The organism is Glycomyces sp. NRRL B-16210, assembly GCF_000719515.1.
Lineage (GTDB): Bacteria > Actinomycetota > Actinomycetes > Mycobacteriales > Micromonosporaceae > Glycomyces.
Genome location: NZ_JOGR01000006.1, coordinates 282765 through 338587, shown reverse-complemented (window position 1 = coordinate 338587; position 55823 = coordinate 282765). Strand labels below are relative to the sequence as shown.

Below are 55823 nucleotides of genomic sequence, written 5' to 3'. Positions count from 1 at the left end.
CTCGATCTCCTGCTCGCGGATGCGCTCGGCCTCGGTCTCGAGGACCTCGGGGTCGCGCCCGGCGCGGTCGTCCTGCTCCTCGGAGAGGTAGCGGCGGCGTTCGGCGGCGAGCTGCGCGGTCGAGCGCAGGCGCTCGGCGACCGCCTGGAGCCGGTACCAGGTCTCCTGGAGGCGGGCCAGGCGCGGCTTGTCGGCCGCGTGGGCGGCCTCGACCTCGTTGACCTGGCCGGAGAGGCGCTCGTGCTCGTCGGCGAGGACGGCCTTGCGCTCGTTGAGGGCCTCCTCGTCGGCGAGGTCCTTGGCGATGTTGCCGCGCAGGGAGGTGAGGTCGTCGGCGAGCAGGCGCAGGCGGGCCTCGCGCAGGTCCATCTGGATGGTCTGGGCGCGGCGGGCGAGCTCGGCCTGGCGTCCGAGCGGCTTGAGCTGGCGGCGCAGTTCGCCGGTGAGGTCGGCGAGGCGGTCGAGGTTGCCCTGCATGCCTTCGAGTTTGCGGAGGGCCTTCTCCTTGCGCTTGCGGTGCTTGAGGACGCCGGCGGCCTCCTCGATGAAGGCGCGGCGGTCCTCGGGGCGGGCGTGGAGGTAGGAGTCGAGTTTGCCCTGGCCGACCAGGACGTGCATCTCGCGGCCGATGCCGGCGTCCGACAGGAGGTCCTGGACGTCGAGCAGGCGGCAGCGGTCGCCGTTGATCTCGTACTCGCCCTCGCCGGAGCGGAACATGCGGCGGGTGATCGAGACCTCGGAGTAGTCGATGGGGATGGCGCCGTCGGCGTTGTCGATGGTCAGCGTGACCTCGGCGCGGCCGAGCGCGGGGCGGCCGGTGGTGCCGGCGAAGATGACGTCCTCCATCTTGCCGCCGCGCAGGGACTTCGCGCCCTGCTCGCCGAGAACCCAGGCGATCGCGTCGACGACATTGGACTTGCCGGAGCCGTTCGGTCCGACCACGCAGGTGATCCCCGGTTCGAAACGCAGGGTCGTGGCCGAGGCGAAGGACTTGAAGCCCTTCAGCGTGAGGCTCTTGAGGTACAACGGTCGCTCCGGGCTGGGTGTGCGTCGGCTGGGTCGGGACCGTCCCAGCCTACAAGGCCGGTGGGACCGAGCCGGGTACATCGAGGGCACTGGAGGGGCCGAACCGCTGCGTCGTTGGGGTGCAGGGTCTTCGGGAGGGGCGGCCGGGAGGAACGGTCGCGGAGGGGTCGGCGACGCGCGGGAGGCGAGCCCCCGAAAGGGCCCGTCGCGGAAGGGAGTCGGCGGGGCCGCACAGAAGACCGTGCCCCCGAAACGACAATGCGCGCCGGCTGTCGTGCAGCAGGCGCGCTGGTATTCCGTAGTCGCGGGTGATGTCTTAGGTCAACGCGGGCTCTTGCAGCCGCATCAACTCCTCGACATGATCGTGCTCGATCTCGTCCTCCCGGGACCGGAGCTCGGCGAGCTCGGTCTCGAGGTTACGTACTCGCGCGCGTAGCTGGACCACTTCTTCGAGCAGGCGCTTGTCGGTGGCCTGGCCGATGTGGCCGTAGAGGGCTTTCGCCATGGTTTCTCCTTGCGATCGCGTCGTTCGGTGGCGTTGGCGTACGCACCATGAATAACGTCGCATCTAGCTGAGTGAATTTTTTTAGCCGCTGGGGCCGATTGCCCCTCGCCGGACCAGTGGAGCACGGCTCGTGAACACTGGCCGTCTCTCAACATCATCCGCCTGAACGGCGGTCTTCGTCAAGCTTTGCACATGCTTTGTGCACCGGATTCGACGGGGGTCACACCTGCGGGGGTACATCACCGCCGCTGCACGCCTGTGCGCGATGCGCTCGGGCCCCGAACCTGGTAGGGTGCGCGGCAAATGCGAATTTCACACACGTAACTCCCCGTGACGAGGCGTACCCCCATGCGCAGACTCCAGGGCGGGCGCCACCGCGATCCCGCCGAGAGCCGCCGCCGGATGTTCCTGGCGATCCTGACGACCTTCGCTCTCGCCGCGGCCGCCATGTCACTGTGGGCGCTCGACTCGCCACTGGAGGGGGAGCCCGCGTCCGCCGAGCGCGAGACGCCCGCCGTCGAGGTCGCCACGCCGGTGCTCGCGGAGCTCCAGATCGACGAGGCCGCGATCCGCCCGCAGGAGCCCGAGGAGGCCCCCACCACCGAAGCGCCGGAGACCACTCCCCCGGCGCAGGACGACGACGAGGACTCGGGCGGTTCCGGAGGCGGGGACTCCGGCGGCGGGAACGGCGGTGGAGGCGGCGGCGATTCGGCCCCGTACGCGTCGGCCGAGGCCGCGGTGCTCGACATCGTGAACCGCAACCGCAGCGACGCCGGCTGCGGCGCGCTCTCGCGCGACGGGAAGCTCGACACCGCCGCGCGGCTGCACGCCGAGGACATGGCCGTGAACGACTACTTCTCGCACACCTCGCTGGACGGGCGCAGCCCGACCGAGCGCGCCTCGCAGCAGGGCTACCAGGGCGGCGTCGGCGAGAACATCGCGTACGGGTACCGGGACGCCGAGGCGGTCATGGAGGGCTGGATGAACTCCGAGGGCCACCGCGCGAACATCCTCAACTGCGGCTACGACGTCATCGGCATCGGCGTGGCCGACCGCAACGGGACCCTCTACTGGGTCCAGAACTTCGGCTAGTCCGCAATAGGCACCGCATTATCGCAGGTGAACCTCGCTTCTACCTCTTACTGTCGTCCATCCGACTCAACGCTGGACTGAATGATTACCAACAGTCATGCTGGGATGGCCGCCTGAACGGGCGCGCATCTGGGGAGGCGACCGAAAAACCTGAAGGACGAGGTGCCAACCGTGCGTGTCATGCTGTACGACCCGAATCAGGTCTTCTCCGCCAGCATCCGACCCCTGCTCCACCGACGCGGCGACCTCCCGGTCGAGGCCCGCAGCGCCCGCGCGCTCGCGGCCGCGGACGCGCAGATCGACTGCTGCCTGGTCGCTCTTGAGGCGGTCTCCCGGAACCGGGTCCTGACCGACTGCAAGCGACCGGTCTTCCTCATCACCGACCGCGAGGACGGCTCGGTCCTGCGCAAGGCCGTCTCGGTGGCCGCCGCGGGGATAGCCAACACCCACATCATGCCCGACGACCTGCTCGAGGCCATCGACTGCGGCCTGGCGAGCCCTCCGTACTACGACCCGCAGTTGCTGCGGGCGGCGCTCCAGCCGGCGCCGCTGCTGGGCGACCAGGACGCGCTCGAACTCGCGCACCACCTCACCCCACGCGAGGACGACGTGCTGCGGCGCATCGTGCGCGGCGAGCCGACCAGCCACATGGCCGTCCAGATGGGCGTCTCGGTCTCCACGGTCCGCTCGCACGTGCAGAACGTGCTCGGCAAGCTCGGCGTCAACTCCAGGCTCGCGGCCATCGCCTTCGCGATCAACTACGGGATCGACACGGTCCGTGAGAAGCATCCGCAGCTCAGCTGAGCCGCACTCCAGAGGGAGCGGCCCTCGGGCCCGCCGGCCCGAGGGCCCATAATCGAACGGTGCCAGAACTTCCCGAAGTAGAGACGGTCCGCCGCGGGGTCGACGCGGCCTTCCGCGGCGGACGCATCAGCGCCGTCGAGGTCTACAACCCGCGGACCGTGCGCCGCCACGCCCCCGGCATCGCCGACTTCCAGGCGAACCTCGCCGGGCTGGAGGTCACCGGCAGCGGGCGGCGCGGCAAGTTCATGTGGCTGGGCCTCGACGACGGCAGGGCGCTCGTGTGCCACCTGGGCATGAGCGGGCAACTGCACGTGGTGACGGACGGGCGCGAGGCGCACAAGCACCTGCGGGGCCGGATGCGGTTCGCCGACGAGCGCGAGCTGTGGTTCATCGACCAGCGCGGACCTTCGGGTTCTGGGAGCTGGCGGAGATGGACGGGGCGGCGCCGAAGACGCTGGGGCACATCGCCCCGGACGTGTTCGAGGCCGAGTTCGACGCGGCCGCGAGCGCCGCGCGGCTGCGCAGGAGGCGCATCGAGGTGAAGAAGGCCCTGCTCGACCAGGGCTGGATCAGCGGCGTCGGGAACATCTACGCCGACGAGGCGCTGTGGCGCGCGCGGCTGCGCGGCAGGCGCAGCGGCGACTCGATCTCGCAGCGCAAGGCGATGGAGCTGCTGGGGCATGTCACGGACGTGCTCACCGAGTCGCTCGCGGTCGGCGGGACCTCGTTCGACGAGCTGTACGTGGACGCGAGGGGCGAGGCGGGGTACTTCGCGAGGGAACTGGCGGTCTACGGCCGCGCGGGCCAGCCGTGCAAGCGGTGCGGGACCCCGATCGTGCGAGAGGTCATCGGCGACCGCTCGGCCCACTACTGCCCCAAATGCCAGAAGTAGCGAACCGCCCACTCACGCTTTCGGGTGACAAGCGCGTTCTGAGCCCGGTTTTCTGTCGTACCCCCGTGCCATGATCGCCACTAGGGTCGTTCCCCCGGGTGGGTGGGGGTTAGGGATGGCTTTACCTATGGGACCTGTACGCGCGCGCGAGACGCGGAGATGACCAGCCCGGAGCACGTGGGCTACTTCGAGGCTCTAGTACGCGCGAGGGGCGGCACCGGAGTTCCGGTGCCGCCCCTCGCGGAAGTCTCATCGCTGTTTGACGCCCAGGCGTTCTGACAGGACCTGCCAGGCGAGCTTGGCCGCTATCTGCTCGGCGTCCTTCTTCGAGCCTCCGGTGCCCTCACCGAACTCCTCGCCGGCCACGACCGCCCAGGCCGTGAACTCCTTGGCGTGGTCCGGGCCCGACTCGCTGATCCGGTACTCGGGCACACCGAGACCGGCATCGGCCGTCAGCTCCTGGAGACTGGTCTTCCAGTCGAGCGCCGCGCCCTGCCCCGCGGCGGCCTCCATGAGCGGATCGAAGAACTGGTGGACCACCCGCTTGGCGATCTCCACCCCGTACTGGAGGTAGACCGCGCCGAGCAGCGCCTCCACCGCGTCCGCGAGGATCGAGTTCTTGCCCCGGCCCCCTGAGCTCTCCTCGCCCTTGCCGAGCAGGAGATGCGGGCCGATCCCGTCCGCGCCCATGCGGCGCGCCACCCCGGCCAGCGCCTTCATGTTCACCACCGACGCCCGCAGGCGCGCGAGCTGCCCTTCGGGCAGGTCGGGGTGCTCCTGGTAGAGCGCGGTCGTGACCACCAGGCTGAGCACGGAGTCCCCGAGGAACTCCAGGCGCTCGTTGGTGGGCAGGCCGCCGTGCTCGTAGGCGTAGGACCGGTGGGTCAGGGCGAGACGCAGCAGTTCGGGGTCGAAATCTCGGACCCCGAACACCGCTTCGAAATGCAATACCGCCTTGTCGCCCATGCGCGAGAGGGCTTAGGCCTCGAGGACCTGGCGGCCCTTGTACGTGCCGCAGACCTCGCAGACCTGGTGGCCGCGCTTCTTGGCGTGGCACTGCGGGCACTCGACGAGCTGGATCGGCGCAGCCTTCCACTGCGACCGACGGTGCCGGGTGTTGCTACGCGACGTACGACGCTTCGGAACAGCCACTTCAGAACTCCATACCTATACGCTGTGCTATTTCGGTTCGCCGTCGGTGTCGGCGAGCCGAAGCTTCTCCAGACCCGCCCAACGGGGGTCCACGGTCTCGTGACCGTGGTCGTCGGGCAGATCGTCCCAGGGAACACCGCATTCGGCGCACAGTCCCGGGCAGTCGGGCCGGCACAGCGGGGTGACCGGCATTGCCAGCACCAGCGCGTCCCGTACCGCGGGCTCCAGATCGAGCAGGTCCCCATCGAGCCGCAAGATCTCGTCGGCATCGGTGGTCGCATCGGTGACGGAGCCTTCGTAAGCGTACAGCTCCTGCACGTGGACCCTGAGAGTGTCCCGCACCGGTGCGAGGCACCTCGCACACTCGCCTTCGGCGACCGCCTCGACCTCGCCGTCGGCGAGGACGCCCTCGCTGACCGCGGTGAAGCGGACGTCGAGGTCGATCGGTGCTGAGGAGGGGACGCCGTACACCGCGACGCCGTACGCCTCGGGAGCGGCGATCTCGCGCGCGACGTGCATCGTCGTGCCCGAGGTGCGTCCCAGCTCCGTGGTGTCGAACACCAGCGGAGCGCGGTCGTGTGCGGTCGTCATGGGTGTACTGCGGTCCTTCGTCAGGGAGATGCGCCTCGATCGAGGCCGACCGGTAATGCTACATCAAGGTCGAGGGCGCTCGAAACGCAGGTGGCCGCGGTGAGGACGCCGCCGAACGGTGTGAGTTCGGCGACGCGCCTCAGATCTGCGGCAGCGGTTTCTCCTCTTCGAACTGCTCCTGCTGCGGCGTGAAGCTGCCGATCTCGCGCAGGGTGTGCATCTTGTCGCGGCCGCGCTCGACCCCGGAGAGGGCGCGGTGCAGGAACTGCTCGAAGTTGGCGAGCGTGGTGTCGACGTACTCGTCGACCTCGTCGCGCAGACGCTGGGCCTCGCCGCGGGCCTCGGCGATGATGCGGTTGCCCTCGTGCTCGGCCGAGACGGTGATCTCGTGGCGCGAGACCAGGCGCGCGTGCTCGGCCTCGCCTTCGGTGATGATCCGCTCGGCCTCGCGTTCGCCGGCGTCGATGATCTTGTCGCGTTCCTGGAGCATCGCCTCGGCGCGGCGCAGGTCGCCGGGGAGGTCGCTCTGGAGTTCCTCCAGCATGGCGATCATCTCGGCCCGGTCGACTTTGCAGGCGCGGGACATGGGCACGGCCTTGGCCTGCTCCACGTAGGCGATGATCTCTTCTATACGGTCGAGCGCACCCACCGATTTGCTCCCGTCGATGTCATTCATTGGGACATTGTCCCGGATGAGGGTGGAAAACGTGGTTAATCCGGCGCGAGACGGTCCGTTCGGGCCGGAATTCAATCCCGCAATCGCTCGATCAGCCGGGATTGGACGATCTGCGGCACGTGGGGCGTGATGTCGCCGCCCCATTTCGCCACGTCCTTGACCATCGAGGACGACAGGAAGGAGTAGAGGGGGTTGGTCGGGATGAACACCGTCTCGATTCCCGCCAGCCCGTAGTTCATCTGGGCCATCTGTAGTTCGTAGTCGAAGTCAGAGGCCGCGCGGACGCCTCTGACGAGGACTCCGGCGCCGTGGTTCTGGCAGAAGTCGACCACCAGGCCTTGGAAGGACGCCACTCGTACGTTCGGCATGTCCGCGGTGGTCTCCCTGAGGAGCTCCACCCGTTCCTCGACGCTGAAGAGCGCGTTCTTGGAGGCGTTGTGGAAGACCGCGACCCAGACTTCATCGTACAACTGGGCGGCGCGTCCGAAGATGTCGAGATGACCGTACGTCACCGGATCGAATGACCCGGAGCAGGCGGCGATTCGGGCTTCAGGTTTCACAGGGCGTGACCGTAGCAAAGTGCGGTGGTGCCGTAGCGGCGGATGCGGTCTTCTGCGACCTGGGGCGGCCATGGGACGGAGGCGTCCTTGCCGCCGCGCTCGACCACCACGTCGGCGTCCGGGGCGAGCCACTTGTGTTCGACGAGCGCTTCGATCACGGCGGCGACTTCGGTGTCGGTGACCGCGTAGGGCGGGTCGGCGAAGACGATGTCGAAGGGTTCGGCCGGGGCGTGCTGGAGGGCCTTCTCGACCGGAGCGCAGACCACCTCGGCGCCAGTGACGCCCAGGTCGGCGAGGTTGCGGCGCAGGAGCTTCGCGGTCTGGGCGTGGGACTCGACGAACAGGGCCGCCGCGGCGCCGCGCGAGAGCGCCTCGATGCCGACCGCGCCGGAGCCGGCGTAGAGGTCGGCGAAGCGCAGGCCGTCGAGGTCGCCGCCGGGGGCGAGCGAGTTGAACAGGGCCTCGCGGACGCGGTCGGAGGTCGGTCGGGTGCGGTCCCCCGAGGGCGTGGCGAGGCGGCGGCCCTTGAGGCTGCCGGCGATGATCCTAGTCATTAGAGCACTACTGTAATCCGCGCTCGCCGGGGTCGAACACGCTCGGCGCGGGCGGGGACGGCGCCGGTGGCGCCGAGGCGGGTTTCTGACCCGGTCGGTCCCGGTTTGCGCGGCGCAACGGTGCGGCCGTCGCGGGCGGTCAGCCTTTTTCGAGGTATTCGCCGCGATCGGCGGCGAGGTCGTGGACGAGGGCGGCGAACGCCGGTTCGCCCTTGAGGTCCGGGTCGGCCTCGATGAGACCCGCGGCAGCGGACCTCGCGTCGGCGATGATGTCGGCGTCTTTGAGCAGCGACAGCAGTTTGACGTGCGATTTGACCCCGGACTGGGCCGCGCCGAGCACGTCGCCTTCGCGGCGCTGCTCCAGGTCGAGCTCGGCCAGGGCGAACCCGTCGGTGGTGGAGGCGACCGCGTCGAGCCGCTCACGGGAGGTGCTGCCTTCGGGGACTTCGGAGACGAGCAGGCAGAGCCCGGCGTGGTCGCCGCGGCCGACGCGGCCGCGGAGCTGGTGGAGCTGGGAAATGCCGAAGCGCTCGGCGTCGAGGACGACCATCGCGGTGGCGTTGGGGACGTTGACGCCGACCTCGATGACGGTGGTGGCGACGAGGACGTCGATGTCGCCGGCGGCGTAGGCGCGCATGGCGCGGTCCTTCTCGTCGGCGTCGAGGCGGCCGTGGAGCAGGCCCAGGCGCAGGCCGTGGAGGGGGCCCTCGCGCAGTTGCCCGATCACGTCGGTGACGGCGAGCGGCGGGCGCTTGTCGGCGTCGGCCCCGGTGTCCTCGCCTCCGGGCTTCTGGTCCTCGCCGCCGACGCGCGGGCACACGACGTAGGCCTGGCGTCCGGCGGCGACCTCTTCGCGGATGCGGTCCCAGGTCCGCCGCATCCAGCGCTGGTCGGTGTAGGGCACGACGTGGGTGGCGATGGGGACGCGCCCGGCGGGCAGTTCGGTGAGGCGGCTGGTCTCCAGGTCGCCGTAGACGGTCATGGCGACCGTGCGCGGGATCGGGGTGGCGGTCATGACGAGGGTGTGCGGAGGCCGCTGGGCCTTGGCGCGCAGGGCGTCGCGCTGCTCGACGCCGAAGCGGTGCTGCTCGTCGACGACGACGAGGCCGAGGTCGGCGAACTCGACGCCGTCGTAGAGGAGGGCGTGGGTGCCGATGACGATCCCGGCGGCGCCGGTCCTGACCTCTTCGAGGACGGTGCGCCGCTGCGCGGCGGTGGCCGAGCCGGTGAGGAGGGCGACGCGGGTGACCTCGTCGGGGGTGCCCTTCCCGGAGGAGTTCGCGAGTTCGGCGAGGAGGTCGTCCTCGCCGCGGGCGAGGTCGCCGAGCATCTCGGTGATCGACCGGTGGTGCTGGGCGGCGAGGACCTCGGTGGGGGCCAGGAGCGCGGCCTGGCCGCCGTGGGCGACGACCTGGAGCATGGCGCGGAGGGCGACGAGGGTCTTGCCGGAGCCCACGTCGCCTTGGAGGAGGCGGTGCATGGGGTGGGCCCGGGCGAGTTCGGCGGCGATCTCGGCGCCGACCTCGCGCTGCCCGGCGGTGAGGTCGAACGGCAGTCGGGCGTCGAAGGCGTCCAGGATCGCGCCGCCGGTCGGATACGGAGTCGCGGCTTCGGCGGCGGTCTCGGCCTTGCGGCGCACGAGGACGGCCTGAAGGACCAGCGCCTCCTGCCATTTGAGGCGTTTCTTGGCCGTGCCGAGGGAGGCGTGCGAGTCGGGCCGGTGGATCTGGCGCAGCGCCGTGCCGTAGTCGACCAGGTCGAGGCGCTGGCGCAGGTCGCCGGGGAACGGGTCGGGCGGCCTGGGCACGAGGTCGAGCACGGTGCGGACGGCTTTGGCGATGTTCCAGGTCGGGATCTCGGCGGTGGCGTGGTAGACGGGGATGAGGGACCCGGCGAACTCCTCGATGGCGCCGGAGGGGTCGGCGGCGTCCTCGGGCAGGAGCTGGTACTGCGGCGAGTTGAGCTGGAGGCGGCCTCGGAACTGGGCGACCTTGCCGGCGAACAGGCCCCAGCGTCCGGCGACGAGGTCCTTGGTGCGCCAGGTCTGGTTGAAATAAGTGAGCGTGAGCGTGCGCCCGGACTCGTCGGCGACGATGACCTCGAGCAGTTCGCGGGTGCGCTCGCGCTTGGCGGGGCCGGGCCTGCGGGCCTTGGCGGGCTTGGGCTCGAACTTCTTCACGACGGCGGCGCGGACCTGGGCGGCGACGGTGACGTCCTCGCCGATGCGGAGCGCGCCGAGGTCGGTGCGCTCGCCGCGCTGGGCGTAGCGGAACGGGTAGTGGCCGAGCAGGTCGCCGGCGGTGTCGAGGCCGAGGCCCTCGCCGAGCGCCTTCGCGGTCTTCTTGCCCAGGACCTCGCTCAGCGGGGTGTGCAACCCGGTGGTCATTCGGCTCCGATCAGCAGCAGCGGTTCGTCGTCTCCGGCGGGCAGCCGCTGGACCTCCACCAGCGGCCACGCCTGCTGGACATGATCGCTCAAGGCTGTGACAGTTTCGGGGTCCGACCCGGCGCCGGGCAGGACGGTGAGCAGTTCCGCGCCGCTCGCGCAGAGGCGGTCGACCAGGTGGCGGGCGGCTTCGGACGCGGAGTCGAAGATCCCGCGGTCGGCGACGCCGTCGACGGCCGCGAAGCCCTCGGGCTCGTCGCGGACCTCGCCGGAGCGGCACGCGGCGGCGGCCTCGGTCATGGCGGCGACGTCGGCGTCGAAGTCCCGGTCGGGATCGTGGACGGCCAGCGCGGCGATGCTCTGCACGACCGAGCCGGTGGGGACCACGGTGACGCGGTGGTCGTCGCCGTGAGTGGCCTGGGCCTGCCGGGCGGCCTCGCGGGCGGCGCGGGCCGCGTCAGCGGTGTCGGTGAGCACGACGGCGCCGGGGCCGCCCGCGGCTCGCAGGGTGGCGAGGGCGTCGGGGAGGCCGGCGGCGTCGGCGGTGAGGCGGCCGTCGCGTTCGAGGAACTCACGGACGCCGGCGGCGGCGGTGACGACGAGGACGGCCCGGTGCGGGTCCTCGGCGGCGGTCGGGGCGGCGAGCGGGACGGGCGCGTGGTGGGCGGCGGGGTGCTGCAAGGCGGAGTCGTCGAAGCGGGTCACCGAGATGCGGTGGACGCGGCCGCGTTCGATGCCGGCCTCGATGGCCGCGCCGATGTCGTTGACGTGCACGTGGACGTTGAAGGTGGTGACGTCGGCGGCGGCGCGGGAGCCGATGATGACCACGGAGTCGCCGAGGTCGGTGAGGCGCTGGCGCAGGTCGGCGGCGGCCGTGGCGTTCGATTCGAGGAGGTACTGGACCTCGTAGGCGAAGACCTCGGAGCCGGTCTCGCGCGGGACCTCCTCGACCTGTTCGACGGCGCGGACGCGGTGGCGTTCGAGGAGGTCGAGCGCGCCGGTGGAGACCGAGCCGGTGAGGGTCTCGACGAGTGCCTCCAGGAGGAGGGTGAGCGCGAGGCCCCCGGCGTCGACCACGCCGGCGCGGGCGAGCGCGGGCAGTTGGCCGGGGGTGGCGGCGACCGCTTCGGCGGCGGCTTCGGCGGCGGCGCGGGCGGCGGAGACGAGCCCGAACGGGGCGGCCTTGCCGGCGGCGGAGGCGGCGGATTCGGCGACGGTGAGGATCGTGCCGGCGGTCGGGACGGCCACGGCGGCCGTGGCGGCGTCGGTGGCGGAACGCAGGCCGGCCGCGAAGCCCTTGGCGCCGATCGCGTCGCGGTTCCAGGCGTCGGCGAGGCCGCGGAGCATCTGGGCGAGGATCACCCCGGAGTTGCCGCGCGCCGAGAGCAGGGCGCGGCCGGCGGCCTCGTCGAGGAGCGCTTGGAGCCCGAGCCCGGGGGTGGCGCCTTGGAAGGCGGCCTGGAGGGTCGCGAGCATGTTCGTCGCGGTGTCGGAGTCGGCGACGGGGAACACGTTGAGCTCGTCGACGCCGCGCCGGTGGCGGGTCAACGTGTCGATGCCGCGCCCGGCCCACTCGCGCATGATGTCGGCGTCGAGGGCCTGGCGTCCGGTCTCAGGGATTTCCACCACGGGCCATGAGGATACGCCTCCGCCGCGGCCGGCGGTAGCGCGCGGGCTCGGACCTGAGGAAACGGCGTCGGCCCGCACGCGGTGACGCGTGCGGGCCGACGGTTCGACTCGGTCGGTCAGGGACCGAAGGACAGGGTGGAGCGCATCGCGTCGACCGCGCCGGTCTGGTCGGCGCCGGCGATGCCGGCGAAGCCGACGACGCCGTCCGGGGTGTCGATGACGGCCGTGAACACGGTCTGGTCGCCGACGGGGAAGGTCCCGAACTCGGCCGCTCGCGCGTCCACCCGGTAGGAGGAGGTGGCGGGGTCGCCGGAGACCTCGCCGCCGAGGTGCTCGGCGATCTTCGCGCCGAGCGCCGCGTTGACGTCGCCCAGGCCGGCGCCGTCCTCGGTGCCGAGTTGGGCGACGTCGAGCAGCCCGAAGTAGGCGAAGGCCGCGCCGTCTTCGGCGGCGATACCGGTGGCGTCGGCGAAGGCCGCCGGAAGGTCGGTGTTCTCGGCCCAGTCGGCGGTCGAGAGCACGCTCAGGCCGGAGGCCTCGTTCGCGAAGAGCGTGTCGGCCGGAGGGAGGACCTCGACTTCGGGCTGTTCGATCGTGCCGGTCCGCTCGTCGGTCGGCTTGTCGTCGTTGCCGTTGAAGAGGACGAAGCCGCCGACGCCGAGGGCCGCGGCGATGACGACGATGCCCACGAGCAGGAGCCACATCGGGCCCTTGCCGCTCTTCTTCTTGCGCTGGATCGCGTCGGGGGCGCCCCAGGGCTGCGCGCCGCCGCCGGAGACGGGGACGAGCTGGCCGCCTTGGGGGCCGAACTGCCCGCCGCCGTAAGGCGGCTGCTGGCCGTAGGGCGGCTGGCCGTGCGGGCTGGAGACGGGCATCCCCGAGGCCGGGATCGAGGAGACCGGGGGCATGCCGGAGACCGGCATCCCCGAGACGGGCATGCCACCGCCGCCGCCGAACGGATCGGAGGCGGGCATGCCCGGGTGCTGGGGCTGGGCGGGGGTGTCGAACGGGGAGACCGGGACGCCGGGAGGCGGTCCGTACTGCGGCGACGAGGGCGCGCCGGGGCCGCCGACGTACTTGACGGTCCCGTCGTCTTCGACCGGGACCTGCTGGCTCGTCGGAGACATGCGCTGGCTCTCCGGCGACCACGGCGGAGGCTCCTCGGCGGGAGGCTGCTCCTGGGGTCGGTACACCGGAGGCTGTTGCTGCGAGGGCTGCCAGCCGTCGGCAGGCTGCTGCGGGGTGTTGCTCATGTTCGACTCACCAAAGAAGGTATGGGCATCGGCACATCACTTGTATGCGGCCAGCCTACGGGATTGCCGCTCATCCTAGAGTCACCGACCGTAGCCGCCGGCGGCAGCCGCCACAGTACAGAGCCGTCACGGAGCGTCCTGGGAGGACCGACAGAACGGTGCGATCCGGTCCCGGGTCCGCTTGCGGCGCACGCGCATCGCCTCTAGGGAATCCGGCAGGGGGCGGGAGCGGGTGGCCCGGATCCGCGGTGGGGGCGGCCGGGCCGGGCACGGACCGGGGCGGCGCTGTGGCGCAGGTCCCGCCACCTGGATGGCCGGGGGTCGGCGGGGTCCGTTAGAATTGCCGGGTTGCCCGCCGTCCGGGTGGGCCGATTGAGCGTCAATGCAGGAGTTATGGATTATGTCGAGCGTGTGTGAAGTCTGCGCCAAGCGCCCGGGCTTCGGCAACAACGTCCCGTGGTCCCACAAGAAGACCCGCCGTCGTTGGAACCCGAACCTGCAGACCATCCGCATCGCGACTGGCTCCGGTGACAACAAGCGCCGCGCCAAGGTCTGCACTTCGTGCATCAAGGCCGGCAAGGTCACCCGCTAAGGGCTGACGCCGCGAAGACTTACGCCGCCGGGATGCGAACCCCGGCGGCGCTTTGTCGTGCCCGGAATGCACCGCCTGAAACGAACAGATGTGATTGCGGCCATACTTCTGGCTCGGAGCCCCCGGAATTGTCGTACCCAGGCGGGATATTTGCGGACAGGCTAGGGCCTTCCCACCCAGGGCGGGAGAAGCCACCGGCTCCGGCCGTCCGCCCCTCCGCGCCGCTTCGAATGAACTCGCGGCCGCTCCCCCGCTGCCACTCGCGCGCGACCGCCCCGTCTTCCGTCTCGGGTTCCGAACGCGCTCGGCCGCGTTATTGCGGTTCTATGAAGTGGTCCCAGCCTGTCTGGCCTTTCCAGCGGCGGCCGTCCACGGTCACCCCTGTTCCTTCCTCCACCGCCCCTATCCGGCGCCAGCCCTCCGGCAGGATCACCTCTGCCGGGAACGTCGCCGCCAGCGCGTGGTCCTCGCCGCCGGTCAGGATCCAGCGGCGGGCGTCCGAGCCGAGGGCTTCGGCGGCGTTGCGCATCGGTTCGGGGACCGGCAGGGCCGCGGCGTCGACGTCGATCGCCACGCCCGAGGCCGCCGCGATGTGGCCGAGATCGGCCAGGAGCCCGTCGGAGACGTCGATCATCGCTCCGGCGCCCATGAGCGCGGCGTCGCGTCCGGCCGCGTACGGCGGCTGCGGCCTGCGGTAGGCGCCCACGAGCGCGCCCGGGGAGCGGAAGCCGCGCGAGAGGATGTTGAGCCCGGCGGCGGCCCAGCCGGTCCTGCCGGCGATGGCGAGCACGTCGCCGGGGCGGGCGCCGGCGCGGGTGACCGGTTCGCGGCCTTCGAGGTCGCCCAGGGCGGTGACGGTGACGGTGAGCTGGTCGCCTCGGGTGGTGTCGCCGCCGATGACGGCCGCGCCGACGGCGGCGGCCTCGGTGGCGAGTCCGGAGGCGAGCCCTTCGAGCCATTCGGCGGGCGTGTCCTGCGGGACGGCGACGGCGACGAGCAGCGCGGTGGGCCGGGCGCCCATGGCGGCGAGGTCGGCGAGGTTGGCGGCGGCGGCCTTGTGGCCGACGTCGGCCGCCGAGCACCAGTCGAGGCGGAAGTGGCGGCCTTCGACGAGCATGTCGGTGCAGGCGACGACCCGCCCGTCGGGGGCGGTGACGACCGCGGCGTCGTCGCCGGGGCCGAGCACGACGGCGGGCGTGGTCGTGAAATGGCGGGTGAAGCGCTCGATGAGGCGGAACTCGCCGACCTCGGCGACGGTCTCGCTCACGGTCGGATCAGTCCTCGGGCAGTTGAACGTCGGTGGATCACTCGGTAATCTTCGCTCAACGGCGATCGGGAAGCGGTCAGGCCCGCCCGTGTCGGGTGACGGCCTCCGGTCCCGTGAATGCCCGTTCTGTTGAGGAGGCCTGTCATGGTGCAGGCGTACATGCTGGTCCAGACCGAGGTCGGCAGGGCCGATCAGGTCGCGAAGGCCGTGTCCGAGATCGAGGGCGTGGTCCGGGTCGACACCGTCACCGGCCCGTACGACGTGGTGGTGCTCACCGAGGCCGCCTCCGTCGATCTGCTGGGCACGGCGGTGGTGGGTAGAGTCCAGCGGGTGGCGGGCATTACGCGCACGCTGACCTGTTCGATTCTCAAGATCTGAGGAGCGCCCGGTGGGCTCTGGGGGAAAGTCGCGGCTTCCGGCGGTCGTCGCGACCGTCGTCGCGGTGCCGGTGGCGGTCGTGGCGGGGTTCCTCGTGTTCAACGCGATCGCGCCGGCGGCCGACGAGTCGGACCTGGTGCAGGGGGACCTGTCGCCGGTGACGGTGGCGCCCGCGGAGCTGTCGGGCGAGGACGCGGTGGTGTGCCTGGCGCTCACGGCGACCGCCCCGCACACGGCGGGGGGCCTGGAGGCCCGCCCGGTCGAGGGCGGCGAGGGCGCGGCCGAATCGGTGCTGGCCTACGGTGATCCGCCGGTCGTGGCGACCTGCGGGGTCGCTCCGGTCGCGGTGGAGGACACCGAGGCGGTCTTCAAGCTCAACGGCGTGTGCTGGTTCTCCGACGCGGAGGGCCGGGACTGGGTCACGCTCGACCGGCAGGTGCCGGTGGGCGTGAGCGTGCCCGCGGAGGTCGAGCAGCCGGTGGACGTGCTCAACGAGCTGTCGACGGTCATCGCCGAGAAGGTCCCGGTGTCGCCGGACGCGCCGACCGGGTGCGCGTGAGCGAGGCGCTGGACCGCTCGTTCTTCGCGCGGGACCCGGTGGTCGTGGCCCCTGAGCTGCTGGGATGCACGGTGACCGCGAACGGGGTCACGGTCCGCTTGACGGAGGTCGAGGCCTACCGCGAGGACGACCCGGCCTCGCATTCCTTCCGCGGCCCGACCAAGCGCACGGCGGTCATGTTCGGTCCGGCGGGTTTCCTGTACGTCTACTTCACCTACGGGATGCACTACTGCGCGAACCTCGTCTGCGGCGCGCCCGGGGCGGGTGCGGCGGTGCTGCTGCGCGCCGGGGAGGTCGTGGCGGGCGAGGCGCGGGCGCGGGAGCGCCGCGGGGATCGGGCGGCGCGCGACCTCGCGAGGGGTCCGGCGCGGCTGGCGCAGGCGATGGGCTGGGACCGGTCCGACGACGGGCGCGACATGGTCGGCGCGGTGCGCCCGGGCGCGCGCGGCGTCGTGCTGGCGGGTCCGCGGACCGGGATCACGAAGGCCGCGGACACCGCCTGGCGGTTCTGGCTCGAAGGCGACCGGTTCGTGTCGCCGTACAAGCGCCACCCGAAGGCCCCGCCCGTCGTCTGAGGCTATTCGAGCTGGAGCCGGACGTCGAAGTACGGCGACTGCATGAGTTCGCGGAAGGCCTTGAGCGTGGACTCGTCCTTGTGGACCTCGGAGTCGCGCCCGCCGTTCGAGTCCTTGGGCGTCTCGAAGTAGACGATCGCCTTGAGCCTCGGGTAGTGCGCCATCTGGTACCGGGCGGCCTGGAACACCGCGGCCTGGTGGCCGGGGTACTGCGCCTCGTAGAACACGCCCCACTCGGCGAGCATCATCGGTTTGTCCGGGTGCTCGGTGGCGATCCAGTGGTAGAAGCCGGGCCAGGCGATCTCGCCCTTGGTCTGGTCCACGATCTCGCCGAAGTCGGAGTGCCCGTCGTCGTGGAGGGACTGGCCGTAACCGGACAGGCCGATCCAGTCGACCACGTCGGCGCCCGGGTACAGCTGGTCGTGCCAGGGCATCTGCACCCACTTGAGGTAGCCCATGTAGTTCATGACGGTCACGAGGTTGTCCACCCCGGCGTCGCGGAGGCGCTCGACGACGTAGCGGAACATCGCCGCGTAGTCGGCGGCCTCCATGCCCGAGCCCTCCTCCTGGATCACGTCGTTCTCCGGTTCGTGGTGCACGGTGAAGAAGAACGGCTTGTCGAAGTTCGCGACCATGTGCTCGGCGAGCCGGTCGAGGAACACGTCGATCTCCGGATCGCCCGCGGCGATCTCGCCCCAGGTGGCCATCTGCGGCTTCCAGTTGATGAACAGGGTCCGCGGGCGCTCGGGGTCCTCGGTGAGCGCGATCTGCTCCTCGGTCGGGAACAGCCGCCGGTCCGCGCGCTCGTAGGCGTGGTAGATCTGCTGCGTGTGCTCCACGCGCTCCTCGAACTCGAGGAGCGCCTGCTCCTTGGGCCGCGAGGTGTGCCCGGCCGGGGCCACCCCGACGAGCGCGCCGCAGGTGGGCACGAGCTTGTCCTCGGTCACGCAGGTCCCCAGGCGGTCCTCGGCCTGGCCGGCCTCGGTGGCGGGCAGCGGCAGCGTCGGGTCGGCGACCGGCAGGCCCGGGACGGTGTCCGGGTCCTCCGCCGGCGCGTCCGCCGGGCCGGTCGGCGGTCCCGAGACCGGGGCCTCGGTCGGGTCGACGGCGGGATCGGTCGTGGGATCGGCGGGCGGGTCGGAAATCGGGTCCTCGGACGGGTCGTCTGCGGGAACGCCCGACGGGTACGAGGTCGGGTCCTCGGAGGGCGTCTCGGACGGGTCGCCGCTCGGGCCCGGGTCGCCCGGCGGCGCGTCGGTGGGGCGGTCGCTCGGGTGCGGGGCCGGCGCGGTCGGCGGCTCGGGCCCGGTCGGCGGCACCGGGACCGAGACGGTCCGCAAGGCCGGGCCGATCCCGCCGTCGACGCCTTCGAGTTCGAAATAGGCGTTGCGGTCGGGCGTGGTCACGGCGAAGCCGTAGCGGCCCGGCGCGTCGATCGCGCCGGTCACGTCGAAGACGATCTCCTCGGTCGCGGCGTCGATCTCGACCACGTCCCAGACGGTGCCGTACGGCGGCGCGGTCGCGGCCGTCAGCGAGCACAGGCAGTCGACCGGGTGCACGGAGGCGACCTCGACGATCATGCCCTCGCTGTCGGGCGGCACGGCGACCGGAAGGCGCAGCTCGGCGGTGTGGTCGGGCAGCACCGTGGACTCGTCGAGGGAGAACTGGAGGTGCGCCACGGCGATCCCGAGGTCCTCGGAGTTGCCGACCGGCAGGACCGCGGGCGCGTCTGGGGCCGGGTCGTCCACGGCGGTGGCGACGAACGAGGCCGCCAGCGGCCGGTGGTCGACGATGCCGTCGCCGCCCTCCCAGACCCGCTCGACCTCGGTGCCCTCACGGTCGCCCGACCCGACGCCGTACCCGATCACGAACCCCGTGAGGACCAGCGGGAGGACCGCCAGGAGGGTCACGATCCCGCGTCCCGTCCGCAGCGGCAGTCGTCGCTGTAGCTCCGGCTCGCCCATCGTCCACCTTCTTCCGTCTACCATGACGCCGCCGGTTGTGACGCCGCCCTAGTCCCCCACCGACATGCGCGCCGCCGTCTCATGTGACGCGGTTGTACGTGATGCAGTCTCAAATGGCGCGAAGCATGATATTAGCGAACAAATTGCTTTCTACTGGTCGGCTCGCGCAAACGCAACCCCCGACTCGGAACGCGAGGTCGCCGCGCGCGGCGCGGCCGTCACCTTTCCGTGGCGTGACTCGTTAGCTCTTCGAGATCCAGAGCACTAGAAAGGCCTTCGCGTTGAGGACCCCTGCCGCCCGCACGCTCGCCGACTACGGCGTCATCGTCCGCCGATCCTGGTGGCTCGTCATCGGAACGGTGGCCGTGGCGCTGGCCGCCGGATTCGCCTACACCGCGATGAGCGAGCAGGTATTCGAGTCGACCGCCTCGGTGCTGGTGCTGCCGACCGCGGGCGACACCGCCGTGACGGGGGCCCGCACCGCGGGACAGGTCAATCTGGACACCGAGGCGCAATTGGTCAAGTCCACCGAGGTGGCCGAGGCCGCCGCGGAGGCCCTTAGCGCCGACTTCCCCGCCGAGCTGGTCTCGCGGGTGTCGGTCACCGTGCCGCCCAACACGGCGGTGCTGGAGATCGGCTTCCAGGCGAACGACCCCGAGTCGGCCCGGGCCGGGGCCGTGGCCTTCAGCGAGGCCTACCTCGCCCACCGCCTCGCGGGCGCGACCGCCTCGCTGGAGAACGCGATCGCCGCCTCCGCGGTCGGCCTCGAATCGGTCCGAGGCGACATCGACGCGGCCGAAAGCGAACTGTCGCGGATGGACCCGGAGGCGGGCGGGCGCGCCGCACTGGAGTCCACTCTGGATGGACTGCGCCGGCAGGCCGGCGAGATCGAGGCCGAGATCGCGGCCCTGGAGGCCGAGAAGAGCGCCGTCTCGCCCGGCCGGGTCATCAACCAGGCCTCCGTGCCCCAGTCGCCGATCAGCCCGAACGCGATGTTCAACCTGGCCGCGGCCCTCGGCCTGGGCCTGCCGCTGGGGCTCATGCTCGCGTGGGCGCGCCACCGGCTCGCGCGCAAGGTGGCCTACCCGACCGACCTGGTCGAGCGGTGCGAGCTCGACGTGCTCACCTCCGTGCCCCCGTCCGTGAAGTTCCAGCGCCGCGAGGTCTTCGGGGCCTACAGCCCCGGCGGGCGGGTGTTCTCGCAGTTGCGGAACATCGTCGCCTCGCAGCTGACCGACGGGCGGCGCGTCATCGTCGTCGCCGGGGTCGCCCCCGGCCCGGCCGCGAGCGTCGTCGCCGCCAACCTCGCCACCGCCATGGCCCGCGCCGGGGACCGCGTCACGGCCGTCGCGGCGAACCCGAGCACCACGGTGGGGCTGCCGGAGCTGTTCGGCACCGAGCCGGTCCCGGGACTGGCCGACGTGTGGTCCGGGCGCGTCGATCTGGCCGAGACCACCCAGGCCGCCCCGCGCCAGCCGAGCCTGTCGGTCATCGGCCCGGGCGCCGCCGCGCGCGCCACCGGCCCGACCAGCGAGGCCGCCGCCGAGACGTTCGCGAAGCTCGCCGAGGCCGGTCGGTTCGTCGTGGTCGACGCCCCGCCGCTGTCGTGTTCGGCCGACGCGCAACTGCTCGCCGGGCACGCCGACGCGGTCATCCTCGCCGTGCAGTCCCGGCGCGACGCGATCGCCGAGACCGCCGCCGCGGCCGTCTCGATGCGCCAGATCGACACGCCCCTGCTCGGCGCGGTGCTGCTGCCGAGCGCGCTGGGGCCGATGAACGTCGTGCCTTCGCCGCCGACCGCCCGCCGCGAGATCACCTCGGGGACCGTCTCGGCCGACGAGACGCCCACGGACGCCCTGGAGGCCGTGGAGGACGACCCGGCGGGGATGCGCGCGGCGACGCAGGTGCTGCCGGTGGTCGAGACAGGGCCGCTCGAGACGGGACCGATCGAGGCGGCGTCACTTGACGCGGCGTCGCTTGAGACCGCGGCCTTCAAGGCGCCGCTCGGGACGACGCAGACTGCCGAACCACGATGACGCTCATCGCGGCCGCGCGATCGGCCGGGGTGCGGCGAGGCGGCCCCGAGGAGGCCGGATCGCGCGAGGGCGCGTCGCTGACGTGGCTGCTCGCGGCATATCCGCTGTGGTGGGCGCTCGGACTCGGGGTCCTGGCGATCCCGTTCGTGGCCGCCGTCGCGGCCGTCAAGCTCGTGCGCAGGCGCTCCATCGCGGTGCCGCCCGCATTCGGCTGGTGGATGCTGTTCCTCCTCGCCGTCGTCCTGAGCCTCGCGAACCTCGGGGTCGACCCGCCGGGGACGGTCGCCGGAACGTGGCTGGGCAACCTGCCGGGCGCGACCTACCGGCTCGGGTTCTACTGCTGCTGCACGCTCATCGCCCTGTGGGCCTACAACCTCGTGCTCGAAGGGGTGCTGCGCCGCGAGCGGCTCGTGCGGCTGCTCGCGTGGCTGTTCGTCGTCACGGTCCTCGGCGGGCTCCTCGGGACCTTCGCCGGGCACTTCGAGTACACCTCGCCGGTGGAGGCCATGCTGCCCGACGCGGTCGCCAGGGACGGCTTCGTGCAGTCGCTGGTGCATCCGGCCGCCGCGCAGACCATGGACTTCCTCGGGTACGAGACGCCGCGACCGGCCGCGCCCTGGGGCTACACGAACACGTGGGGCAACAACTTCGCGATCACCGCGGTGTGGCTGGTCGTGGCCGCGTTCTGCTTCCCGGTCAAGGCGAAGTGGCGCGTCGGCGCGGCCGTGCTGCTCGCGGTCGCTCTGGTCCCGGCGGTGTACTCGATGAACCGCGGCCTGTGGCTGGGGCTCGCGGCCATCGCCGTCTTCGCGGCGCTGCGGCTGCTCGTCTCCGGCCGTCCGGCCGGGATGCTCGCGCTCGGCGGGGCCGGCTGCGCGGTCGTGCTGCTGGTGGTCCTCACGCCGCTGGGCACCGTCGTCCAGGCCCGCATGGACAACGGCCACTCCGACCAGGGCCGGGCGTTCTCGTCCGAGCGAGCCACCGAACTGGTCGTCGAGCACTCGCCGGTGCTCGGCTTCGGCTCCACCAGGAAGACCCTCGGCTCGGGCGACTCGATCGCCGTCGGGCCGACCCCCGAATGCCCCCGCTGCGGCGGGAGGACCCTCGGCGGGAACGGGCAGCTGTGGCAGCTGCTGTTCGCCCACGGCATCGCCGGGACGGCGACCTACCTCGGATTCGCCCTGGCGGTCCTGTGGCGCTTCCGCTCCGACCACAGCCCGGTCGGGATCGCCGGGAGCGCCGTCGTCGGCCTCTCGCTGCTGTCGATGTTCTACTACAACGCCCTCGTCACGCCGCTCCTGCTCACGCTCCTCTCCTATGTGCTCCTCGCCGCCAACCGGACGCCCGAGGCCGGGGCGCCCCTGCCCCGGCGCGGCGCCGAACCCCGGGCCGCCATTGATCCGCGAACCGATCTTCCAACCGGCACAGAGACGGAGAACCGATGAGCCGAGCCCTCAAGACCACCGACGACCTGCGCAGGCGCGCGACCTACCTCGCCGAGGTGGTCGAGCAGTTGTACCCGGGCGGCGGCCTGCGGGCGCCGGCGTCGAAGCGCGAGGCGGCGGCCCGGCCGTACATCGTGGTGCCCGGGCGGCGCAAACCGCGCGTGCTCATCCCCGCCGCCGACCGCAAGGTCGCCGCGGCCGCCCTCACGCGCTACGCCAGGCCCGCCGCGCGCGGCGCGCGCCTCAAGCGCGACGCCGCGGTGCTGGCGCTGCGGCTCGGGCTCGACCGGCTGCTGCTGCCGCACCGCGTCACCGTGGGCGGGGCCGAGGGCATCGACGACCACCTGGCCTCCGTGCTCGGCCACGAAGTGCACCTGAGCATCCACATCGGACCCGCGAGGGCGAACCGGAAACCGGTGCTCCAGATCCTCGACGGGGACGCGAACACCGTGGCGTTCGCCAAACTCGGGGTCAACCCGCTCACCCGCGAGCTCGTGGACGCCGAGACCGCCGCGACCCGGCGCCTGAGCGAGATGTGCGACCTGCGGCTGCTGCGCGTCCCGAAGCTCCTGCACGCGGGCGAGTGGAACGGCAACAACCTCATGGTCGCCTCCGCGCTCCCGGCGTGGACCGCGCCCGCCGACATCGGCCCCGCCCGCCGACTCGCGGCGATGCGCGAACTCGCCGGGGCCTGCGGCTCGAACCGCTCCCCGCTGGGCGAATCCGACTACGCCGCGCGGCTGCGCGCCCGGCTCAAGGCCCTCGCCGAACGCGCCGAACCCGACGCCGACACGCTCCTGAGCGCCGGGTCGACGCTCCTGGACCGATACGGGGCCACCGAGCTGCGCTTCGGCGCCTGGCACGGCGACTGGTCCCCGTGGAACACCCGCGAGACCGCCGAGGTCATCTACCTGTGGGACCTCGAACGCTTCGAGACCGGCGTGCCCTACGGCTTCGACGCCGCCCACCACCGGCTCCAGGACGACATCGTCACCAGAGGGGACGACCCGACCACCGCCGTCCTCGGACTCGTCGCCGACGCCCCGTCCGTGCTCGCCCCCATGGGCGTCGCGCCCTCCGAGGCCGAGCCCACCGCGCTGCTGTACCTCGTGGACCTCGCCGCCCGCTACATGGGCGACCAGGCCGAACGGGCCGGCGCCGCGCTCGGGGCGCTCGGACGCTGGCTGCTGCCGACCCTGCTGCGCCACATCGCGCGCCAGCGCACCACCGACGGCAGGCACTGAGACGAAGCGGTTGAGAATCGGTTGAGGAGCAACAGTTGAGCCAGCGAACCCTGCGGGAGCGCATCCCCAGTCAGCTCAAGGCCGCCGTCGGCCACTCGTCGCGCACGTTCGGACGCATGACGGCCGCGTCCCGGATCCTTCCGGGCCTGCTGATCTGCGGCGGCCAGCGCTGCGGCACCACGTCCCTGTACCGGGCCCTGGCGCAGCACCCGGCGATCCTGAAACCGGTGTTCCACAAGGGCGTGCACTACTTCGACACGAACTACGGACGCGGCCCGGCGTGGTACCGCGGGCACTTCCCGACGCGGGCGGGCGCGCGGCGCATCGCCGAGCACACCGGGCTCGCGCCGGTCGGGTTCGAGTCGAGCCCGTACTACCTGTACCACCCGCTGGCCGCCGAGCGCTTCGCGCGGGACCTGCCGGGGGTCAAGGTGATCGTGCTGGTCCGCGATCCGGTCGAGCGGGCCTGGTCGCACCACGCGCACGAGGTCGCACGCGGGTTCGAGCCGATCGCGGACTTCGAGGCGGCCGTGGAGGCCGAGGCCGAGCGGCTCGACGGGGTCGAGGAGCGGCTCCGGGCCGACCCGGAGCTGTACAGCTTCGACCACCAGCACCACGCGTACACCGCCCGCGGGCAGTACGCGGACTACCTGGAGCCGCTCGCGGCGCACGTGGGGCGCGACCGGGTGCTGGTGCTCGACTCCGGGGAGTTCTTCACGCGGCCCGAGGACGCGTTCGAGCGGGTCCTGAGGTTCCTGGGGCTGCCGTGGATCGGGGAGTTCGCGTTCGCGCGGCACAACGCGCGGGGGCGCCCCTCGCCGATGTCGGACTCGCTGCGGGCGCTGCTGACCGACCATTACCAGACGCACGACGAGCGGCTCGCGGACTGGCTCGGGAGCGTGCCGAGTTGGCGTCGCTGACCGCGCCGGCCGCGGTCGCCGAGGAACGCGAGGAGCTGCGCGGGACCGCCCGCGGGGGCCTGGCGAACCTCCTCGGCGCGGCGGTGTCGGGGATCGGGGGCCTGGCGGTCACGTGGCTGGCCGCGGTGGCGCTGTCGCCGGCGGAGGCGGGGGCGTTCTTCGCGGCGACCTCGGTGTTCCTGCTGGCGGCGGCGATCGCGCGGCTCGGGACGCCGACGGGGCTGGTGTACTGGGTGGCACGGCTGCACCACGGCGGCCGGGACGCGGCGGTCGGGTCGGTCCTGCGGCTGGGGCTGTGGCCCGCGGGTGTGGCGTCCCTGGTCGCGGCGCTGGCGCTGCTGGTGGCGGCGCCGATGTTCGCGCGTCCGGACCTGGTGCAGCTCATCGCGTTGTTCCTGCCGGCCTCGGTCGCGATGGAGGCGCTGCTGGCGGCCACGCGCGGGTACCGGATCATGGGCCCCTCGGTGGTCATCGACAAGCTGGGGCGCACGGTCGCGCAGCTCGTCGGGCTCGGGGCGATCGCGCTGCTGGGCGACGCTTCGGCGATGCTCATCACGTTCGCGTGGGTGCTGCCGTACCTGCCGGCGGCGGTGGCCGCGGGCTGGTACCTGCTGCGCAGGCACCGCGCGTCGCCGCCGGAGACGGGTTTCCCGGACCGGGTCTCGGCCCGGGCGTTCTGGGGGTTCACCGCGCCGCGGGCGGTCGCGGGGGTCGCCCAGCTCGGTCTCCAGCGGCTCGACATCATCATGGTCGCGGCGCTGGCCGGGCTCGGTCCGGCGGCGGTGTACACGGTGGCGACGCGGTTCGTGATCGTGGGGCAGATGGCCTCGGGCGCGGTGGGGCAGTCGGTGCAGCCGCGCGCGGCGGCGGCGATGGCGGCGGGCCAGCCGGCCTCGGCGCGGGCGCTCTACCAGGAGTCGACGGCGTGGATCGTGGCGCTGACGTGGCCGGTGTACATCGGCGTGGGGCTGCTCGCGGATTGGTACCTGCGGTTGTTCGGCGGCGAGTACGCCACGGCCGAGGCGCGCACGGTGGTGTGGATCCTGGTGCCCGCCATGATGTTCAGCGCCGCGTGCGGCGTGGTCGACTCGATGCTGTCGATGGCGGGGAAGACCTCGTGGCAGTTGATCGACGTCTCGATTTCACTCGTGGTCAACGTGGGGTTGAACCTCGCGTTGATCCCCACTATGGGTGTCGTCGGCGCGGCGATCGCGTGGTCGGCGGCCGTTCTGGTCAATAATTTGGTTCCACTCGCGCAATTGTGGCGCACGTTCGGCCTGCACCCGTTCGGGGCGTTGACGAGGCGGGCGCTGCTCGCGGCCGGCCTCGTGTTCGGGGTCCTGCCGCTGACGGCGGTGCCGCTCGGCCCGCTGTGGACGTCGGCCGCGCTCGCGGCCGCGGGCCTCGCGTGGGCGGTGGCGCTCCTGCGCTACCGGTCCGGAATCTGACTCGCCGAACTTTGAGGGGAACTTCGTGGCCAGCAACTACACCGAGGTCTTCCAGGACCCGACCGCGGTAGAGAAGTACGCCGAGCGCACGTATGCGCCCGGTACGTTCTCGTCGATCGTCTCCAACCGCCAGGCCGGCTGGCTGCGCGGTTTCGTGCCGAACGCCTTCGGGCGGCCGCCGACGCATCACGACTTCGCCTGCGGCACCGGGAGGGTCTCGCGGATGCTCGCGGGCCTGGTGGCGGTCTCGCACGGATACGACACCTCGGAGGCGATGCTCCGCAAGGGCCGCGAGCTGGGCACGCCCGGCCACGCGCACCTGGTCGAGCCGGGCCTGGCGGTGCCGGAGACCGACCCGGGCCGCCCGGCGCTGGTGACCGCGTTCCGGTTCGTACTCAACGTGGACGTGCACCTGCGGGACCAGCTCATGGACTTCGCGTCGATGGCGCTGCCGGACGCCGAGGCCGGGCTGCTGCTGGTGGAGAACCACGGCAACGCGACCTCGCTGCGGCACCTGCGGCGGACCTTCGGGCGCCTGGACACGAGCACGTGGTTCCAGGAGCTCTCGCACGAGGAGATGCGGGACCTGTTCGCGCGCCACGGGTTCGACCTGGTGGGCGTGCAGGGGTTCACGCTGTTCACGCAGGGCTGCTACCGCGGGCCGTGGGGTGTGCTTTCGAAGGCGGTCGACGGGGCGCTGGCCTCGCCGATGTCGAAGTGGGCCACCGACGTGGTCTACATTGCCCGGAGGCGTTGAGGGGTGAAGGCGGGGGCGGCTTCGGGGAGCCGTTCCCTTTCGGGCGTCATCGCCGCGCCCGGCGGTGCCGTGCGGCCTCGGCGAGGAGCCGGACGGCCTCGGGCACGTCGTCCCTGAGGTAGCGGCGGGCGAGGCGGCGCGGTTCGGAGAGCATCCGGAACAGCCATTCGGTGCCGGTGCGCTGCATCCACTTCGGTGCGCGGCGGCGGTATCCGGCGATGAAGTCGACGCTGGCGCCGCAGCCGAGGAACCAGGCGCGCGGGGCGACCGCGCGCAGGCGCGCCATGACGCGCTCCTGCTTCGGGAAGCCGAGGCCGACGTACACGAGGTCGGGGGCGGCGGTCTCGACGCGTTCGACGAGCGCGCGCCATTGCGACTCGTCGCGGTCGAAGCCCATGGGCGGGCACCAGGCGCCGACGACCTTGAGTCCGGGGTAGCGCGCTTCGAGGACGTCGGCGGCGCGCTCGGTCGGCCGCGCGGCGCCGTCGGGGGTGCCGCCGAGCAGGGCGACGCGCAGGCCGCGTTCGGAGGCCGCCGCCGAGAGGCTCCAGACCAGGTCGGAGCCGGCGACGCGTTCGGGCAGGGGGGTCCCGGCGGCCTTGGCGGCCCACACGAGGGGCGCGCCGTCGGCGACGACGAGGTCGGCGTCCAGCACGATCGCGCGCAGCTCCTCGCTGCGCCTGACGGCGGCGAGGATGTCGACGTTGGGGGTGACGATGAGGCCGCCGCGCCCGGATTCGAGCGCCTCGACGACCCGCCGTACCGCGCCCCGCTCGGTGACCGGGTCGATGCCGATGCCGCCCAGGCGCACCCGTCCGGCGTGCGGTGAGGGCGGGGAGGAGGGCGCGCCGCCGGCGCGGCTCTCGCACGAAGGACCCAAGCGCTCCATGCCATCAGACGCTAGAGGTCGGCGGGCGTTTTTCCGGGAATTTTCAGCGCAGGGCGTGTCCCCCACCCCACCCCGAGTCGTTATAGGGGCATCGGGGGCGAGCGCCCCTCCCGCACGGCCGCGCCGCCCCAGGGGCGCGGCCCCCGGTGCGGCGGCAGCAACGACAGTGCATGGGTGAGCGAGGGAACCAGTGAGCGTCAAGATCGCCGATACGGCCGAACGGTCCGAGAACCGCGTGAAGGTGGTCTTCATCGGAGGACTGGGCCGCAGCGGCACGACGCTCCTGGAGCGGCTGTTGGGCCAGTTGCCGGGGGTCGTCCCGCTCGGCGAGATCACCCACCTGTGGGAGCGGGACCTGGTCGGCAACGAGATGTGCGCGTGCGGGGCGACGTTCTCGCACTGCGAGTTCTGGCAGCGGATCGGGCAGCGGGCCTTCGGGTCCTGGGAGGAGGTGGACCTCCAGCGGCTCGGCGCGCTCAAGGCCACCGTGGACCGCACCAGGCACATCCCCGCGCTCGCGTCCAAGCGGCTCGCCCCGGCCCAGCACCAGCTCGTGACCGAGTACGCCGAGTACTTCGAGAAGATCTACACCGCCGCCGCGAAGGACACGCGCGCGCAGGTCGTGGTCGACTCCTCCAAGCACGCGTCGCTCGCGTACTGCCTGCGGTGGTCGCCCAAGATCGACCTGCGGATCCTGCACGTCGTGCGCGACTCGCGCGGGGTGGCCTACTCGTGGACCAAGCAGGTGCGCCGCCCCGAGTCGCCCACCGGCGACCAGATGACCCGCTACTCCCCCGCGAAGGCCGCGCTGCTGTGGAACGCGCAGAACGCCGCGTTCAGCCTCCTGGCGCGCCGCGGCGTCCCGGTGCGCCGGGTCCGCTACGAGCGGATCATCCAGCGCCCGCGCAAGGTGATCGCCTCGCTCGCGCGCTTCTGCGGGCTCGACCTGGTCGAGTCCGACCTGAACTTCCTCGGCGACGGCTGGGCCGACCTCGGCCCCAGCCACTCGGCGGCGGGGAACCCGATGCGCTTCACGGTGGGGCGCATCCCGATCCGGCCCGACGAGGCGTGGACCGAGGACCTGCCCGACGGGACCCGCCGGATGGTCTCGACCCTGACCCGGCCCCTGCTCGGCCGCTACGGCTACCTCGACGAGGAGGAGGCCGCGGCCGAGCCCGTTCGCGAAGAGGTGAGCGCCCGTGACTGACTGGCCTTCGGTCGGCGTCGTGATCCCGACCCACGACCGCCCCCAGCAGGTCCGCGCCGCGCTGCGGTCGGTGCTGACGCAGTTCTACCCCGGGCGCGTCGAAGTGGTCGTGGTCTTCGACCGGGCCAAGCCCGAGGAGTCGCTCGCGGCCGAGGGCTCGCGCCCGGTGCGGGTGGTCAAGAACCAGCGGACCCCCGGGCTCGCCGGCGCCCGCAACACCGGGATCAGCGCCTTGGAGACCGACCTGGTCGCGTTCCTCGACGACGACGACGAATGGCTCCCGGGCAAGCTCACCGCGCAGGTCGCGGCCCTGGGCACCGAGGCCGAGCTGTGCACCGCCGCGATCGAGGTGGACTACCGCGGGCGGCGCAACTCGCGGCTGGCGCAGCGGACCATGGTCCGCCACGCCGACCTGCTCAGGTCGCGGATGATGATGCTGCACTCCTCGACGTTCCTCTTCCGCCGCACCGCGCTCCTGGGCGGCCTGGGGCTGGTCGCGGAGGACGCTCCCGGGAGCCAGAACGAGGACTGGGACATGCTCCTGCGGGCCTCCAGGAGGCGCCCGATCGCTCATGTGGACGTGCCGTACGCGCTCGTCAACTGGGCCGGTTCGCACTTCGAGACCCGTTGGGACACCAAGATCTCCTCGCTGCGGTGGATCCTCGACCGCCACCCGGAGATCCACGGCAGCCCCGAGGGGGCCGCGCGCGTCTACGGCCAGATCGCGTGCTGGCACGCGGCCATCGGCGACCGCAAGGAGGCCCTGCGGTGGGCCGTGCGGGCGACGAAGGCGAACCCCGGGGAGCCCCGGGCGGCGGTGGCGGCCGCCGCGGCGGCGGGCATCGTCGGCGTCCCGGCGGTCATGGCGGCCCTCCACAGAAGAGGCCGCGGCATCTGAGGAGGCGGGCGAGACCGCGTTCATCGCTTGTCCGCCTTTTATTCACGGCTTATCGGCGCCTTAACCTCGGCGCGCCTACGGTTCTCCTCACGACCTGCGGACCCGCCCCCGGCGGCCCGCTCCCACCGAGGAGGAACCACGTTGAGTCTCGCGCTCGCACTCGCCCTGCCCGTCGACCTGTTCGCGATCACCGTGCTCGCCTGCGCGATCTATTACCGGCGCCACCACCGCACCGACCTCGCGCTCGCGTACGTGGCGCTGAACGTCGGCGTCTTCGCCGTCTCGGCGCTCATGCTCGCCCAGCAGGTGAGCCTCGGGCTCGCGTTCGGGCTGTTCGGGGTCCTGTCGATCCTGCGGCTGCGCTCCGACCAGATCTCCCAGCGCGACGTCGGCTACTACTTCACCTCGCTCGCACTGGGGCTGGTCAACGGGATCGGCTCCTCGCAGCCGGCGGTCATGATCGCGGTGAGCGTCCTGCTCGTCGCGACCATGTACGTCGCCGACCATCCGAAGCTGGCGAACCGGTCCCGCCAGCGCATGGTCGTGCTCGACACCGTCCACCGCGACGAGGAGCGGCTCAAGGAGGACCTGGAGTGGCGCCTGGGCGCGACCGTGCGCAAGGTCGAGGTGATCGACACCGACTACGTGCGCGAGACCATGACCGTCGACGTGCGGTTCCAGCCGCGGCCCGCCCCGGTGCGCGCGCCCGAGCGCACCGTCCCGCTGGCGAGGACCCGATGAGCGCCGGTCTGGAGGCCTTCGCGGGGATCGGGTTGGAAGCGGTGGTGGCCGCCGCCGACCTCCAGACCCGCGTGGACACCAAGTACCTGCTGCGGCCCGAGCAGTACCGGCGGTTCCGGGAGGTCCTGGCGGCCGAGGGGCACTGGTCGTGCCTCGACATCGGCGGCAGGCGCTGGTTCGCCTACGAGTCGGTCTACTTCGACACCCCGGACCTGCTGACGTACCGCCAGCACCGGCAGGGCCGCCGGCTGCGGTTCAAGGTCCGCACCCGCACCTACGCCGACTCCGGCGAGTGCGCCTTCGAGGTCAAGCTCAAGGGGGCGCGGCAGGACACGGTGAAGGAGCGGATCCCCTACCGGGCGGCGGACGCGGCGCGGATCGCCCCCGACGCGGCGGCGCACCTGGCGCGGACCCTCTGGGAGGCCTACGGGATGGCCGTCCCGGCGGGGATGGGCCCGCGGCTGCGGACGGACTACCGGCGGCACACGCTGGTGCACCCGGCCGGTCGCACGCGGGTCACGTGCGACGAGGAGTTGCGGTGCGTCGCGGCGGACGGGGTCGCGGTGGCCCGGCCGGTGTGCCTCGTCGAGGTGAAGTCGGCCCGGCCCGGGGGCCCGGCCGACCGGCTGCTGTGGGCGATGGGGGCGCGTCCGGTGTCGGTCAGCAAGTACTGCCTGGCGGTCGCGGCGCTGGAGCCGGGGGCGCGGGCGAACCCGTGGGCGCGCGCCATGCGCGAGTGCTTCGGGCCCGTCAGCCCAGTTCGAGCCTGATGAGCGCGCCGGACCCGTGCCCGCCGGTGCCGAAGGTGAGCCGGCCGCCCGAGGCGGCCGCGGCGCGGCGGGCGATGTCGAGCCCGAGCCCGGTCGAGCCGCCTTCGCTGCGGCCGCGGTCGAACACGGCCAGGTTCGGCAGGCCGGGGCCCTCGTCGGCGACGTCCACGACGGCCCCGCCTTCGTAGCGCGGGCTGAGGCGGACTTCGAACGCGGTGCCGTCGGGGGTGTGCGCGAAGACGTTGGCGAGCAGCGCGTCCATGGCGGCGGCGAGCTCGGCGGCCGACAGTCGCACCGGCAGCGGGCCGGGGGCCAGCCGCACCCGGCATTCGCGGGCGGTGTCCTCGGCCAGGGCCGACCAGAACTCGACGCGTTCGGCCACGACGGCGGACGCGTCGCAGGCGCCGGACGAGGCGGGTTTGCGGGCGTCGCGGATGGCCTCGTTGACGGCCCTTTCGACGTCGGCGACGGCCTGCTCCACGGTGGCGCGTTCGGCCGGGTCCGACAGGGCCTCGGTCTCCAGGCGCAGCACGGTCAGCGGGGTGCGCAGGCGGTGCGAGAGGTCGGCGACGCGTTCGCGTTCGCCTTCGAGGAGCTCCCTGATGCGCCCGGCGAGCGTGTTGAGCGCGGTGCCGACGTTGCGCAGCTCGGCCGGGCCGGTGGCGGCGGCCCGCGCCTCCAGGTCGCCGCCCGCGAGGCGGTGCGAGACGGCGGCCAGGTCGTGCAGGGGCACCAGCAGGAGCCGGGCGAAGCGGGCCGCCAGGAGCAGCCCGAACGCGAGGAGCGCCACGGCGATCGCGCCGAGCAGGAGCCAGGAGCGGGCGACGCCGGCGGTGAGGGCGCTGTCGGGCAGGTGGACGCGGATCACGGCGGTGCCTTCGGGCAGGCCGATCCCGTAGAGGATCTCGCGGCCGTCGGTGGTCGCGGCGGTCAGGGACCGGCCGTGGGCGGCGAGCGCCACCGCGTCGGAGCGGGGCGCTTCGACGCCGGTGAGCGTGCCGTCGGGCCAGAACACGGTGACCGGGTAGTCGGTGGAGGCGTTGAGGGTCTGCACGGCCGTCTCGGTCCGGGCGACGTCGCCGGAGCTGACGATCGGGGTGAGCAGTTGGCCTTCCTGTTCGGCCGCCGCGATGGCCTCCTGGGCGGCGCTGTTGCGCAGCAGGATCGCCATGGGGATCGAGAAGGCCAGCAGGATGAGGGCCGCGGTCGCGCCGACCAGGAGCGTCAGCCGGGCCCTCATCGACCCTCCTCGGTCGGGTCGACGAGTTTGACGCCGACGCCGCGCACGGTGTGGAGGAACCGCGGGGACTGCGCGGTCTCGCCGAGCTTGCGCCGCAGCCACGCGAGGTGGACGTCGACGGTCTTGTCCGCGCCGCCGAAGGGCAGGTCCCACACCTCGGTGAGGATCTGGCGCTTGGAGACGACCTCGCCGGCGCGGGAGGCGAGATGGTGCAGCAGGTCGAACTCCTTGGGGCTCAGTTCGAGCGCGCGCCCGTCGAGGTGGGCGGCGCGCCCGCGCAGGTCGATCCGCAGCGGCCCGACGGTGACCGCGGCGTCGTCCGCGGCGCGCGCGGCCCCGGCGCGGCGCAGCACGGCCTGGATGCGGGCGTCGAGCTGCTTGGCGGTGAACGGCTTGACCACGTAGTCGTCGGCGCCGCTGCCGAGGACGCGGACGATCTCGTCCTCGTCGTCGCGGGCGGTCGCCACGATCACCGGCACGTCCGAGACGCCCCGGAGCATCCGGAGCATCTGCGACCCGTCGAGGTCGGGCAGGCCGAGGTCGAGGACGACCAGGTCGGGGCGGTGGTCGATGGCCGCGCGCAGGCCGGTCATCGCGTCGGGCGCGGAGGCGACCTGGTGGTCGAGGTCGCGCAGGGACCGCAGCAGGGCGGAGCGGACGCGCTCGTCGTCCTCGATCAGCAGCAGTTGGGCCATGGCCGGAAGCCTATGCGGCGGGCGGCGCCGCATCCACCCTCGCGGGCGTGACGGACCGAGGCTTAGAGCCGCCTTATCGCGGTCTTAACCTCGGGCCGGGCACGCTGGTGTCATGCACAGGAGATGGGTAGTGGCCGGGTGGGCGGGCGCCGCCGCGGTGGCGGTGGCGGCCGGGATCGGGGCGGTGGCACTCGCGCAGGGCGGGAGCCTCCACCCGCCGACCGAGCCGATGTCGGACGACGACGTGCTGGCAGCGCTGGCGGAGGCCGAGTCGGCGACGCCGGAGGAGGTGGCGAGCGAGGCGCCGCCGGAGAGCGCCTCGGCAGAGCCGAGCGGTTCGCGGGAGGCGTCCCCGAGCGCGAGCGCCGGGACCGGCGAGCAGGTCTTCGGCGGCGACGGCGGCACCTTCCTGGCCAGTTGCGAGGGCTCGCTCGTGAGCATCGTGTGGTGGGCGCCCGCGCAGGGCTGGCATGTGAGCGACGTGGAGACCGGGCCGTCCCGGGACGCCGAGATCGAGTTCGAGAACGAGGCCGACGACGAGCGGGAGTACTCGGTCGTGTGCGTCGACGGCGCCCCGCAGCTCGGCTCCGAGGACGACTAGGAGAAACGACGGAAGCGGCCCCGAAACCATGGGTTTCGGGGCCGCTTCCGTTCGGAGCCGCAGGAGGGTCAGCCCTTCTTGCGGAGCTCCTCTTCGTTCTTGTGGAGGTCGTCCAGGCCGCCGCACATGAAGAAGGCCTGCTCGGGGAAGTGGTCGTACTCCCCTTCGGCGATCTTCTTGAAGGCCTCGACGGTCTCTTTGACGGGGACGAACGAGCCCTCGACACCGGTGAACTGCTTCGCCGCGAACGTGTTCTGCGACAGGAAGCGCTCGATGCGGCGGGCGCGGCCCACCACGAGCTTGTCCTCCTCCGAGAGCTCGTCCATGCCGAGGATCGCGATGATGTCCTGAAGCTCGTTGTACTTCTGGAGGATCTGCTTCACCTGGGAGGCGACCGCGTAGTGCTCGGCGCCGACGACCTCGGGCTCCAGAATGCGGGAGTTCGAGGCCAGCGGGTCGATCGCGGGGTAGATGCCCTTGTCGGAGATCTTCCGCTCCAGGTTCGTCGTCGCGTCGAGGTGCGTGAACGCGGTGAACGGCGCCGGGTCGGTGTAGTCGTCCGCGGGGACGTACACGGCCTGCATCGAGGTGATGGCCTTGCCGCGCAGCGAGGTGATCCGCTCCTGGAGCTCGCCCATCTCGTCGGCGAGGGTCGGCTGGTAGCCCACGGCCGATGGCATGCGGCCCAGCAGCGCGGAGGTCTCCGAACCGGCCTGCGTGAACCGGAAGATGTTGTCGATGAAGAGCAGCACCTCCTGGTTCTTGACGTCGCGGAAGTACTCGGCCATCGTCAGGGCCGACAGGGCGACGCGGAGGCGCACCCCCGGCGGCTCGTCCATCTGGCCGTAGACCAGCGAGGTCTTCTCCAGCACGCCCGCCTCGTCCATCTCGGCGATGAGGTCGTTGCCCTCACGGGTGCGCTCGCCGACGCCGGCGAACACCGAGGAGCCGCCGAAGTTCTGGGCCACGCGGATGATCATCTCCTGGATGAGCACCGTCTTGCCCACGCCGGCGCCGCCGAACAGGCCGATCTTGCCGCCCTTGACGTACGGCGCGAGCAGGTCGATCGCCTTGATGCCGGTCTCCAGCATCTCGGTCTTCGGCTCCAGCTGCGCGAACGCCGGGGCGTGGCGGTGGATCTCCCAGTGGTCGTCGGCTTCCAGCTCCTCGCCTTCGGCGAGGTTGAGGCACTCGCCGAGGACGTTGAAGACCTTCCCCTTGATGCCGTCGCCGACCGGGACCTTGATCTGCCCGCCGGTGTCGCGGACCTCGGTACCGCGGACCAGGCCGTCGGTCGGGGCCATGCAGATGCCGCGGATCTGGTTGTCGCCCAGGTGCTGGGCCACTTCCAGGGTCAGCGTCTTCGCCTCGCCGGTGTAGGTCACGTCAACATGCAGCGCGTTGAAGATCGCCGGGATGGCGTTTCGAGGGAATTCGACGTCGACGACCGGCCCGATGACCCGTACGACGCGCCCCACTCCTTGAGTGTCAGTCATCGTTACTCTCTTCCTGCGGCGGAAAGGGCACTGGCCCCACCCACGATTTCGCTGATCTCCTGCGTGATCGCCGCCTGCCGCGCCGCGTTCGCGCTCCGCCGCAGGGTCTTGATCATTTCATCGGCATTGTCCGTGGCCGCCTTCATGGCCCGGCGCTTGGCCGCCAACTCGCTCGCCGCCGCGTCGATCAACGACGCGTAGATGCGCGTCGTCAGATACTTCGGCAGCAGCGCGTCGAGCAGCGCCTCCGGGTTCGGCTCGAACTCGTAGTCCGGGAGCAGCACGTGCTCTTCGAGCTCGCTCTCCTCCACCTCTTCGACTTCGAGGGGAGCCAGTTGCCGCGGCTCGGGGGTCTGCGTCAGCAGCGAGACGAACCTGGTGTGGACGATGTGCAGTTCGTCGATACCGAGGATACCGTCCGCTCCCGCGTCGTCGCCCTCGTCGTCGGCGCCGGACATGAACGCCGCGAGCAGCGTCCGGGTGATCTCCTGCGCGTCGGTCACCTTCGGCTGCTGGGAGAAGCCGGTCCAGGACCGCTCGATCTCCCTGGAGCGGAACCGGTAGTACTCGACGCCCTTGCGGCCGGCGACGTACAGGACCGGGACCTTGCCCTCCTCGGCGAGGCGGGAGATCAACTGCTCGGCCGTGCGGATGGCGTTGGCGTTGTAGCCGCCGCACATCCCCTTGTCCGCCGTGATCACCAGGACCCCGGCGCGCCGGACCTGCGCCCGCGGCTGGAGCAGCGGGTGGTTGATCGACGCGTTCGAGGCCAGGGAGGTCATGACACCCGTCATGGCACGCGAGTACGGCAGCGAAGCCGCCACCCGCTCCTGCGCCTTGGCGATGCGGCTGGTCGCGACCAGTTCCTGCGCCTTGGTGATCTTCCGGATGGACTGGGTCGACTTCAGCCGCTTGCGCAAGGTACGAAGCTGCGCTGACATGGCTAACCCCTCTTGACGCGCTTGACGGTCTCGACGTCGACGTCGCCCTCGAGGGCGTCTTCGGCGGCGTCGGTCACGTTCAGGTCGTCGGCAGTGGCCTTGAACATCTGCTTGAACTTGGCGATGGCGCGCTTGAGGGAGTCCTCGATGTCGCCGGCGACCTTGTCCTTGCCCGCGGTGAGCTGGGCGACGACGTCCTTGTGGTTGGCCCTCATGTAGCTGAGGAACTCGACCTCGAAGCGGCGGATCTCGCCGACGGGGATGTCGTCGAGCTCGCCGGCGGTGCCGGCCCAGATCGAGATGGTCTCCTCGCCCATCGGGAGCGGCTCGGCCACACCCTGCTTGAGCAGTTCGACCATCCGCAGACCGCGGTCCAGCTGCGCCTTCGACGCGGCGTCCAGGTCGGACGCGAAGGCCGCGAAGGCCTCCAGGTCGCGGTACTGGGCCAGGTCCAGACGCAGCGAGCCCGCGACCGAGCGCATGCCCTTGGTCTGCGCGGCGCCGCCCACACGGGAGACGGAGGTGCCGACGTTGATCGCCGGGCGCACACCCGAGTTGAACAGGCCCTCTTCGAGGTAGACCTGCCCGTCGGTGATCGAGATGACGTTGGTCGGGATGAACTGCGAGATGTCGCCGGCCTTGGTCTCGATGATCGGCAGACCCGTCATCGAACCGCCGCCCAGCTCCTCCGAGAGCTTCGCGCAGCGCTCGAGCAGCCGCGAGTGGAGGTAGAAGACGTCACCGGGGAAGGCCTCGCGGCCCGGGGGACGGCGCAGCAGCAGCGACACGGTCCGGTAGGCCTCGGCCTGCTTCGAGAGGTCGTCGAAGACGATGAGGACGTGCTTGCCGCCGTACATCCAATGCTGCCCGATGGCCGAACCGGTGTAGGGCGCCAGGTACTTCAGACCCGCCGGCTCGTCCGCGTTCGCCGCGACGATGGTCGTGTACTCCATCGCGCCGTGCGCCTCGAGCATGCCCTTGATGCCGGCGACCGTCGAGCCCTTCTGGCCGACCGCGACGTAGATGCAGCGCAGCTGCTTGTTCGGGTCGCCGGACTCCCAGTTCGCCCGCTGGTTGATGATCGTGTCGATCGCGACCTGCGTCTTGCCGGTCTTGCGGTCGCCGATGATCAGCTGGCGCTGGCCGCGCCCGATGGGGGTCATCGAGTCGACGGCCTTGATGCCGGTCTCGACCGGCTCGAACACCGACTGGCGGCTGACGACGTTGGGGGCCTGGGCCTCCAGCTCGCGCTCGCCCTCGGCCTCGATCTCGCCGAGGTCGTCGATGGGGTTGCCCAGGGCGTCGACGACGCGGCCCAGGAACTTGTCGCCGACCGGCACGGAGAGGACCTTGCCGGTCCGCTTGACGGTCTGGCCCTCGCCGACCTTGACCGGGTCGCCCAGGAGGACGGCGCCGATCTCGCGGATGTCGAGGTTCAGGGCCAGGCCCATCACGCCGCCTTCGAACTCCAGGAGCTCGTTGGCCATGACGGAGGGCAGGCCCTCCACGACGGCGATGCCGTCGCCGGCGCTCGTGACGGTACCGACCTCTTCGCGGGTGATCTCCGGCCGGTAGGACGAGACGTAGGCGTCCAGCGCGCTACGGATCTCGTCTGAGGAGATGGTCAATTCAGCCATCTGGGCGTTTCCCTTTCTGTAATTACCGGCAGGATCAACGTCCGGCCAAGGCTTGGCGGGCTTCGTCGAGGCGGCGCGAGACGGTGCCGTCCCACAGGTCCGAGTCGACTTGCACCCGGATGCCCCCGACGATCGCGGGGTCGACGGTGACCTTGAGCGTCACCGGGCGGCCGTAGACGAGCGACAGCTTGGCGGCGAGCTGGCGCTCGCCGGACTCGTCGAGCGGGCTCGCCACGGTCACGTAGGCCACGGCCTCGTCGCGGGCCGCGGCGGCGGCCTCGACCAGGTGGGACAGGGAGGCGTGGAAGCTGCGCCCGCCGATGCCGAAGCACGCGGCGGCCGCGAGCGTCACCGTCGCCGGCTCGGCCTTGCCGTCGAGCAGTCGCTCGACCAGCGCGGCCCTGGCGTTCGGGTCGGTGCCCGAGGCGCCGAGGGCCGAGGCCAGCTCGGGGTCGCCGTCGACCAGTCGACCGAAGCGGAACAACTGGTCCTCGACGTTCGCCAGGGTGCCGTCCTTCGCGACGGCGAGCAGCAGCGCCTTGACGGCGAGCTGCTCGGTGCCGCCGACCAGTTCGGAAGGGCTGCCCCAGCGGCCCCGCACCAGCGCGGCCACCACATCGGCGGCGGTCGCGCCGACTTGTCCTGCGATGAGCCGGCGGACCAGCCCCTCCCGGTCGTCCGCCGCACGGGCGGGGTCGGACAGGGCGCGACGCAGCCGAGGCTGGTCGACGAGGAACCGCGTCACTTCCAGCAGCTCGACGCCGCACTCGGTGAGCTGCTCGGCCGACCCCGCGGAGGCCGAGGCCTCCAGCACGGCGCGGCCGGCCTCGATGCTTTCGCGTCCGGTCGTCGACATCAGCGCGCTCCGCTCGTCTCTGCGGTCTCGTCCGCGATCTGGGCCAAGAACTGGTCCACGGTCGCGGTCGTGTCGGCGTCTCCGGCGAGGCGCTGGCCGATGATCTTGCCGGCCAGGTCCACTGCCAGGTTGCCGACCTCGCCGCGCAGTTCGCGGACGAGCTGCTGGCGGGAGGCCTCGATCTGCGAGTGGCCGGCCGCGATGATGCGGTTGGCCTCTTCACGGGCGGAGACGAGGATCTCCTCCTTGGCGGCCACTGCGTCGGCGCGGGCCTCGTCGCGGATCGCGGCGGCCTCCTCCTGCGCGGTGGCGAGCTTGCGGCGGTACTCCTCGAGCGTCTGATTGGCCTCTTCCTGGGCCCGTTCAGCGCGCTCGATGCCTCCTTCGATCGCGTCCACTCGTGCTTCGAAGGTCTTCTCCATACGGGGGAAGACGAACTTCATGAGCACGAAGAGCAGCAGACCGAAGGCGACGGCACCGACGACCATCTCTTGCCAGATCGGGAAGAGGATCGCCGTGCCCCCCTCGGCGGCTTGAATCATGATCGCTCCAGAGGTCGATTAAGAGAGGGCGAAGGCGAGGACGAGGCCGAACAGGGCCAGCACCTCGACCAGGGCGAAGCCCATGAACAGCATCGGGCGGGTGATGCCGGCGGACTCAGGCTGCCGGGCGGTGGAGGTGATCCACGCGGCGAAGATCAGGGCGACACCGAGACCGGGGCCGAGTGCAGCAATGCCGTAACCGACGACGTTGAGAGAGCCTTCCATGGCGTTTTTCTCCTAGGTGTCAGCGTGGCGTGTCCATCACGCCACGTTGGTGTTCAGTTTGAAATCTGCGGGGGTGGTCCGATCAGTGTTCGTCGGCGAGCGAGCTTTGGACGTACATGGCCGTCAGCAGGGTGAACACGTACGCCTGGAGCACGATGACGATGAGCTCGAACGCGGTGATGGCGATGCCCATCGCGAACGAGAAGACCGACATGCTCTGGATGAAGATGTTCTCCGAGTTGAGCAGCTGGAAGCCGCCGAGGAAGAAGACCAGCAGGATGAGGTGGCCGGCGAACATGTTCGCGAACAGCCGCAGCGCCAGCGTCACGGGGCGCAGGATCAGGTTCTGAAGGAACTCGATGGGGATCACGACCGGGTAGATGAACACCGGGGTGCCCGCCGGGATGCACGTCGCTCGCAGGTAGCCGAGGAAGCCGTGCTTCTTGACGCCGACGTACACGTAGATGACCCACGACATCAGGCCCAGCACCAGCGGGAAGCCGATGTGGGAGTTCGGGGAGATCTGGATGCCCGGGACGATCGCCCACATGTTCGTGACCAGGATGAACAGGAACAGCGTCGCGAAGTACGGGGCGAAGCGCACGCCGGCCTTCTTGCCGAGCAGGTCGACGGAGACCGAGTTGCGGATGAATCCGTAGGCGGACTCGGCGAGCCACTGCCGCTTGGTGGGGACGATCTGCGGCTTGCGGTAGGCCCACAGGAAGAAGACGATGATGACGGCCACGGAGAGCCACACCGCGAAGGTGAGGGTCGTGAAGACGTTGGCGAGACCGGTCTCGCTCAGGCCCGTGAACCAGTCCCGGAAATTGAAGCTCTCAATGCCGGGCGGGAAGTGGAGGTCCCCTTCGGCCAGCACCATGGCTGAGTCGGTCACGCGAGCCACGCCTCTCAGTCAGTGTCGGTCAAATTTACGGCGACATCTGCTTGATCAGCAGGTACATTCCTGCTGCAGCACCGACAAGCATCCCTACCAGGAGCCCGACTTTGGGCAGTCCGAGCCACAGGTCGACGAGATATCCGAGACCGCCCCAGACGATGATCCCGGACATGAGATACCCCAGCGCACGCCAGCCCGTTTCCGAGCCGTCCGGCTGGGGCTTGCCATCAGGGGGGTGATTGTCGGCCATGTCGAGCTGAACTCTAACAGCTACTACACAGGAACTGCCCGGTGGGTTCGCAGAGGTGAGCGTCGTCCACGCGCCTTTGTCAACCGCAATGGCGGACGGTGTGTCATGCGGCGCATCGCGTTCAGGCGCGGTCGCTCAATTCGATGTACGGGATCTTCGCCTTGTAGGCCCAGACTGCCTGGGTGCCGAGCCAGGCGAGGGCGCCGCCGATGATGCCGTAGGCGAAGGGCGTCAATGCTTCGGGCGCATGCGACTTGACCGCGGCGAGGGCCGCGAAGACGATCATCAATTTAACGGCGTACGTGACCAATGCCATAACGAGAGTGAGACGCAGGTCAATTTTCTCGGCAGCCGCGACCGCCCAGACCGATCCCGCGAAGCCCAAGGCGACCAACGCTACTCCTGTCGGAGCGGCCCATGCGCCGGTCCCCCCCGCGAAGATCCCGCCGAGGACGGCGGCCAGCGCCGCCGCGATCCCGGCGACGGCGAAGCACGGCTTCAGGAAGCCCTTCGAGCGGCTCACAGCTCGGCCTCCAGCACGGCGGCGACGGGTTTGAGGGCGTCTTCGAGCTGGTCGGCGATGCTGCCGTAGACCGCGCGGCTCATCCCCCAGGGGTCGGAGAGGTTGATCGCGTCGTAGTCGCCGCGGCGCTCGTCGGCCGCGGCCACGAGGGCCTTGCCGCGCGTGGCGGTGTCGCCCGGGGGGAGGTCGGCGAGGAGGTCGGCGGCGGCGCGGCCGAGACTGCGCACCAGGAAGGTCCTGCCGACCGCCTCGGGGAAGCGCTCGGCGATGTATTCGAGGTGCCCGGTGGTCGCGACGAGGACGAGGTCGCTGGACTCGACGTGGGCGCGCACGAGCCGGCGGGCCCGGTGGCCCTGGAACTCGTAGCCGCGCGACTCGAGTTCGTCCATCGAGTTCGGCTGCATGTTCTCGCCCTCGTGGAAGGCCGAGATGCCCGCGCCGTGGTTGTACACGTCCTCGCCGGTGAGCCCGTCGAGGATGCGTTCGGACATGGGCGAGCGGCAGATGTTGCCGGTGCACACGTGCAGGACCGAGAACGGCGCGCTCAAGCCGGGGTCTCCTCGGAGGCCTCGGGGTCCGCTTCGGGTTCGCCGGCTTCGGGTTCTTGCTCTTCGGGGCGCTCGCCGGGGCCGTAGCCGTCGCGGTCGAGGGTGTCGGGCACGATCTTGCGGATCTGCTCCAGGCTCAGGGCGCCCTCGCGCAGGACCTGCGGCGGGTGCGCGACGCAGTCGACGATGGTCGAGGGCAGGTTGTCCTCGGAGGGCCCGGCTTCGAGGTAGACCGAGACGTCGGTGCCCAGCTGCTCCTTGGCCGCGGCGGCGGTCTCCGCCGGCGGCAGGCCGTGCTTGTTGGCCGAGGAGACGGCCATCGGGCCGGTCTCCTTGAGCAGTTCGAGCGCGAGCGGGTGCAGCGGCATCCGCACCGCGACCGTGCCGTCGGTGTCGCCCAGGTCCCAGGTCAGCGACGGCGTGAAGGGCACGACGACGGTGAGCGGTCCGGGCCAGAAGGCCTCGGTGAGCTCCTTGGCGGAGTCGGGGATGTCCGAGGCGATGCCGTCGAGGGCCCGTTTGGAGCCGATGAGCACCGGCGGGGCCATGTCGCGCCCGCGGCCCTTGGCGGCCAGGAGCGCCTTGACGGCGGCGTGGTTGAACGCGTCGCACCCGAGCCCGTAGACGGTGTCGGTCGGCAGCACGACGAGCCGGCCTCCGGACACGGCCCGGGCGGCGGACTTCAGCCCGGTGGCGCGGTCCTTGATCTTCCTGCAATTGAACAGCCTCACGGCGCCTAGCCTAGCCTTCCTGTGGCGAACCTCGGGCGGCCCGCCAGGTCGTCGTGGTCCGCCGCCTCGGTGAACCCGCTGACGCGCAGGATCTCGGGGGCGGCCTTGCGGTGGGTGTCGTCGTGCTCGAAGCCGAACCAGCCGCCGGGCCTGAGCCAGCGGGCGGCGCGGACGGCGAGCGGCTGGATGACCGCGAGCCCGGCTTCGGCGGCGTAGACGGCCCCGGAGGGGTCGAAGCTGACCTCGGGGGCGACCTCCATGTCGAAGGGCACGTACGGCGGGTTCGCGACGACGAGGTCGACGGTCCCGTCGAACTCGTTGAGCGTCGAGGCCGCGGTGGCGTCGGCGAGGACGGCGATGGCGCCGGTGCCGTGGAGGTTCCTGCGGGTCCACTCGAAGGCGTCAGGGTCGGACTCGACCGCCCACACCCGGCTGTCGGGGCGCTCGGTCGCGATCGCGTGGGCGATGGCCCCCGAGCCCGAGCAGGCGTCGACGACGAGCCCGCCGCGCGGCAGGTGTTCCAGGGCCCAGTCGACGAGGAGCTCGGTCTCGGGCCGGGGCACGAAGACGCCGGGCCCGACCTCGAGTTCGCCGTAGCGGAACGGGGCCGCCCCGGTCAGGTGCTGGAGCGGTTTGCGCCACGAGCGCTCGGCGACCAGGCGCATGTACTCGGTGCCCTGTTCGGAGGTCGGGTCGTCGGCGATGAGGAGCCGGGTCCGCGGGATGCCGGCCACGTGGGCGGCCAGGAGTTCGGCGTCGACGCGCGGGGAGTCGATGCCGCGCTGCCCCAGGAGCTTCGTCGCGGACTCGATCAGGAACCGCCAGTCGTCGGTCATTCGGAGCCGCGGGCCATGCGCTCGGCGCGGTCGGCCGCGGCGAGGGCGTCGAGGACCTCGTCGAGCGCGCCGTCCATGACCTGGTCGAGGTTGTAGGCGGTGAAGCCCACGCGGTGGTCGGTGAGGCGGTTCTGCGGGAAGTTGTAGGTGCGGATGCGCTCGGAGCGGTCGGCGGTGCGCACCTGGAGCAGGCGGGCGGCCCCGGCGGCGGCCGCGGCCTCCTCCTGCTGCTTGGCGAGCAGGCGGGCGCGCAGGACGCGGATGGCCGCCTCCTTGTTCTGGAGCTGGCTCTTCTCGTTCTGGCTGGTGACGACCACGCCGGTGGGCACGTGGGTGAGGCGCACGGCCGAGTCGGTGGTGTTGACCGACTGGCCGCCGGGGCCCGAGGAGCGGTACACGTCGACGCGGACGTCGTTCATGTTCAGCTCGAAGTCGACCTCTTCGGCCTCGGGCATGACGACGACGGCGGCCGCGGAGGTGTGCACGCGCCCTTGGGACTCGGTCACGGGCACCCGCTGCACGCGGTGGACCCCGCCCTCGAACTTCATGCGCGACCACACGCCGTTGCCGCCCTCGGGAGCGCCCTTGGTGCGCACCGCGATCGAGGAGTCCTTGATGCCGCCGAGGTCGGTGGGCACCATCTCGAGCGTCTCGACCGCCCAGCCCTGGTGCTCGAAGTAGCGCAGGTACATGCGCATGAGGTCCCCGGCGAACAGGCCGGACTCCTCGCCGCCGGCGCCGGCCTTGATCTCGATGATCACGTCCTTGGCGTCGTCGGGGTCGCGCGGGACGAGCAGCTCGGCGAGCTTCTCCTCCAGTTCGGGGATGCGCTTTCGGAGGCGCTCGGCCTCCTCGGCGAACTCCGCGTCCTCCTTGGCGAGCTCCTCGGCCGTCTCCAGGTCGTCCTTGGCCGAGTCGATGTCGGCGGCGGTCTTCGCGATCGGGGAGAGTTCGGCGTAGCGGCGGCCGACCCGCCGGGCCTGGGCCTGGTCGGCGTGGAGCGCCGGGTCGCCCATCTGGACCTCGAGGTCCCGGTACTCGGCGATCAGGGAGGCGAGGCGGTTGTCGGCGGCGGTCGTCATGTCGGTTCCTTAAGGAGAGCACTGCCTGGACGAGCGGAAGAAAAAACGCAGCGCCCGTGTCGGTGACACGAGCGCTGCGGAAAAATACTACTTGCCGGCCTGAGCCTTCTCCTGGGTCTTGGCGTAGCGGGCCTTGAACTTGGCCACGCGACCGCCGGTGTCGAGGATGCGCTGCTTGCCGGTGTAGAACGGGTGGCACTTGTTGCAGGTCGCAGCCTGGATCTTGCCACTGGTCACCGTCGAACGGGTGGTGAAGGCGTTCCCGCAGGAACAGGTCACCTCGGTGACGACGTACTCAGGGTGGATCCCGTCTTTCATGACTTCCCTTTCTCCGGGTCGCCGGGTCGGCTACGCGTAGCCGTGAACCGGAACCGCATCGGGCCCGTCTGGGCACATGGTGGGTGCGCGACCTGCGCACCGGCATCAATATTAAGGCGTGAGGCCGCTCTCAGACAGAGCGGCCTCGCGCTCGGCGGCTACTCGCCAGGAGTGCTCTTGACGATCGACATGAGGAACTCGGCGTTCGTCTGCGTCTTCTTGAGCCGGTCGATCAACAGATCGATGGCCTGCTGCGGCTCCAGCGAGGACAGGACCCGGCGGAGCTTGAGCATGACCGCCTGCTCCTCGGTGCTCATCATGAGCTCGTCCTTGCGGGTGCTCGACTGGTGCACGTCGATCGCCGGGTAGGTGCGCTTCTCGGCGATCTTGCGGTCGAGCTTGAGCTCGGCGTTGCCGGTGCCCTTGAACTCCTCGAAGATCACCGTGTCGCCCATCGAGCCGGTCTCGACCAGCGCGGTGGCGATGATGGTCAGCGAGCCGCCGTGCTCGATGTTGCGCGCCGCGCCCAGGAACCGCTTGGGCGGGTAGAGCGCGGTCGAGTCGATGCCGCCGGACAGGATGCGACCGGAGGCGGGCGACGAGTTGTTATACGCGCGGCCCAGGCGGGTGATCGAGTCGAGCAGCACGACCACGTCGTGGCCGAGTTCGACCAGGCGCTTGGCGCGCTCGATCGCGAGTTCGGCGACGGTGGTGTGGTCCGACGGCGGGCGGTCGAAGGTCGAGGCGATGACCTCGCCCTTGACCGAGCGCTGCATGTCGGTGACCTCTTCGGGCCGCTCGTCCGCGAGGACCACCATGAGGTGGCACTCGGGGTTGTTCGTGGTGATCGCGTTGGCGACCGCCTGGAGCACCATCGTCTTGCCCGCCTTGGGCGGGGAGACGATGAGGGCCCGCTGGCCCTTGCCGATCGGGGCCACGAGGTCTATCACCCGCGTGGTCAGCGCGTTCGGCTCGGTCTCCAGCCGCAGGCGCTCCTGCGGGTACAGCGGCGTGAGCCGGTAGAACTCGTCGCGCTTCTTGGCGTCCTCGGGGTTCATCCCGTTGACGGTGTCGAGGCGCACGAGCGGGTTGTACTTCTCGCGGCGCTGCTTGCCGTTGTTCTGGCCGCCGGGCTCCTCGGTGCGCGTGGGCTTGACGGCGCCGGTGATGGCGTCGCCGCGGCGCAGCCGGTACTTGCGGACCTGCGACATCGAGACGTAGACGTCGTCGGGGCCGGCGAGGTAGCCGGTGGTGCGGATGAACGCGTAGTTGTCGAGGATGTCGAGGATCCCCGCGACGGGCACGAGCTGCTCGTCGTTCTGGGCGTTGCCGCCCCCGCCGCCGCGCTCGGTCTCCTCGCGTCCGCCGCCGCTGCGGCGTCGGTCGGAGCGGTCGCGGCGCTTGCGGCGGCGTCCGTCGCCGTCGCCCTGCTGGCCGCGGTCGTCGTAGCCGTCGTCGCTCTGGCGTTCGGCGCGGTTGTCGCCGCGGGACTCGGACTGCTCCGAGCGCTCGCCGCGGTTGTCGCCGCGGCCGTTGCCGTCGCGGTTGTCGCGGCCGTTGCCGTCACGGCCGTTCTCGCCGCGGTTGCGGCGACGGCGCTGCGGACGGTCCTCATCGGACTCGACGGCGTGGGCGGAGCCCTGCCCCTCGGACTCGGCGGATTCGGAGCGGCGCTCGTTCTCGGAGCCCTCGCGGGACGAGAACTGGTCCTGGCGACGACGCGGCTGCGGCGGGCCGGCCGGGCGGGTGGCCCGGCGGGCGGCGCTGCCGCCCTTGGCTTCGGCGCTCTCGGAGCCGCCGCCGTCGCCGTTGTCGCCCTGGCCCGAGTCGACTGTGGTCGACTGGACCTCGGCGATCGGCGCTTCGACGATCGGTGTGTGTTCAGAGTCAGGCACTGGCGGGGCCTCCCGTTCTGCGCTGGCACCGCCGGGCTGCGAGCCCGCATCCTGCCGTTCCTGGATGGCGGCGATCAGCTCGCTCTTGCGCATCCGGCCAACGCCGGTGATGCCGAGCGATTGGGCCATCTGCTGGAGCTCGGGCATCAGCATGGAGGCCAGACCGGTTCCTGCCCGGCGGCGCTTCTTGGCCTCGGGGAGTTCACCCGAAGCAGGCGCCGCATCGCTCATCCGGTCCGACGTCGTGCCGGTGGTGTCGCTCAATGGATTCCTTCCCTGGCGGAACTTCGAAGTGAATTCGAGGAGTTTCCGCGTCTTTCAAATAGCCGCAATGCCGATGTTCTGGTCGGTGTCCCGCCATCGCCTCGGCCGCCTTGGGCCAGATGGCCGCGGCGGTTGGAAGACGACGGTTGGCACTGGGTGCAACACCCCTGGGCTGTCCGCTGAGCAGACGGTCCTGATCGTGATGACAGCCTCTGGGCCTGCGACTGGACGGTTCGCGATGAATGATCGTGCACGATGAGACACGTGATGGCGATCTGTGCTGAATGCGATCCTCGCCTTTGCGTTCCCCGAGCGGAAGCTCGGTGCCACAAGCGGACAGCGACTGTTCCTTGGTCGAAACCGTGCCATGCCACGCTGGAGCTATGCAAAGTCACAAATCCATGGTTGAGGGTGATGACCCAAACAAGAGATCAGGCGTGCGCTGGATGCGCCGCAGCAGTTGTGACTACAAGCATAAGCAAGGCTTCGAGCAGTCACGACACCGGGTGGTCGTCTAACTGGAATAGTAGCGCACTCTTCCCATTGACAACAACGGACCCGAGGATCACTCGTTCGGGGAGGTCGCGACCTGAGCGGCGCCTTCGGCGACGTCCAGGCGCAGTGCCGCGAAGCCGGGGGCTTCGGGTACCGGCGCGTCGTCCACCGCGAGGGCGAGGACCGAAGGGCCCGCGCCCGAGATGGCCGCGGCGATGCCGACGGCGCGCAACCGTTCCAACAGCTCCGCGCTCTCGGGCATTCCCTCGGCGCGATATCCCTGGTGGAGGCGGTCGTCGGTGGCCTCGAACAGCCGCGAGGGCTGGCGCGAGATCGCGGCGACCAGCAGCGCGGATCGGGAGAGATTGAACACCGCGTCGGCGTGCGGGACCCGCTCGGGCAGGGCCGTGCGGGCGACCGCGGTCAGGCCCCGGGTCCGGGGCACGAAGACCCACGGGTGGACGCGCGGCGAGGGGTCGAGGCTGAGGGCCCTCGCACCGTCCGCAGTGGAGTACGCGATGGTGAAGCCGCCGAGGAGGCAGGGGGCCACATTGTCCGGATGCCCTTCGATCTCGCCGGCTATGACGAGTTTCTCCGAGCGGGTCAGGCTCGCGCCGGCGAGGGCGTCGGCGAGCATGACGCCGGCGACGATCGCCGCGGAGGAGGAGCCGAGGCCCCTCGCGTGCGGGATCCGGTTGCGGCACTTGAGCCGCAGGCCCGGAGGCGCGAGGTCGAGGTGCTTGAAGGTGCGCAGCATCGAGGAGGCCACGAGGTGGCGCTCGTCGGCGGCGACGGTGCCGGCCCCCTCGCCTTCGACCTCGACGGTGACGGCGGTGCCGCTGGTGGTCTCGGCGGTGACCTCGTCGCACAGGTCGAGGGCGAGGCCGAGCGAGTCGAAGCCGGGCCCGAGGTTGGCGGAGGTGGCGGGCACGCGCACGGTGGCGCGCGGGCCGGTCCTGAAGGCGCCCAAGTCAGCGGCCCTTCCGAGGCTGGTCGGCGCCGTGCGCTCCGGTGCCCATCACAGGCCCAGCGCGGCGGCGGTCTTGAGCACGTCGACCGGGAGGGTCTGCGGCTGCGGGGCGGTGGAGACGGCCCAGTCGGGGTCCTTGAGGCCGTTGCCGGTCACGGTGCACACGATCGTCTGCCCCTTCTCGACCCAGCCGGCCTCGGCCTGCTTGAGCAGGCCCGCGACCGAGGCGGCGGAGGCGAGTTCGACGAAGACGCCTTCGCTGCGGGCGAGCAGCATGTAGGCGGCGTGGATCTCGCGGTCGGTCGCGGCGATGATCTTGCCGCCGGACTCCTTCTCGGCGTCGAGCGCCTTCGTCCACGAGGCCGGGTTGCCGATGCGGATCGCCGTGGCGATGGTCTGCGGGTGCTCCACGACCCTGCCGTTGACGATCGGCGCGGCGCCCGCGGCCTGGACGCCGAGCATCCGCGGCAGCTTCCCGGCCGCGCCCGCCGCGAAGTCCTCGTTGTAGCCGAGCCAGTAGGCGGTGATGTTGCCGGCGTTGCCGACCGGCAGGCAGTGCACGTCCGGGGCGTCGCCGAGGACGGACACGATCTCGTACGCGGCGGTCTTCTGCCCCAGGATGCGGTTGACGTTCAGGTGGTTGACCAGCGTCACCGGGTAGTCCTGCGAGAGCTTGTCGGCGACCATGAGGCAGTCGTCGAAGTTCCCTTCGAGCTGGATGAGCTTGGCGCCGTGGACGAGCGCCTGGGCGAGCTTGCCGAGGGCGATCTTCCCGGCGGGCACGAGCACGGCGCAGGTGATCCCCGCGCGCGCGGCGTAGGCGGCGGCCGAGGCCGAGGTGTTGCCGGTGGAGGCGCAGATGACGGCTTTGGAGCCGTCCTCGACGGCCTTGGACACGGCCATGGTCATGCCGCGGTCCTTGAACGAGCCGGTCGGGTTGAGGCCCTCGACCTTGAGGTAGACGTCGCAGCCGGTCCGGGCCGAGAGCGTCGGCGCGGGCAGCAGGGGGGTGCCGCCCTCCTGGAGGGTGACGACGGGAGTGGCGTCCGAGACCGGCAGGCGGTCGCGGAACTCCTCGATGAGGCCGCGCCATCCGGGGCGCGTCGGGCGGGCGTTGGCGGGCATGGCGGCGTCCTACTCTCCTTCGACGCGCATGACGGAGGTGACCTGGTGCACCGACGTCAGTCGCGACAGTTCCTCGACGGTGTCCGACAACTGCTTGTCGGCGGCCGTGTGGGTGACGACCACGAGCTGGGCGTCGTCGCTGCGGCCGGACTGGTGGACGGTGGCGAGGCTGACGCCGTGGTGGGCGAAGGTGGCCGCCACGCGGGCGAGCACGCCGGGCTCGTCGACGACGTCGAGGCTGACGTGGTAGCGGGTGCGGGCCTCGCCGATGGGTTTCACCGGCAGGTCCTGGTAGGCGGCCTCGGGCGGGAAGGCGGTGATCCCGCCGCGCTTGTTGCGCGCCACGGCCACGATATCGCCGAGCACCGCCGAGGCGGTCTCGGTGCCGCCGGCTCCCGCTCCGTAGAACATGAGCCGCCCGGCCGACTCCGCCTCGACGAACACGGCGTTGTAGGCGCCGTTGACGTTCGCGAGCGGATGGGAGGCCGGGATCATGGCCGGGTGGACGCGCACGGACACGCCGTCGGCCTCGCGGGTGGCGATGCACAGCGGCTTGACCACGCGGCCCTCGGCGGCGGCCGAGGCGATGTCGGCGGCCGAGACGCCCCTGGTCGACTCGCCGGTGGAGGCGTTGCCGGGGCGCAGGCCCTCGCGGTGGACGTCCTCGAGGTTCACGTGGGTGTGGAAGGCGAGCGAGGCGATGAGCGCGGCCTTGGCGGCGGCGTCGAAGTTGTCGACGTCGGCGCTCGGGTCGGCCTCTGCGTAGCCGAGTTCGGTGGCCTCGGCGAGGGCCTCCTCGAAGGAGGCGCCGGTCTGCGTCATCTTGCTGAGGATGTAGTTGGTGGTGCCGTTGACGATGCCGAGCACGCGGTTGATCGTGTCGCCGTGGAGCGACTCGCGCAGCGGGCGCATGAGCGGGATCGCGGCGGCCGCGGCGGCCTCGTAGTACAGGTCCGCGCCGCCGGACTTCGCGGCGGCGGCCAGGGTCGGGCCGTCCTCGGCGAGCAGGGCCTTGTTCGCGGTGACCACGGACTTGCCCTGGCCGAGGGCGGTGGTGATCCAGGTGCGGGCCGGCTCGATGCCGCCGGCGACCTCCACGACGATGTCCACGTCGTCGCGCTTGACCAGGCCGAGCGCGTCTGTGGTGAACATGGAGCGGTCCACCGGCAGGTGCGAGCGGTCGCGGTCGATGCGGCGGACGGCGATCCCGACGATCTCGACCGGCTCGCCCACCCGGGCGGCCAGCTCCTCCCCGCGCGTTCGCATGAGGCGCACGACTTCACTGCCGACGGTGCCGCATCCGAGTAGCGCGAGTTTCATCGCTGGATTACCTCTTCCTCAAGGGTTTGACTAGCCGATGTCGAGTCGCAGCAGATCGTCGACCGTTTCACGGGCCAGGATCACCCGGGCCTGGCCGCCGCGGACGGCCACGACCGGCGGGCGGGGCACGTGGTTGTAGTTCGATCCCATGGAGCGGCAGTAGGCGCCGGTCCCCGGGACCGCGATCAGGTCCCCCGGCGCGATGTCGGCCGGGAGGAACTCATCTTTAACAACAATGTCGCCCGATTCGCAATGCTTTCCCACTACTCGGGCCAGCGCGGGGATCGCAGTGGACGAACGCGAGGCGAGCGTCGCCGAGTAGGTCGCGTCGTAGAGCGCGGTGCGGATGTTGTCGCTGATGCCGCCGTCGACCGAGACGTAGAGGCGGGAGGCGCCGGCCGAGAGTGTGACGGGTTTGACGGTGCCGACCTCGTAGAGGGTGAACACGGCCGGGCCGATGAGGGCGCGGCCGGGCTCGAAGGACAGGCGCGGGACCTCGATCCCGGCGGCGGCGCACTCGTGCTCGACGATGCCGCGCAGGGCGGCGGCGATCACGGCGGGCTCCTGCGGGTCGTCCTGGGTGGTGTAGGCCATGCCGAAGCCGCCGCCGAGGTCGAGTTCGGGTAGGACGGTGTCGTGGTCGGTCTGGAGCTTGGCGTGGAGGCGGACGACGCGGGCGGCGGAGACCTCGAAGGCGGCGGTGTCGAAGATCTGGGAGCCGATGTGGGAGTGGAGGCCCACGAGGTCGAGGTGCTCGGCGGCGAGGACGCGGCGGGCGGCCTCGTAGGCGTCGCCGCCGGCGAGGGAGAAGCCGAACTTCTGGTCCTCGTGGGCGGTGGCGATGTACTCGTGGGTGTGGGCTTCGACGCCGACGTTGACGCGGACCATGACCTTGGGGCGCTTGCCGAGTTCGGCGGCGATGGCCTCGAGTCGCTCGATCTCGGTGAAGGAGTCGGCGACGATGCGCCCGACCCCGAGGTCGATCGCCTGGTGGAGTTCGGCGAGGGACTTGTTGTTGCCGTGCAGGCCCAGGCGGGAGGGTTCGAGTCCGGCGGCGAGGGCGACGGCGAGTTCGCCGGCGGTGCAGACGTCGACGTAGAGGCCCTCTTCGGCGGCGGCGCGCAGGACGGCCTTGGAGCAGAAGGCCTTGGAGGCGTAGTAGACGTCGGCGCCTTCGAAGGCGTCGTTCCAGGCGCGGCAGCGGGCGCGGAAGTCGTCCTCGTCGAGGACGTAGGCGGGGGTGCCGAACTCGGCGGCGAGCTTCTCGACCGAGAGGCCGCCGAGGTGGAGCACGCCGCCGGAGCGCTCCACGTTGGCGGACCACAGTTCGGGGAGGATCGCGTTGACGTCCTGGGGCACGCTGAGCCAGCCGGGGCGCAGCGCGGAGAAGTCGAAGTCGCCGTGCAGTGCGCCGGCCTCGTGGGTGCGCATTACATCCGCTCCGGGGCCGAGACGCCGAGCAGGCCGAGCGCGTTGGCGAGGACGACGCGGGTGGCGTCGACGAGCCACAGGCGGGCCCGGTTGACCGGGGTGGTCTCCTCGTCGGGGAACGGCAGGACGCGGCAGTCGTGCTGGAAGCGGTGGTAGGAGGCGGCGAGTTCCTCGGCGTAGCGGGCGACCCGGTGGGGTTCGCGCAGCTCGGCGGCCGAGGCGACCTGGGCCGGGAACTCGGCGAGGGCCTTGAGCAGGTCCGATTCGCGCTGGTGGGTCAGGAGGGCGGCGTCGTAGGTGTCGCCGCGGTCGACGCCGCGTTCGGCGGCGTTGCGCAGGACGCCGGAGACGCGCGCGTGGGCGTACTGCACGTAGTAGACCGGGTTGTCGCTCGAATGGCGGGTGAGCAGGTCGACGTCGAGGTCGATCGGGGAGTCGGAGGAGTAGCGCGCGAGCGTGTAGCGGGCGGCGTCCACGCCGACGGCCTCGACGATGTCGTTGAGGGAGATGACGGTGCCGTTGCGCTTGGACATCCGCACGGGCTTGCCCTCGCGCACGAGGTTGACCATCTGGCCGATGAGGATCTCCATGGTGTCCGGCTCGTCGCCGAAAGCCCGGCTCATCGCCCGCATCCGGCCGACGTAGCCGTGGTGGTCGGCGCCGAGCATGAACACGAGCTTGTCGAAGCCGCGCTCGCGCTTGTCGAGGTAGTAGGCGCAGTCGGCGGCGAAGTAGGTCCAGTCGCCGTCGGACTTCTTGAGCGGGCGGTCCTTGTCGTCGCCGAAGGTGGTGGTGCGCAGCCACAGCGCCCCGTCGGCCTCGTAGATGTGGCCGAGGGAGGACAGGCGCTCGACGGCGGCGTCGAGTTCGCCCTTGTCGTGCAGTTCCTTCTCGTTGAAGTACACGTCGAAGTGGGTGCCGAACCCTTCGAGGTCGGCCTTGATCTCGTCGAACATGAGCGCGACGCCGACCTGCCGGAAGACCTCCTGCGGGTCGTCGGCCTCGAGCGCGTCGGGGCGCCGCTCGAGGACCTCGGCGGCGATCTCGCCGATGTAGGCGCCGCCGTAGCCGTTCTCCGGGGCGGGCTCGCCCTTGACGGCGGCCAGCAGCGAGGCGCTGAAGTTGTCGATCTGGGAGCCGGCGTCGTTGAAGTAGTACTCGGAGGTGACCTTCGCGCCGGAGGCGCGCATGAGGCGGGCCAGCGCGTCGCCGACCGCGGCCCAGCGGGTGCCGCCGACGTGGACGGGCCCGGTCGGGTTGGCGGAGACGAACTCGAGGTTCACGTGGTGGCCGGCCATGGCGTCGTTGTCGCCGTAGGAGGGCCCGGCGGCGACGATCTTCCCGGCGATCTCGCCCGCGGCGGCGGCGTCGAGGGTGATGTTGAGGAAGCCCGGTCCGGCGATGTCGGCCTTGGCGACGCCGTCGGTCTCGGAGAGGATGCCGGCGATGGCCTCGGCGAGCGCGCGCGGGTTCGTCCCGGCCTTCTTGGCCGTCTGGAGCGCGATGTTGGAGGCGTAGTCGCCGTGGCTGGGGTCCCTGGGTCGCTCTACCGCCGTTCGGGCGGGGAGCACGGCGGCGTCGAGGCCGAGGGCCTCGAAGGCGGCGCGCGTAGCGGACAGCACTTTCTCTGCGAGCGTCTCAGGAGTCACCCGGTAATCGTAGACGCCCTGCTTCGGCGCCTGCGAGTGATAAACGCCGTTGTGGCCTGCGAGTGCGGTGCGCGGGCGACCCGCGGTGAGCGTGCGGACGGCGCGGGCGCCGTGCCCGGTAGGTTGCTTGTGAGCAACTTTGACGAAAGGCCCTTATCATGCGCCGGCTGCACGGATGGATCGCGATCGCCCCGACCCTCGCCCTCGCCGCCCTGGCCGGGTGCGGGGCCGTTCCAGGGCTGCCCGGGGGTGAGCGTTCGGCCGAGCCGACCCGTGCGGCGCCGGCCGAGGTGGAGGGCGTGGAGAACTTCTACGGCGAGTACGGGGACTTCGCGACGCTCATCGGCGCGATCCAGTCGAGCCAGGTGACGGCCGAGGAGCTGGAGCACCCGTGGGTGGCCGAGCAGGGGCACGTGGACGTGAACGCGGCCTGGGACGGGACGCCGCCGGTGTACGACCTGACCCCTCCGGCGGGCGGGAACCACTTGAGCCAGTGGCAGACGTGCAACGGCTCGGTGTACGACGCGCCGATCGTCGACGGCAACGCCGTCCACTCGCTGGAGCACGGCGCGGTGTGGCTGACCTACGACCCGGCGCTGGTGGACGAGGCGGCGGTGGAGGCACTGGCGGCCTTGATCGTGGGCCGGGACTACAGCCTGATGAGCCCGTACCCCGGTCAAGGGGTCGCGGTGTCGCTCCAGTCGTGGGGGAACCGGCTCCAGACCGAGGACCCGGCCGATCCGCGGATCGCGGCCTACCTGGACGCGTACATCCTCAACGAGCGGTACAACCCCGAGGTGATGGCGACCTGCGGCGGCGGGGTGTCGACGACCGCCGGCGACCTGGAGTAGGCGCGTCCGGGGCCGGGTCGCGGACGGGCGGGTGAATGCGCCCGCGACCAGCGCACCGGGTTCGGAGGGTCGGAGCAGCCGGATGGCGCGCTGCGGCGGCCTGCAAGGTAAGGTGGCCTACGCGAGTGGCAATCACACCGGGCCCTCCCCGGCGCCGCTCCGGCTTCAACCGTCGTCGAGGAATAAGGCACGCCCCGCGAAATGGCATCAAAGAAGCAGACCGCATCGAAGACCGCCCCCAAGGGCGCGGTCAAGAGCGCCGGCAAAGCGCAGAACGCCTCGGCCGCCCGCAAGGGCCGCGCCGTCCAGGTGAAGCAGCCCAAGCCGTGGGGTCTCATCCTCACGTTCTCCGCCGTGGGCGTCGTCGCGCTCGGCCTGATCGGGGCCGCGGTGTTCGTCGTCTGGGACCGCAGCCAGCCGCCGGAGGGCGTCACCGACTTCTACGGCGAGTACGCGAACTACTCGGAGGTCCGCAACGCGCTGACCGACGGCGAGATCACCGAGGACGACCTCGAGCACCCGTGGGTCATGCAGCAGACGCACGTCGACAACGAGGACCCGAGCGCGGTCCCGGAGTACGAGATCTCCCCGCCCGCGGGCGGGAACCACCTCGGCGCCTGGCAGACGTGCACCGGCTCGGTGTACGACGCGCCGATCGTCGACGGCAACGCCGTCCACTCCCTCGAGCACGGCGCGGTGTGGCTGACGTATGACCCGGCGCTGGTCGACGGCAACGGCATCGAGCAGCTCTCGGAGAAGATCCAGGGCCGCGACTACACCCTGATGAGCCCCTACCAGGACCAGGGCGTGGCCGTCTCGGTGCAGGCCTGGGGCGTGCAGTACCAGACCGACGACATCGACGACCCGCTCGTCGACGAGTTCCTGAGCTTCTACATCCTCAACGGCAACAACACGGCCGAGTCGAACGCGACCTGCTCCGGCGGCGTGGCGACCACGATCGCGGACGCCGCCCCGACCGGCTGACGGGCGCGAACCTTTCGGGGCCGCACTCGTTAGATGTAGGGAAGTCGCGGGCGCTCCGGTGAGCGCCCGCCGAGGGAGGACACGGATGAGCCGCTTGTGGCGCAGGCCCGCGGTGCTGATCGCCGTCACCGCGGTGCTCATGCTCGTGGCGGGCTTCGCGGTCGGATGGGTCGCGGGCACGAGCGCTCCGGGCAATGACTCGGTCGAGGCCGGTTTCGCCCGGGACATGCAGACGCACCACCAGCAGGCGGTCGACATGGCGATGTACGAGTGGCAGAACGGCGGCGACGAGACGCTCAAGGCCGTCGCCTACGACATCGCGACCTCGCAGAGCTCTGAGATCGGCATGTACCGGTCGTGGCTGCGCGAGTGGGGCGTCCAGCTCTCCAGCGGCGAGCGGATGGCGTGGGCGGGCGAGGAGCACGCGCACGACGGCGACGCGCCGGGGCTGATGCCCGGCATGGCGACCGACGAGGAGATGGCCGAGTTCAAGACCCTCTCCGGGACCGAGGCCGACGTCATGTTCGTGGAGCTGATGATCGCGCACCACATCGGCGGGGTCGACATGGCCAAGATCGCGCTGGACCTGAGCGACGACGACCGGGTCGTGG

Annotated in this window: 56 protein-coding genes and 1 pseudogene (2 of these 57 cut by a window edge); 21 read left to right on the top strand and 36 right to left on the bottom strand. The window is 71.3% G+C overall.

Annotated features, from left to right (window positions below; genetic code table 11):
- Positions 1–1026, bottom strand: the beginning of a protein-coding gene (gene smc / locus IF12_RS0110510) for a chromosome segregation protein SMC (RefSeq protein WP_030157744.1). It extends 2517 nt beyond the left edge of the window; 1026 of the gene's 3543 nt are visible here — the first part of the coding sequence; its start codon is at positions 1024–1026; the stop codon falls past the left edge of the window.
- A 316-nt stretch (positions 1027–1342) separates the two neighbouring features.
- Positions 1343–1531, bottom strand: coding sequence for a hypothetical protein (locus IF12_RS0110505; protein WP_030157742.1), 189 nt, complete (start codon positions 1529–1531; stop codon positions 1343–1345).
- Positions 1532–1879: 348 nt separating this feature from the next.
- On the opposite strand from IF12_RS0110505, the gene IF12_RS24035 reads away from it, so the two are divergent.
- From IF12_RS24035 to mutM, 3 genes and pseudogenes are all read left to right on the top strand, one after another.
- The gene (locus IF12_RS24035) at positions 1880–2623 is read left to right on the top strand and encodes a CAP domain-containing protein (protein WP_051704229.1); all 744 of its coding nucleotides are present in this window, start codon (positions 1880–1882) and stop codon (positions 2621–2623) included.
- Positions 2624–2803: 180 nt separating this feature from the next.
- Positions 2804–3427: a response regulator transcription factor gene (locus IF12_RS24030; RefSeq protein ID WP_051704228.1), complete on the top strand. Its 624-nt coding sequence runs from the start codon at positions 2804–2806 to the stop codon at positions 3425–3427.
- 59 nt (positions 3428–3486) lie between these two features.
- A pseudogene (gene mutM, locus IF12_RS27190) lies at positions 3487–4319 on the top strand (bifunctional DNA-formamidopyrimidine glycosylase/DNA-(apurinic or apyrimidinic site) lyase).
- 249 nt (positions 4320–4568) lie between these two features.
- Here mutM and rnc read toward each other — a convergent pair.
- The 9 genes from rnc to IF12_RS0110445 all read right to left on the bottom strand — a co-directional run bounded on the left by rnc (position 4569) and on the right by IF12_RS0110445 (position 13119).
- On the bottom strand, positions 4569–5285 hold the full coding sequence (gene rnc / locus IF12_RS0110485; RefSeq protein WP_030157736.1) for a ribonuclease III: 717 nt from the start codon (positions 5283–5285) through the stop codon (positions 4569–4571).
- 12 nt (positions 5286–5297) lie between these two features.
- Positions 5298–5471, bottom strand: a complete 174-nt coding sequence (gene rpmF / locus IF12_RS0110480) for a 50S ribosomal protein L32 (RefSeq protein ID WP_030157733.1) — start codon at positions 5469–5471, stop codon at positions 5298–5300.
- 27 nt (positions 5472–5498) lie between these two features.
- Positions 5499–6062: a DUF177 domain-containing protein gene (locus IF12_RS0110475; RefSeq protein WP_030157731.1), complete on the bottom strand. Its 564-nt coding sequence runs from the start codon at positions 6060–6062 to the stop codon at positions 5499–5501.
- 139 nt (positions 6063–6201) lie between these two features.
- A complete protein-coding gene (locus IF12_RS0110470; protein WP_030157729.1) occupies positions 6202–6711 on the bottom strand; it encodes a hypothetical protein in 510 nt (169 codons plus the stop codon).
- A gap of 98 nt (positions 6712–6809) precedes the next feature.
- Positions 6810–7298 carry a pantetheine-phosphate adenylyltransferase gene (gene coaD, locus IF12_RS0110465; protein ID WP_030157727.1) on the bottom strand — a complete coding sequence of 163 codons (489 nt, stop codon included), beginning with the start codon at positions 7296–7298 and terminating at the stop codon, positions 6810–6812.
- Positions 7295–7852, bottom strand: coding sequence for a 16S rRNA (guanine(966)-N(2))-methyltransferase RsmD (gene rsmD / locus IF12_RS0110460; protein ID WP_030157725.1), 558 nt, complete (start codon positions 7850–7852; stop codon positions 7295–7297). Before rsmD ends, coaD begins: the two co-directional genes overlap by 4 nt.
- Before the next feature lie 139 nt (positions 7853–7991).
- Complete coding sequence (gene recG / locus IF12_RS0110455) at positions 7992–10238, bottom strand: ATP-dependent DNA helicase RecG (protein WP_030157723.1); 2247 nt, start codon at positions 10236–10238, stop codon at positions 7992–7994.
- Complete coding sequence (locus IF12_RS0110450) at positions 10235–11866, bottom strand: DAK2 domain-containing protein (RefSeq protein ID WP_133884225.1); 1632 nt, start codon at positions 11864–11866, stop codon at positions 10235–10237. Before IF12_RS0110450 ends, recG begins: the two co-directional genes overlap by 4 nt.
- Before the next feature lie 116 nt (positions 11867–11982).
- The gene (locus IF12_RS0110445) at positions 11983–13119 is read right to left on the bottom strand and encodes a hypothetical protein (RefSeq protein WP_133884224.1); all 1137 of its coding nucleotides are present in this window, start codon (positions 13117–13119) and stop codon (positions 11983–11985) included.
- 400 nt (positions 13120–13519) lie between these two features.
- Between IF12_RS0110445 and rpmB the strand changes: the two genes are divergently transcribed.
- Positions 13520–13711 (top strand): 50S ribosomal protein L28, encoded by a 192-nt coding sequence (gene rpmB, locus IF12_RS0110440; RefSeq protein WP_030157716.1) that lies wholly within the window; start codon positions 13520–13522, stop codon positions 13709–13711.
- Between the two features lie 313 nt (positions 13712–14024).
- On the opposite strand, the gene IF12_RS0110435 is transcribed toward rpmB, so the two are convergent.
- Positions 14025–14978, bottom strand: a complete 954-nt coding sequence (locus tag IF12_RS0110435) for a thiamine-phosphate kinase (RefSeq protein ID WP_030157714.1) — start codon at positions 14976–14978, stop codon at positions 14025–14027.
- 144 nt (positions 14979–15122) lie between these two features.
- Between IF12_RS0110435 and IF12_RS0110430 the strand changes: the two genes are divergently transcribed.
- Genes IF12_RS0110430 through IF12_RS0110420 form a run of 3 tightly spaced genes read left to right on the top strand, consistent with a single transcriptional unit; the run spans position 15123 to position 16490 of the window.
- On the top strand, positions 15123–15356 hold the full coding sequence (locus IF12_RS0110430; RefSeq protein ID WP_030157712.1) for an Lrp/AsnC ligand binding domain-containing protein: 234 nt from the start codon (positions 15123–15125) through the stop codon (positions 15354–15356).
- 10 nt (positions 15357–15366) lie between these two features.
- The gene (locus tag IF12_RS0110425; RefSeq protein WP_051704225.1) at positions 15367–15915 is read left to right on the top strand and encodes a DUF3515 family protein; all 549 of its coding nucleotides are present in this window, start codon (positions 15367–15369) and stop codon (positions 15913–15915) included.
- The gene (locus IF12_RS0110420) at positions 15912–16490 is read left to right on the top strand and encodes a DNA-3-methyladenine glycosylase (protein ID WP_051704239.1); all 579 of its coding nucleotides are present in this window, start codon (positions 15912–15914) and stop codon (positions 16488–16490) included. The genes IF12_RS0110425 and IF12_RS0110420 overlap by 4 nt, the downstream gene beginning before the upstream one ends.
- Before the next feature lie 2 nt (positions 16491–16492).
- On the opposite strand, the gene IF12_RS24025 is transcribed toward IF12_RS0110420, so the two are convergent.
- Positions 16493–18454: a glycosyl hydrolase gene (locus IF12_RS24025; RefSeq protein ID WP_051704224.1), complete on the bottom strand. Its 1962-nt coding sequence runs from the start codon at positions 18452–18454 to the stop codon at positions 16493–16495.
- Between the two features lie 281 nt (positions 18455–18735).
- Between IF12_RS24025 and IF12_RS24020 the strand changes: the two genes are divergently transcribed.
- The 6 genes from IF12_RS24020 to IF12_RS0110385 are packed head-to-tail and all read left to right on the top strand — an operon-like array spanning position 18736 to position 26304.
- A complete protein-coding gene (locus IF12_RS24020; protein WP_051704223.1) occupies positions 18736–20490 on the top strand; it encodes a Wzz/FepE/Etk N-terminal domain-containing protein in 1755 nt (584 codons plus the stop codon).
- Positions 20487–21935, top strand: a complete 1449-nt coding sequence (locus IF12_RS0110405; protein WP_156036826.1) for a hypothetical protein — start codon at positions 20487–20489, stop codon at positions 21933–21935. The genes IF12_RS24020 and IF12_RS0110405 overlap by 4 nt, the downstream gene beginning before the upstream one ends.
- The gene (locus IF12_RS0110400) at positions 21932–23179 is read left to right on the top strand and encodes a hypothetical protein (RefSeq protein ID WP_051704222.1); all 1248 of its coding nucleotides are present in this window, start codon (positions 21932–21934) and stop codon (positions 23177–23179) included. The genes IF12_RS0110405 and IF12_RS0110400 overlap by 4 nt, the downstream gene beginning before the upstream one ends.
- A 35-nt stretch (positions 23180–23214) precedes the next feature.
- Positions 23215–24099, top strand: coding sequence for a sulfotransferase (locus tag IF12_RS0110395; RefSeq protein ID WP_051704221.1), 885 nt, complete (start codon positions 23215–23217; stop codon positions 24097–24099).
- Entirely contained in the window at positions 24087–25547 is a 1461-nt protein-coding gene (locus tag IF12_RS0110390) for a polysaccharide biosynthesis C-terminal domain-containing protein (RefSeq protein WP_051704220.1), read from the top strand. The genes IF12_RS0110395 and IF12_RS0110390 overlap by 13 nt, the downstream gene beginning before the upstream one ends.
- A 25-nt stretch (positions 25548–25572) precedes the next feature.
- Complete coding sequence (locus IF12_RS0110385; RefSeq protein WP_030157695.1) at positions 25573–26304, top strand: hypothetical protein; 732 nt, start codon at positions 25573–25575, stop codon at positions 26302–26304.
- Positions 26305–26350: 46 nt separating this feature from the next.
- On the opposite strand, the gene IF12_RS0110380 is transcribed toward IF12_RS0110385, so the two are convergent.
- Positions 26351–27193 carry a WecB/TagA/CpsF family glycosyltransferase gene (locus tag IF12_RS0110380; protein WP_081913461.1) on the bottom strand — a complete coding sequence of 281 codons (843 nt, stop codon included), beginning with the start codon at positions 27191–27193 and terminating at the stop codon, positions 26351–26353.
- A 190-nt stretch (positions 27194–27383) separates the two neighbouring features.
- Between IF12_RS0110380 and IF12_RS0110375 the strand changes: the two genes are divergently transcribed.
- The 4 genes from IF12_RS0110375 (at position 27384) to IF12_RS0110360 (ending at position 30809) form a co-directional block, all read left to right on the top strand.
- Positions 27384–28400 (top strand): sulfotransferase, encoded by a 1017-nt coding sequence (locus IF12_RS0110375; RefSeq protein ID WP_231492492.1) that lies wholly within the window; start codon positions 27384–27386, stop codon positions 28398–28400.
- Positions 28393–29298: a glycosyltransferase family 2 protein gene (locus IF12_RS0110370; protein WP_030157689.1), complete on the top strand. Its 906-nt coding sequence runs from the start codon at positions 28393–28395 to the stop codon at positions 29296–29298. Before IF12_RS0110375 ends, IF12_RS0110370 begins: the two co-directional genes overlap by 8 nt.
- Before the next feature lie 141 nt (positions 29299–29439).
- Positions 29440–30039: a DUF4956 domain-containing protein gene (locus IF12_RS0110365; protein WP_030157687.1), complete on the top strand. Its 600-nt coding sequence runs from the start codon at positions 29440–29442 to the stop codon at positions 30037–30039.
- The gene (locus IF12_RS0110360; RefSeq protein WP_030157684.1) at positions 30036–30809 is read left to right on the top strand and encodes a polyphosphate polymerase domain-containing protein; all 774 of its coding nucleotides are present in this window, start codon (positions 30036–30038) and stop codon (positions 30807–30809) included. Before IF12_RS0110365 ends, IF12_RS0110360 begins: the two co-directional genes overlap by 4 nt.
- On the opposite strand, the gene IF12_RS0110355 is transcribed toward IF12_RS0110360, so the two are convergent.
- Together IF12_RS0110355 and IF12_RS0110350 are read right to left on the bottom strand one after the other, a co-directional pair.
- On the bottom strand, positions 30790–32049 hold the full coding sequence (locus IF12_RS0110355) for a HAMP domain-containing sensor histidine kinase (protein WP_030157682.1): 1260 nt from the start codon (positions 32047–32049) through the stop codon (positions 30790–30792). The genes IF12_RS0110360 and IF12_RS0110355 overlap by 20 nt on opposite strands.
- Positions 32046–32744, bottom strand: a complete 699-nt coding sequence (locus tag IF12_RS0110350; protein WP_030157680.1) for a response regulator transcription factor — start codon at positions 32742–32744, stop codon at positions 32046–32048. Before IF12_RS0110350 ends, IF12_RS0110355 begins: the two co-directional genes overlap by 4 nt.
- A gap of 112 nt (positions 32745–32856) precedes the next feature.
- Between IF12_RS0110350 and IF12_RS24015 the strand changes: the two genes are divergently transcribed.
- Positions 32857–33345, top strand: a complete 489-nt coding sequence (locus IF12_RS24015) for a hypothetical protein (protein ID WP_133884223.1) — start codon at positions 32857–32859, stop codon at positions 33343–33345.
- A gap of 68 nt (positions 33346–33413) precedes the next feature.
- Here IF12_RS24015 and atpD read toward each other — a convergent pair whose 3' ends face one another.
- The 20 genes from atpD to argS form a co-directional block, all read right to left on the bottom strand.
- Positions 33414–34841 carry a F0F1 ATP synthase subunit beta gene (gene atpD, locus IF12_RS0110340; protein WP_030157676.1) on the bottom strand — a complete coding sequence of 476 codons (1428 nt, stop codon included), beginning with the start codon at positions 34839–34841 and terminating at the stop codon, positions 33414–33416.
- 2 nt (positions 34842–34843) lie between these two features.
- Positions 34844–35782: a F0F1 ATP synthase subunit gamma gene (locus tag IF12_RS0110335; protein WP_030157674.1), complete on the bottom strand. Its 939-nt coding sequence runs from the start codon at positions 35780–35782 to the stop codon at positions 34844–34846.
- A 2-nt stretch (positions 35783–35784) separates the two neighbouring features.
- Entirely contained in the window at positions 35785–37419 is a 1635-nt protein-coding gene (atpA, locus tag IF12_RS0110330; protein WP_030157673.1) for a F0F1 ATP synthase subunit alpha, read from the bottom strand.
- Between the two features lie 34 nt (positions 37420–37453).
- Entirely contained in the window at positions 37454–38275 is an 822-nt protein-coding gene (locus IF12_RS0110325; RefSeq protein ID WP_030157671.1) for a F0F1 ATP synthase subunit delta, read from the bottom strand.
- Positions 38275–38817 carry a F0F1 ATP synthase subunit B gene (locus IF12_RS0110320; RefSeq protein WP_030157669.1) on the bottom strand — a complete coding sequence of 181 codons (543 nt, stop codon included), beginning with the start codon at positions 38815–38817 and terminating at the stop codon, positions 38275–38277. Before IF12_RS0110320 ends, IF12_RS0110325 begins: the two co-directional genes overlap by 1 nt.
- Positions 38818–38835: 18 nt before the next feature.
- Complete coding sequence (locus tag IF12_RS0110315) at positions 38836–39042, bottom strand: ATP synthase subunit C (protein ID WP_030157667.1); 207 nt, start codon at positions 39040–39042, stop codon at positions 38836–38838.
- 82 nt (positions 39043–39124) lie between these two features.
- Positions 39125–39922: a F0F1 ATP synthase subunit A gene (gene atpB, locus IF12_RS0110310; RefSeq protein ID WP_030157664.1), complete on the bottom strand. Its 798-nt coding sequence runs from the start codon at positions 39920–39922 to the stop codon at positions 39125–39127.
- 49 nt (positions 39923–39971) lie between these two features.
- On the bottom strand, positions 39972–40190 hold the full coding sequence (locus IF12_RS24890; protein WP_030157663.1) for an AtpZ/AtpI family protein: 219 nt from the start codon (positions 40188–40190) through the stop codon (positions 39972–39974).
- A gap of 121 nt (positions 40191–40311) precedes the next feature.
- Complete coding sequence (locus IF12_RS0110300; protein ID WP_030157661.1) at positions 40312–40713, bottom strand: hypothetical protein; 402 nt, start codon at positions 40711–40713, stop codon at positions 40312–40314.
- The gene (locus IF12_RS0110295) at positions 40710–41261 is read right to left on the bottom strand and encodes a hypothetical protein (protein WP_030157659.1); all 552 of its coding nucleotides are present in this window, start codon (positions 41259–41261) and stop codon (positions 40710–40712) included. The genes IF12_RS0110300 and IF12_RS0110295 overlap by 4 nt, the downstream gene beginning before the upstream one ends.
- Positions 41258–41992 carry an L-threonylcarbamoyladenylate synthase gene (locus IF12_RS0110290; RefSeq protein WP_081913460.1) on the bottom strand — a complete coding sequence of 245 codons (735 nt, stop codon included), beginning with the start codon at positions 41990–41992 and terminating at the stop codon, positions 41258–41260. Before IF12_RS0110290 ends, IF12_RS0110295 begins: the two co-directional genes overlap by 4 nt.
- A 5-nt stretch (positions 41993–41997) precedes the next feature.
- Positions 41998–42828 (bottom strand): peptide chain release factor N(5)-glutamine methyltransferase, encoded by an 831-nt coding sequence (gene prmC, locus IF12_RS0110285; RefSeq protein WP_051704218.1) that lies wholly within the window; start codon positions 42826–42828, stop codon positions 41998–42000.
- Positions 42825–43910: a peptide chain release factor 1 gene (gene prfA, locus IF12_RS0110280; RefSeq protein WP_030157652.1), complete on the bottom strand. Its 1086-nt coding sequence runs from the start codon at positions 43908–43910 to the stop codon at positions 42825–42827. The genes prmC and prfA overlap by 4 nt, the downstream gene beginning before the upstream one ends.
- A gap of 87 nt (positions 43911–43997) precedes the next feature.
- Complete coding sequence (gene rpmE, locus IF12_RS0110275; protein WP_030157650.1) at positions 43998–44228, bottom strand: 50S ribosomal protein L31; 231 nt, start codon at positions 44226–44228, stop codon at positions 43998–44000.
- Between the two features lie 158 nt (positions 44229–44386).
- Positions 44387–46387: a transcription termination factor Rho gene (rho, locus tag IF12_RS0110270; protein ID WP_030157648.1), complete on the bottom strand. Its 2001-nt coding sequence runs from the start codon at positions 46385–46387 to the stop codon at positions 44387–44389.
- A 565-nt stretch (positions 46388–46952) separates the two neighbouring features.
- Positions 46953–47852 (bottom strand): homoserine kinase, encoded by a 900-nt coding sequence (thrB, locus tag IF12_RS0110265; RefSeq protein ID WP_081913459.1) that lies wholly within the window; start codon positions 47850–47852, stop codon positions 46953–46955.
- 48 nt (positions 47853–47900) lie between these two features.
- Entirely contained in the window at positions 47901–48977 is a 1077-nt protein-coding gene (gene thrC, locus IF12_RS0110260) for a threonine synthase (protein WP_030157644.1), read from the bottom strand.
- 9 nt (positions 48978–48986) lie between these two features.
- Positions 48987–50297: a homoserine dehydrogenase gene (locus IF12_RS0110255; RefSeq protein WP_030157642.1), complete on the bottom strand. Its 1311-nt coding sequence runs from the start codon at positions 50295–50297 to the stop codon at positions 48987–48989.
- A gap of 30 nt (positions 50298–50327) precedes the next feature.
- Positions 50328–51728: a diaminopimelate decarboxylase gene (gene lysA, locus IF12_RS0110250; protein WP_030157639.1), complete on the bottom strand. Its 1401-nt coding sequence runs from the start codon at positions 51726–51728 to the stop codon at positions 50328–50330.
- Positions 51728–53377 carry an arginine--tRNA ligase gene (gene argS / locus IF12_RS0110245; RefSeq protein WP_030157637.1) on the bottom strand — a complete coding sequence of 550 codons (1650 nt, stop codon included), beginning with the start codon at positions 53375–53377 and terminating at the stop codon, positions 51728–51730. Before argS ends, lysA begins: the two co-directional genes overlap by 1 nt.
- A gap of 158 nt (positions 53378–53535) precedes the next feature.
- Here argS and IF12_RS24010 point away from each other — a divergent pair, with 158 nt between their 5' ends.
- From IF12_RS24010 to IF12_RS0110230, 3 genes are all read left to right on the top strand, one after another.
- Positions 53536–54228, top strand: a complete 693-nt coding sequence (locus IF12_RS24010; protein ID WP_051704217.1) for a DUF3105 domain-containing protein — start codon at positions 53536–53538, stop codon at positions 54226–54228.
- A gap of 201 nt (positions 54229–54429) precedes the next feature.
- Positions 54430–55212, top strand: coding sequence for a DUF3105 domain-containing protein (locus tag IF12_RS24005; protein ID WP_051704216.1), 783 nt, complete (start codon positions 54430–54432; stop codon positions 55210–55212).
- Positions 55213–55297: 85 nt separating this feature from the next.
- On the top strand, positions 55298–55823 hold the 5' portion of the coding sequence (locus IF12_RS0110230) for a DUF305 domain-containing protein (protein WP_035748748.1). 92 nt of this gene lie beyond the right edge of the window; the window shows 526 of its 618 coding nt (coding positions 1–526); its start codon is at positions 55298–55300; its stop codon lies beyond the right edge, outside the window.

Excerpts from the sequence above, each read along its gene's own strand:
- IF12_RS0110505 (WP_030157742.1), bottom strand. The coding sequence starts at position 1,531 with ATGGCGAAAGCCCTCTACGGCCACATCGGCCAGGCCACCGACAAGCGC.
- IF12_RS24035 (WP_051704229.1), top strand. The coding sequence starts at position 1,880 with ATGCGCAGACTCCAGGGCGGGCGCCACCGCGATCCCGCCGAGAGCCGC.
- IF12_RS24030 (WP_051704228.1), top strand. The coding sequence starts at position 2,804 with ATGCTGTACGACCCGAATCAGGTCTTCTCCGCCAGCATCCGACCCCTG.
- rnc (WP_030157736.1), bottom strand. The coding sequence starts at position 5,285 with ATGGGCGACAAGGCGGTATTGCATTTCGAAGCGGTGTTCGGGGTCCGA.
- IF12_RS0110475 (WP_030157731.1), bottom strand. The coding sequence starts at position 6,062 with ATGACGACCGCACACGACCGCGCTCCGCTGGTGTTCGACACCACGGAG.
- rsmD (WP_030157725.1), bottom strand. The coding sequence starts at position 7,852 with ATGACTAGGATCATCGCCGGCAGCCTCAAGGGCCGCCGCCTCGCCACG.
- recG (WP_030157723.1), bottom strand. The coding sequence starts at position 10,238 with ATGACCACCGGGTTGCACACCCCGCTGAGCGAGGTCCTGGGCAAGAAG.
- IF12_RS0110445 (WP_133884224.1), bottom strand. The coding sequence starts at position 13,119 with ATGAGCAACACCCCGCAGCAGCCTGCCGACGGCTGGCAGCCCTCGCAG.
- rpmB (WP_030157716.1), top strand. The coding sequence starts at position 13,520 with ATGTCGAGCGTGTGTGAAGTCTGCGCCAAGCGCCCGGGCTTCGGCAAC.
- IF12_RS0110430 (WP_030157712.1), top strand. The coding sequence starts at position 15,123 with ATGGTGCAGGCGTACATGCTGGTCCAGACCGAGGTCGGCAGGGCCGAT.
- IF12_RS24025 (WP_051704224.1), bottom strand. The coding sequence starts at position 18,454 with ATGGGCGAGCCGGAGCTACAGCGACGACTGCCGCTGCGGACGGGACGC.
- IF12_RS0110405 (WP_156036826.1), top strand. The coding sequence starts at position 20,487 with ATGACGCTCATCGCGGCCGCGCGATCGGCCGGGGTGCGGCGAGGCGGC.
- IF12_RS0110400 (WP_051704222.1), top strand. The coding sequence starts at position 21,932 with ATGAGCCGAGCCCTCAAGACCACCGACGACCTGCGCAGGCGCGCGACC.
- IF12_RS0110380 (WP_081913461.1), bottom strand. The coding sequence starts at position 27,193 with ATGGAGCGCTTGGGTCCTTCGTGCGAGAGCCGCGCCGGCGGCGCGCCC.
- IF12_RS0110360 (WP_030157684.1), top strand. The coding sequence starts at position 30,036 with ATGAGCGCCGGTCTGGAGGCCTTCGCGGGGATCGGGTTGGAAGCGGTG.
- IF12_RS0110355 (WP_030157682.1), bottom strand. The coding sequence starts at position 32,049 with ATGAGGGCCCGGCTGACGCTCCTGGTCGGCGCGACCGCGGCCCTCATC.
- IF12_RS0110350 (WP_030157680.1), bottom strand. The coding sequence starts at position 32,744 with ATGGCCCAACTGCTGCTGATCGAGGACGACGAGCGCGTCCGCTCCGCC.
- IF12_RS24015 (WP_133884223.1), top strand. The coding sequence starts at position 32,857 with ATGCACAGGAGATGGGTAGTGGCCGGGTGGGCGGGCGCCGCCGCGGTG.
- atpD (WP_030157676.1), bottom strand. The coding sequence starts at position 34,841 with ATGACTGACACTCAAGGAGTGGGGCGCGTCGTACGGGTCATCGGGCCG.
- IF12_RS0110335 (WP_030157674.1), bottom strand. The coding sequence starts at position 35,782 with ATGTCAGCGCAGCTTCGTACCTTGCGCAAGCGGCTGAAGTCGACCCAG.
- atpA (WP_030157673.1), bottom strand. The coding sequence starts at position 37,419 with ATGGCTGAATTGACCATCTCCTCAGACGAGATCCGTAGCGCGCTGGAC.
- IF12_RS0110325 (WP_030157671.1), bottom strand. The coding sequence starts at position 38,275 with ATGTCGACGACCGGACGCGAAAGCATCGAGGCCGGCCGCGCCGTGCTG.
- IF12_RS0110320 (WP_030157669.1), bottom strand. The coding sequence starts at position 38,817 with ATGATTCAAGCCGCCGAGGGGGGCACGGCGATCCTCTTCCCGATCTGG.
- IF12_RS0110315 (WP_030157667.1), bottom strand. The coding sequence starts at position 39,042 with ATGGAAGGCTCTCTCAACGTCGTCGGTTACGGCATTGCTGCACTCGGC.
- atpB (WP_030157664.1), bottom strand. The coding sequence starts at position 39,922 with ATGGTGCTGGCCGAAGGGGACCTCCACTTCCCGCCCGGCATTGAGAGC.
- IF12_RS24890 (WP_030157663.1), bottom strand. The coding sequence starts at position 40,190 with ATGGCCGACAATCACCCCCCTGATGGCAAGCCCCAGCCGGACGGCTCG.
- prmC (WP_051704218.1), bottom strand. The coding sequence starts at position 42,828 with ATGACCGACGACTGGCGGTTCCTGATCGAGTCCGCGACGAAGCTCCTG.
- prfA (WP_030157652.1), bottom strand. The coding sequence starts at position 43,910 with ATGACGACCGCCGCCGACAACCGCCTCGCCTCCCTGATCGCCGAGTAC.
- rpmE (WP_030157650.1), bottom strand. The coding sequence starts at position 44,228 with ATGAAAGACGGGATCCACCCTGAGTACGTCGTCACCGAGGTGACCTGT.
- thrC (WP_030157644.1), bottom strand. The coding sequence starts at position 48,977 with ATGCCCGCCAACGCCCGCCCGACGCGCCCCGGATGGCGCGGCCTCATC.
- IF12_RS0110255 (WP_030157642.1), bottom strand. The coding sequence starts at position 50,297 with ATGAAACTCGCGCTACTCGGATGCGGCACCGTCGGCAGTGAAGTCGTG.
- lysA (WP_030157639.1), bottom strand. The coding sequence starts at position 51,728 with ATGCGCACCCACGAGGCCGGCGCACTGCACGGCGACTTCGACTTCTCC.
- IF12_RS24010 (WP_051704217.1), top strand. The coding sequence starts at position 53,536 with ATGCGCCGGCTGCACGGATGGATCGCGATCGCCCCGACCCTCGCCCTC.
- IF12_RS24005 (WP_051704216.1), top strand. The coding sequence starts at position 54,430 with ATGGCATCAAAGAAGCAGACCGCATCGAAGACCGCCCCCAAGGGCGCG.